Source organism: Ruminococcus flavefaciens, assembly GCF_900108555.1.
Taxonomy (GTDB): domain Bacteria; phylum Bacillota; class Clostridia; order Oscillospirales; family Ruminococcaceae; genus Ruminococcus; species Ruminococcus flavefaciens_P.
The window spans coordinates 62,334-120,004 of the sequence record NZ_FNWV01000003.1 but is presented as its reverse complement, the minus strand read 5'-3'; the positions used below and the strand labels follow the sequence as shown (position 1 = coordinate 120,004).

The following is a 57,671-nucleotide window of genomic DNA, read 5'->3' as shown; positions in this document are numbered from 1 at the left end:
AAACCATAAGATGTATATGAACGGCGAAGGAACCTTTGACGGTAAAGAGGTCACTATTGAAACAGTAATGAACGGTGAGGACGTATCTGCATACAGAATTATCGACAAGTCAACAGGCGAGACATACCGTGAATACACATACTGTATAGTTTCTCCGATGACTCCGAGATCACCTGCTCATTATGTTTATGCAAGCAAGGGCATTGAACAGATGCTTGGACCTGTATGGGCAGGAGATCCCGAATTTAATATCGAGTCAAGAGATATTGGCGGAGGAAAAACAGAATATCAGATCACAGGTAAAAATAATGACATTGAAATAATGGATACAATCGTGCTTACAGAGGGCGGTCAGCTGATCTCAAGTGAAAGTAACGGTTACTCATTCAGACTTGAAAATTATGTATTTGACTCCGACAGCTTTGAAATGGTCGATGTTTACGATGTATATGAACAGATCAACTATGCAGAGATCAAAAGAGATAATAATCTTCACGAATACTGTTTGTATCCTGAACTTATTGGCGGTATAATGTCTGATTCAAGTATAAAGGTCATCACAGACAGTGATACAACTGAAATGTACGGATATGTTTTGGAGAGAATGTTCAGTACGCTTGAAAAAGAAGGCGGAGACGAGGATTTCTGGATGCTGCACGGAAGCGAGTTTAAGTCAGGTTCAAAGCATGGCGACAGACATATGAAAGGATATTATACTATCGTAGTTGAGACTGAGAAATATGAATTCGTGATATATATCCCTGATTTAAGAGCCACTAAACCTGAATGGGGCGATGATACCGTACTTATCGAAAAACATTACGGCACGGCAGATGAAAGCAGTGACAGCTATTACAGACATTTTTCAGACGAAGACTTAAATGCGCTCAGATTATTGATAAACAGAGGGTATTAAGCAGCGTGACACTGCACCCGTTGATTTACTTGTAATTATATGCTATAATAATATAAAGTCTCCGCAGTCGGTATGGCTGCGGAGAAATTTTTTCGGAGGTATTACAATGAAGCTCATATCATGGAACGTAAACGGTTTTCGTGCTTGTCTGCAAAAGGGCTTTGAGGACTTTTTCAAGGCTGCGGACGCTGATATATTCTGCTTGCAGGAAACAAAAATGCAGCCCGATCAGGCTGACTTCAAGCCCGAGGGTTATCATATATATTTTCACAGCGCAGTAAAGAAAGGCTATTCTGGTACAGCTGTATTCAGCAAGACCGAGCCTATGTCCGTTACATACGGCATAAACGGTACTCATATGGACGAGGGCAGAGTCATCACCTGCGAGTACGATGACTTTTATTTCGTATGCTGCTATGTGCCGAATGCACAGGACGGCTTGAAGCGTATCGACTACCGTATGGAGTTCGAGGACGATATGAGAGCATATCTCTCCGAACTTGACAAGAAAAAGCCTGTTGTGTACTGCGGCGACCTGAACGTAGCACATGAGGAGATAGACCTGAAAAACCCAAAGACCAACCGCGGAAACGCAGGCTTCTCGGATGAGGAGCGCGGCAAGTTCACGGAGCTTCTCGGAGCAGGCTTTACCGATACATTCAGAAAGCTCTATCCCGATACAGTTACTTATTCGTGGTGGTCTTATCGCTTCAAGGCTCGTGAAAAGAACGCAGGCTGGCGTATAGACTATTTCGTTGTATCCGACAGGTTTATGGAACGCGTGAAAGATTCCGAGATACTGACGGATATTATGGGCAGCGACCACTGTCCTGTTATGCTGACTACAAAATAATGCATCTTTTTATTGACAATCAATATTGATTATTGTATAATATGTTTAATAACACAATGTGTTATAGTTTATATGATATATTTAAAGGGGTTGATCGTCATGAGAAAAAAGATAATGTCTGTGATAATGTCGTCAGTAATATTTGCATCTATGGCAGGTACGATGATAGCTTCTGCCGAAGTAAAGGAAAGCTATTCCTATTATGATATTTACACGATGACAAAGGACGGTTCTATTGAAGATCTGTTCAGTGAGAAAGGCATAGATGCTGCTGATATCTGGACAGCATCAAGAGTTTCGGAGCTGCTGGAAAAGGGGGTATATCCTGCAGTTTACCTCAAGCCCGAAAAAACTGTGTATTCATATGAAGTGTTCGGAGATGATGGAGTTCATACTGTATATGAGTATTTTTCTAATTGCTTGTATGAAAATTTTGGAGTACCCGATACGGATTTCTGGACAAGAGAAAAGCTCCGCGAAAATGCAGAGGACGGAACAAAGGCTGTTATCACGCCTATTTCGCATTTTTACGGCAGATACACAGAAAGACTTGCTGCTGTACTGAACTATATCCGTCTGAGTCCTGACTTTGCAGGCTTTTACGAAGAGGACATGAGTAAGTCATTTTATGAAGAAATAAATGATGAAGAGTATATAAAAGTGCAGTATTATATCCCTGATAAAACAAAAGAAGTCATGGGTGACGTAAATATTGACGGTAGTTTTGATATTGCTGACCTGCTGACTTTTAAGAAATGGATGATTCGTCCTTCAGATGCTTTTCTCAATAACTGGGAAGCTGCTGATTTCGACTATGATGATGACGTAGATGTATTCGATCTTATACTTATGAGAAAAGCACTTATCGAAAAATCATAATAATAAAAGGGTACACTATGTGTACCCTTTTTACTGTTCAAATGTATTTTTGAAGATATTGTACTTCTTATCGTTTCCGCCTGAATAAATGGCAAAGCAAATATTCCCGAATAGCTTTCCGTAGCCCTCGTCTATGATGACTTTTCGGAAATAGCCTGCAACGTCCTCGGACTTATTGCCGAAAGCTCCGCAGCCCCATGCACCCAGTATAATATTTTTATGACCGTGTTCAGCGGCGACTGCAAGCAATATCCTTATGCGCCTTGTCATAGTCTCTGCGATCTTCTTATTTGAGGCGAATATAGCTGCACCTCTTCTGTTGGGAGCAGGTACAGTTATGACCGAAGTCATGAACGGCTGCTCCATAGGCTCACATTTATTATCGCGGAAAACACATACATCAGGTGAATAGAGCATATAGTCAGACTCTACCGGACTGATATGCGTATTATTGTAAAGATACATCTTTTTAGCCTCAGAAGAGGTTATGGAAGCATACAGGGTGCTGCATCTGCAAAGAGCCTCTTCCTGAGCGTTTGCGCCCAATCTGAAGCCGCCTCCTGCCTTGTGAGCGTTGGCGAAGTTCATAACAAAGGGGCGTTCAAATCTGCCTGCGGCTGAAAAGGAGTCATCCTTAGTAACAGTTATGCTGCACATTTCCTCGCCGCTGATAACGAGCTTTTCAATAAGCTCAGCACCCTTTTGCGGACTTATAACTTCTACTGCACGGGGATCGCCTTTAATGTCTATGCGCTTGCCGTTCAGCTCGTAGAAGCCGTTTTCGGTAATTTTTATGGTCTCGTTTGCAATAGTGATATTATTCATAAATACATCTTCTTAATTTGTAACGTCCATGACTACATATTCCGAGATACAGCCTGTTTTAAAAGGTATTGCCCAGCCCGATATGCCCGAGGTAACGATGAATTCCGTATTGTCTATGGTCTTTGCACCGTAAACAGCATCGTTTGCACCTATGAGCAGTCCGATATAGCCTGAGGGCCATATATGTCCGCCGTGGGTATGTCCCGAGAAAACAAGGTCAGCGCCTGCGGCAGCTTCGTTATCGTAGTCGTTAGGCTGATGATCGAGGATAAGCTCGAACTTTGAGTCGTCAAGGTCTTTCGTGAGAGTTTTTATGTCCTCACGTTCCTTATAGTGTTTATCAAGTCTGCCGACTATGCGGAAAGTGTCGTTAACCTCAACTACATCGTCCTCAAGGAGTGTAACATTGTTCTTTTCGAGCTCGCTGTAGAGGTCGTCAATAGTGAAGTCGCGGTGTCCCGATTCATAATAGCCCTTATCGTGATTGCCCACTGTAAAATAAACGCCGTAGGTGGTTTTCAGCTCGCCTAAAGCCTTGCAGGCTGCAACCATATCCTCGCGGCATGACTCATCGTCAACGAAGTCTCCTGCGACCACTACCACATCGGGCTCTTCCGCTTGTATACGCTTCATTTCCTTTGTGAATTTTTCACCGTCAAGGGTAATGCCGAGGTGAGAGTCCGCAATGCCTACTATCCTGAGACTTCCGCCTGCTATGGGCTTATCGGTGTGGACTGTGTAGGAAGTCCTTTTTACATCGTGGGCATTTATCCAGCCGAAAGTGAGATACACAGCCGTAAAGAGTATGACCAGAACTCCTTCGATATAGAAGCGGCGTTCTTTTTTTATTGCCTTGCGGACTATTTTTCCAATAAGGTCAGCTATGAGCCAGAAGGCTGCCAGATGAAGAAATATGATAACTACCGCATAAATGTTTATCACACCGAAACAACCTATACCGATCAAAGGTAGAAGGCACAGCAGCCATGAGAGCTTCTTGTGATTTTCGGCTATTTTCTGCATAAAGCCGAATTTATGAAATCTTGTGAGAAGATAAAAGATGCCGCCAAGACATATAATGCCTGTAAGTGCAAAAAGTATCAGCCAGAACATATGACACCTCCGATAATATCGCGTATAACGTCCGCGTTTACATTATATGGACAGCTTGCAAGCTTTTTGGGATTGCAGATAAGATTATCCGCAGCCTTTTCCAGAAGCTCCTGTGACGCATTTACAGGGCTGATATCAGCAATGAACTGCCCCAGCTCGTCCGTATCGGCAAAGCCCGTCACAGACAGAACGTGTTCACGGTCGGAGCGGTCGGCGTTTCTGAGATAGCCTCGCTGGAAAGCTCCCACAGCCGCACCGTGTGGGATACCGCCCTCATAGGTGAGAGTGTAGCTCAGACCGTGAGGAATGGACGTGCCTGTCTGAGCAATAGCCATTCCGCCCAGCGTAGAAGCCGTGAGCAGGTCATTGGCAGTATTTATGTCAAGAGGCATATCTCCTGCAAGGAAGTCCTTGCAGCTTTTCCAGAGCTTCATGCCATTATCGGCGCACATACGGCTTAGATAAGAAGCAGAGGCGTGGATATAGCTTTCTATCATATGGCTGAGAGCATCAACAGCAGTATTTGCAAGGAGCTGCTTAGGAGCAGTAAGCAGATATTTGCCGTCGCATAGCGCGAGGCTGGGGAATACCTTATGTACCATAGACATTTTTGTTTTCAGGTCGTGCCGCGTGAGTACAGAAACTCCCGTTGCCTCAGAGCCTGTTCCGCAGGTAGTTGGAACAGCAGCCAATGGCAGATGCTGCGGAGAAGCAGTGCTGTCATACATAAGCTCCCATGAGCTTTCGGGATTTTTCATCATTACTGCTACAGCCTTTGAAGCATCGAGAGCTGAACCGCCGCCCACTCCGATAACGAAGTCAGCACCGCAGGAAAGCCCTATATCCCGTGCTTTCATAACAGTTTCAACGGAAGGGTTCTCCTCTGTCTCATTGAATATGGTATATTTTACTCCGTGCATCTCAAGTGCAGTGATAACATCATCAAGAGAGCCGTTTCGCTGTGAAGAATTATGTCCTGTAACTATAAGTGCGTGAGAACCGAGAGCTGACAGGTCTTTGCTGTGAGAAACAACGCAGTCAGGTTCATAAATTACCTTTGCAGGCATGAAAAACATCATATTTTTACCTCATTCGTTATATAAGATTCTCTTTTATTACCTATTATATTATTGTACCTGTTTTAAGGAGCAGTGTCAATACATGGGTAGAAAAAACGCTTTTTTGTAGTATATAATCTTCTGTTTCAACTGTAGGTTGAAAACAGTGGAAAAGTTATGGTATAATGAATATGTAAATTATAATACAGCACAAATCTGATATAATGACAGTTTATTATTCTGCGAAAGGAGATACCGATGTAATGGGGATAAAAGACAATAGGATATTTACAGCTTCATCGGCTGACATTGCAGAAAAAATGGGTGTGGGCTGGAACTGCGGAAATACTCTCGAAGCGAATTTCGGCGGTATACCCAGCGAGACTGTATGGGGCAATCCGAAAACCTCACAGGAGATAATAGACGCAGTTGCCGATGCAGGCTTTAACACCGTAAGGATACCTATAACCTACCTCAGTAAGATAGATGATGAAAACGGCTATATGATAGACCATGAATGGCTCGAAAGGATAGCAGAGGTAGTTGATTACTGCTATAAAAGGGAAATGTTCGTGATAATCAATATCCACGGCGATGCCTACCACACCATAAAAGGCGGCTGGCTGTTCTGTGATGAAGAAGATCAGGAACGCATAAAGAAGAAATTCAGGGCTGTGTGGAAGCAGGTGGCTGAACGCTTTGCCGACCTTGACGAGCACCTCATATTCGAGAGCATGAACGAGGTCTTTGACGGTATATACCACGATCCCGTACCCGAGTATTACGTGAATATCAATGATTACAACCGCATATTCGTTGATACTGTCCGCGAATGTGGCAAGAACAATACCCACCGCTGGCTCATGGTCTGCGGCTGGAATACCAATATAGACTATACCTGCGGGGATTACGGCTTCTGCTTCCCCGAGGACAAGGGCAATACCGCCGATGAGGGAAGGCTTATCCTTTCCGTGCATTTTTACGATCCGTGGGACTACTGCGGCGAAGAGGAAAAGGACGTTTTCCTGTGGGGCGAAAAAGGGCAGAAAATATCCGATGAGTACGGGCTTTCACCCGACAGCGTTGCCAACTGGGGCGACGAGAACCATATGCGGTTCCAGTTTGAAAAGCTGAAAAAGAAGTATATCGACAAGGGCATACCTGTTGTACTCGGAGAATTCGGCTGTATCGACAAGGGTGCAGCAAATGAGGCTATATCCAATAAAATAGCCGAGAACCGAGCGTATTACAACGGTTTTGTTGCAGGAACTGCCGCAAAGAACGGTATAACGCCCATATACTGGGACAACGGCTTCAACGGACAGTACGGTCTCGCGCTCTTTGACAGGCGCAAGCTCACACAGACTCAGCCTGCTATCATAGAAGCCATAGTTAAAGGCGTAAAGAACAAAGATCCTATGGCAGGTCTTTGTGTAAGAAAAAAGCATAACTAAAGAAGAAAGCTCCCTAAAAGGGAGCTTTTTCATGTTATTGTAATTCCTTTACCTTAATATCGGTAAGGCTGAATCCGGAACGGTCACGTATATTCCTGCCGTATTTGAACCCGTCATTTGTAAATACGACAGTGGCTTTGAATTCGAGGAAATCATTGCCGTTTTTATCTTTGATGATACAGTATACCTTACAGCTTTTATCACCATTACTGCTTAAAATAATAACATCCTCTTCAAGATCATTAATTACCACATCTTTTGATATCATAAGGTCATTAATATCGTAATCATCACAATCGTTTATGAAATAGTCCTTTATAGCATATGCTGCTGCACTTTCCATATTACGTCCCACAGTGATATCACTTATTTTCCATTCGCCTTCTTCACAAACGAAGTCGAACTGTAAATTTGTGCCGACCTTTGATGTCTCAGTGTTGACAAAAGGATTAAAATTAGCAAATACAGTTGCCGAGAAACCATTCTTCTTTATTTTTATAACGTTAGGATAGCTTGAAAAGCTGCCGTTTTCAACCGGCTTGTTATAGTATGATGAAACATAAAATCCTTCGTTATAGGTAATGAAATCCAGAGAATGATAATTTACATCAGCTAAATCTATAGCCGAATTCTTTTCGTATTTACTGAGATCCGTATCGAAATCAGAACTTGAGAAAAGATAGATGTACTGCGGCTCTATAATAAGAGTCTCATAGTCTTCGCCTGAGTTTACACTGAAAAGCCTTTCATACAGCTCATCTGTGAATATGCTCTTTAAACCGTTCTTCAGGTCATCGCCTGACTGGAAATCAGTATCGGTAACTCTGAAATAGTGCTTTTCGGTCGCTTTCTGTCCGGGTACATCTGAATTATATACATTAAATGTAAGAGTATCGTTATTATCTACACTCAATGCGTGATTATAGTATTTATTTTCAAGTTCGGCAAATCTGTTTGTAAGCCTGTAAGCTATTTCTGCACATTCTGATGCAATATCTTGTTTTTCTTCTTTTTCTGTAATTGTTTCTGTAGCAGCTTCTGTTGGATCATTCATTTCAGTAGCAGCGGAATTATTCTTTTTGTATTTCATGAATGCTGTACCGCCCGAAATACCTGCTACGAGTATGACTGCCGCAGCTGCTAAGCTTGTTAATCTGGATAATATAGGTCTATTGTACTGTTCAACTCCTCTTACTTCTGACTCATCATCGAACCCCACGTTTTCTTTGTCATGGTTGTCCATGTTGTACTTTTTTTCGCTCATTGCAAAAATTCTCTCCTTCTCAGCCTCTGTGAGAACAGGGAATTCCTCCGAAATTTTGTCAATGATCATGTTATCAATCTCCTTAAATAAACTCAAATCAACCCCTCCTTGCCAATGCCTGCTTCTGCGAGGAGCAGTTTGAGTCTTTGTTTTGCGCGGCTGCTGCGCTTCTGAACGGCAGCAGATGACATAGAAATACTCTCAGCGATCTCTTTAGCTGTCCTGTTGTAATAATACTGTTGGATAATAATAGTTGAGTCTGGCTCTCCCAATTCCTTGATTTTTCCGAGAATGATACGTGATTGTTCCTTTTTTTCCGAGTTTTCCATTAATGAGTCATCAGAACGCAATTCTTCCATGTTGTTTTCATCTATAGAGAAATTCCTGTTGTTATGGACGCTGAGTCTGCGGAAAGCGTCTATAGCTGTATTCCTTGATATAGTACCTATGTATCCCTTGAGGTTACCTGAAAAGTCAGTATTTACGTCAAAACGCTTATAAAGCTTCATGAATATATCACTGACACAATCCTCTATATCCTCACGAGTCCCACAATTTCTGAGGATATCTATAACTATCGCGTAGACATAGTTACAGTATAGATCAAAGACCGCTCTGTGACATTTTGGTACAGACTGAGACATAAGCTCTTTTAGTTCGGCATCTGTCATCAGAAATTCCTCCTTTTTTTGAATGCATTCAATAAAAATAATCGAATGAATTGACCTATTTCAGACACTTTATTATACCATTTTTTCGCAAAAAAAACAATGATTTTGAAAAACAGAAAAAAATTATTGAAAAACGATAATTTTCTATTGACAAATGATATTTTATGTGCTATACTATAGTCACAGTAAGAAAACTGTAAAAACTAAGAGGAGCGACGATATATGTGGAATAACAACAGATCTCTATTTTTATCCCGTGTACTTACCATAGCGGCAGCAGGTGTGGCTGTATTTGTTGCCTTTTTTATACCTACCATAGCCGAATGGTATCAGTACGAAATGACGGTAGAAGCCGCAGGCATACTTGACAGAGAGACAATGTATCTGCCTATGTGCATTACCCTTTATGTATGCGATGCACTTGCATTGGCAGCACTCTGGAATTTGCACGTACTTCTTGGCAATATCAGAAAGGACGAGGTGTTCATACCTAAGAATACCAGCTGTCTGCGCAGGATATCGTGGATATGTATGGCAGCAGGAGCTGTATGCATCATATTCGGGCTGTGGAGCTCCATATTTGCCTTTGTAGGAATGGTGGCTATAATGTTCGGGCTTATCATGCGCGTACTGAAAAACGTGTTTGAAAAGGCTGTAGAGATAAAGTCGGAAAACGACTTTACTATATGAGGAGGTGTTTTCCATGCCGATCATAGTAAATCTTGATGTAATGATGGCGAAGCGGAAGATGTCCTCTCAGGAGCTTGCAGAAAGAGTAGGCATAACCACTGCAAATCTTTCCATACTGAAAACAGGCAAGGCAAAGGCTGTAAGATTTTCGACTCTTGAAAAAATATGTGAAGAGCTTGACTGTCAGCCGGGGGATATTCTCGAATACAGGCGAGAGTAAAGGAGGCAGGATATGAGGGTAATATGTCAGATATGGCGGATATTAAAGCTCATAGTAGCGGTGCTGTTCGTGTGCGGACTGTTTATTGCAGGCTATGAGGCATACAAGATAGCGCATTATATGAAAGAAGAGCCTGTTGTTACCGTAAAGGAACAGCTGATATTTCCACCGCATTCAGAGGTTAAACTGAGCGATTTAGCTGAATTTGAAAACTGTATAGATAAAGAGATATCAAGTGCTCGGTGGGAGAACGGCGGATATGAAAAGCTTACAATAATGAGTGACGGAAGCTCGCTCATTATAGGTGAAAAAACTGGAAATCTCAATGTCATGATATATGCAAGGGCACACAGAAAAGTCTTTTCGCGGGAGATACAGATAACAATAGAATAAGGCGGAAATAATACGGGGTAACGTATTTCCGCACACGGGGGCAAGCTCTAAACATAGTATGCAGATATTTATAATAGGTCTTTTAGGAGGGATCGGTATGAAAAAAACGGCAGCTGCAAAGGTACATGAACTGAGATATACCTACGGCATAGACATAGCTCTATGTGTATTTGATTTTCTCATCTGCTCGGTGCTGTGCGCAGGGGGCAGTGAATACCTGAATATCGCAGGTATAATCGCTCTTATAACAGCTGTAATACCCATAGGCTTCAAGCGTCTCTACTTCAAGGACGAATTTATCCCTAAGTCAGTGGGAGCTGTTATGGCAGTCTACAGGGTATTGCTGGCGGCACTTATGCTGTACGGTATCGACTATTTTCTTATAGCGTGAACGGGGGGAGCAAAATGAAAGAGCAATGGAAAAAGGTGCGTTACTGGTTTTTTATGTCATTGCTGACAACGATGCTGATATTTATGCCGCTGATGATGTTTGTGACGGTGTACTGCGTTATAAACTTCCTGTGCAGCCTTGTGACTGCAATAGTCATGTCATTTGACTGCTTTGCAAGACCTTATGTATGGTACTCGGGCACAGCCGTATTTATCACCTTTCTGATGACTGCATATCTGGCAAGGGATATAGCAAATGAGGAATATGGCTCTATCATGGCAGCTGCGGAGATCATTGCTGTTATATTTTTTATGCCCATACCGCTGATAACGGGGTTAAGAGTATACAGAAAAGGAAAAAAAGAAGAAGCAGAGATGCTTCAAAACGGAGGAGACTATTATGGAGAATAATATGCTTAGCGGATTTAATGAGAGCAATGCCTTTGTTGCTCAGCACGATGAAACGGAAAAGCCCGAATACACAAGGGCAGACGCTGTGATCTCGGTATTTGCGATGATAGCGGCGTTTTGTTTCGTGAGATATGTGCTGTTTCATGTAATGGGATTTGTCACTACGGGACTTTTCATTGCTGTCATTTCCGCGGCGATAATTTACTTGAAGAAAAAGGAATGTGAGTTTTCACGCTTCAATAAGCTGCTTGCAGCCGTACTTTATATTTTCAGTACTGTATTTTCGATCACTGCAAATACTCTCATAAAAGACCTTGATGTTGTATTTCTCATCGGAGCAGGAGCATATTTTGTATACTCTGTGGGAGCTTCCAACAGGAATATAGATCGCTTTCTGCCCTATGCCATGTGCAAGGCTGTGTTTGAATATCCTTTCTCACATTTCGGCACACAGGGCAAAATAACCTCGGATATGCTTTCAAATTCCAAAAAGGCTTCTAACGCAAGATACATATTTATTGGACTCCTCATTACTGTACCTCTTACGGCAGTAGTTGCAGCTCTGCTCATGTCGGCTGACGATGGTCTTGAACGAATGTTGAACGGTATATTCAATAATATTTTCGGTAACGGTTTCTGGGACACTGCCCTTCAGCTCATAATAGCTCTGCCATGCTCAATGTACCTCTTCGGACTGTTGTATTCAAACGCTCACCGCAACGCTCTAAATGCCCTTGATGAGCAGGCGTGTACACAAAAAATGTATAATATGCGCTTTCTGAGCAACCTTATCGTGTACACCGCAGTAACGCCCATATGTGTGCTTTATGTTCTGTTCTTCATTTCTCAGGCAGGATATTTCCTTTCAGCCTTTACGAATTCGCTCCCCGAGGGCTTTACCTATGCAGACTATGCAAGACGCGGCTTTTTCGAGCTTTTTGCTATTGCACTCATCAACCTCGGAGTCACCTGCTTTATGAGCCTTTTCTCAAAGAAGGCAGGCAGAGAGAAGCCCTTTGCACTGAAATTCTACAGCGTTATGATTAGCGTTTTCACTCTTATCCTTATAGCTACAGCCATGAGTAAAATGATAATGTATATCAACAGATACGGACTTACAGCACTGAGATTTTACACAAGCTGGTTCATGGTGCTCCTTGCAGTAATATTCGTACTTATCATCATAAAGCAATTCAGGTTCGAGATGAAGATATCGAGGGATATATCACTGGTATTTGTACTTATGTTCGGAATTCTTTGCTTTTCACGCCCAGAAGCTGTTATAGCAAAGTATAATATCGAGATGTACAGATCGGGCAGTCTTGAAGAGCTCGATACGAAAACGCTGCTGAAAATGTCCGATGATGCGGTTCTTACGGCGTATAATGAAGAGGTCGTAACAAAGGAAGAGATACTGCGCCACAGGTCAGACAAGGACGAGCTTAGGGATTATAACCTCTCATCTGTGATACTCAACGAGAAAATGTCATAAAAACAAAAAAGCTCCCGTACCTCGGGAGTTTTTTGCTATATTATTTCAAGAAGAAAACAAAGATTGTTTTCAGCGTAAGATTTCCTATCACGGAGACTCCATATTCGGTATAGGGGGGAAGTCCGAACGACCAAGTGTCAAGGGTCTCCGCAGGGGACAAAGCCAAATTAAGCGGAGTTCGTTACGGCTCAAAGCCGTAAATAGATATCTGCTTACAGACGGAGCAGATATTATCTTATATAATAGCGTATAAAACGGCATAAATCAATACTTTTGCGTGAAATGTACTTTTTTAGCGTGAAATGCGCATTTTTGTTCATTATTCGTTAACATTTAACGTCGCAGTTGTAGGGACGACCATTGGTCGTCCGAGTTTTACGATGTAAATAACATGAATGCTCTGTAGGGTCAAGTTCCGCTCACCCGTCAATTACGCATAAACTTCAAATGTTTCACTGTAGGAAGTGTCACCCTCGGCGTTCCGAGCCTAACTCATAATTATATCAAAAGCCATAGTACTTCTTATGTATAATTCAGAAGTACTATGGCTTTAAAATTACTATATAAGTTTTCGCGTTAATATGCTATCATAATATCGGCTGTAAATATTTCTTTTTCGTATTTGAAAGAGAGGATACCGTCCAGCTGATCGACGGCTTCGCGGATACTGCTCACGCCTATGCCGTGACCGACACCTGTTTTTTTAGTTGTAAGGTTTTCGGTATCTACCTCGTCAGAGGAATTCATTACGCATATCCTCAGCTTGTTATCGTTCTGTACAATGGATATATAGATGAATTTTTCTTCCGAAGATGAACGGAGCACACCTTCAATGGCATTGTCGAGGAGATTTGCGATTATTCGGCACAGCGGAAGATCGTCTATATCCATTTTATCGGTGATTATTACCTTGCATGAGAACTGTATATTGTTCAGAAGAGCCTGTTTCCACTTCATATTAACGATAGCGTCAACAGAGGAGATACCCGTATAGCAGATACGGCTCGCAGCGGAAAGCTTCTGATAGAGCTTGTTGAGATGCGCGATAGCCTCAGGACCTGAGCCCTGCTTGAACATTCTTCTTGCAGCAGCAAGCTGATTACTGATATCGTGCTTGAGCTGACGTATCTCGGTGTATTTCTCCTCAATGAGCCTGTAGTTTTCTTCCTCCGATTTAAGACGCTGTTCCATGAGCTTCAGCTCGATGGAATTGGAATAAGTATCGAAGAAGTCGAAAACAAAAATATTCAGCAGGAATATTCCCGCAACAGACAACAGATACATCAGTGACCTGCGCGGAGCAAGCTCTGCGGTGATGAAGATGCTGTTGAGTATTATAAGGCTCAGCAAAGGAACGAATATCACCAGCAGCCAGTTCCTGAAAGGGATATCCCTTTGCTTGGGTTTGAGATATTCCGCGATATATATTGCTGCCCAGAAGCAGAATACCTTTCCGATAGCCATACATATGTATCTTCCGAAGCCTGATGAGGTATTGTGCTCTGTAGCACCTATATTCATTATGTTCAGAATAGCGGCAGGTGCGATCTCCGCCACAAGCAGCACAACAGCGAACAGCAGACAGTAGAATATGATACTTCGGATTTTGCTCTCAAACATCACAAATGAGGTAAGCATCATCATTGTAACAGCAATTCCAAGCTTGATCCACGGAGATACATCAGTAAAGGTCAGAGCCACGAAGATGCCGAAAAATCCGACAGCAGGGACGATGAGAAATTTAAGAGGATACCTGCATTCCTTTTTCATTATAAGAAAAAGGTAGAATATGATAAGACCGGCATCGAGCAGACAATTGATAGTTTCTATGATTAATTGGGAAGATCTCATCTCAGCTCCACCTGCTTCTGCTGTAATCCATAAAACACTGTTTGATGTTTTTGATATGGTTTCTGCTTGCGAAGAGAGTTTCTCCGTTTATCAGAATTATTTCATTTTTCCGTATGTAATCAATATTTATGATATTCACGATACTGCTTTTATCAAGACGTGCAAATAGCAGGTCGGCAAACTGCGTTTCTATCTCGGAAAGCGTTCCCTTTGTGAAGAATTTGCCTTTTTTTGCGTGTATAAGCAGTTTATGTGAAAATACCTCTATATATATGATGTCATCTGTAGGAAGCTTTTCTTCCTTGGTGCTGCCGTCAGCAGTAGCTATGACGTACCTTGTATTGCGGTAATACTCATGTACAGCATCGCTTAGCTGCTTCATATATATAGAACGGGGCTGATTTTTCAGTATATACCTGAAAGCTCTTACCTCATAGCCCTGAACGGCGAATTTCTCATAGCTGGTCAGAAATATGATTATTACCTTTTCGTCGATATCTCTGAGAAAACGGGCTGTTTCAACGCCGTTGAGACCTTTCATCTGGATATCGAGGATAATAACGGCATATTTACCCGCGGTAAAATCCAGTATCAGCTCTCTGCCTGTTTTGAATTCAAAAAAGGTGAACTCATTCTCATATGACTGGAGAGCAATAAGGTCTTCTTTAACTTTAGTAATATATCTTTGTTCGTCGTCGCAAATTGCGATATTCAAATTTTGATCCCCCTTGACACGACCGTTCTGATGTTCAAAAAAATGACAAAAACAACGTAGAACGGTTGATTGCACATTCTGTCATATAACGATTTAATTATACTATGATATTCACACTTTGTCAATGGTTTGTAGGGAGGATAGTGTAAAAAAGTGAATGAACTATGAACAAAAGCGTACATTTCACGCTTAAAAATTACACTTCGCGCATTTTTATTGAAATTTACACCCAATTAACGCTATAATAGGTACAGTTATGGTTGTTATGTATCTGCTTTCAAAGCAGGGGATTACTTAAAACGGTATGGGGATACCGTAAAAAAAGATATTGACAGGAGAATTTAACTATGAAATGCAGCATAATAATACCCTATTCTTACTCTACCGACAGAGCCATCAGAGTATTTCATTCACTCGAGAACCAGGACTTCAACCATGAAGAATACGAGCTTATCTTCGTAAACTACGGCGAAGGCAACGAACTTGCGGAGTATATCGCAAATTATGAGCCGAAAGTCAGAGTCCGCTGTTTTGCACTTCCCAACGGCAGGATAGGTCAGGCAAAAAATCAGGGAATAAGAAGAGCTTCGGGCGAACTTCTTATATTCCTCAACGGAGATGAGATAGCTTCAAGGAACTTCGTTTCAGGGCACTATGACACATATAAAAAGTGCGGCAGACCGATAATGCAGTTTGGTCTTACAAAGGAAGTCTTTGAGGACGATGACAAGGTATTCTACGAAAACAGAGAGTTATTCAGGAATGGTATCCGTTACTGGCTCACAGAGCCTGAGAAATACGGGCTTGACAAGAAAAAGAGCTATTATTTCATTAAGGATATCCGTCTGAAAATGCTTGAGCCTTACAGCTATGATTTTGATAAGGTCCAGTATAAGATGATATTCACTCAGACATCTAATCTCTCTATCCCTATGGAATGTATCAGAAGATACGGCGGTATTGATGAGAATTTCCGAGAGCAGGAAATAGAGGACTGGGAGTTTGGCTACCGTATGATGAAAAACGGTGTGGATATCATATATAATCCAAAGGTTGCGGTTCTTCACCTTTACGAAAAGGAGAACTACGATGTCAAGCGTTATATCGAATGGAAAGATAACCTTGATACTATGCTGAGGAAGTATAATGACAGTTTCCTCAACGAGCTTGAAGAGTTCAAGAGCTTCTTTGACCCTGTACGCAGGGAGCGGATAAGAAAAAGTGAACCCGGCAAAAACATATGGCTTGAGATATACAAACATCTTGAGCGCAGTGCTGCCAAGCCTGTTTTTGCAAGTGCAAACTGACATTTTCTTTCAGCTGAGCCCTTGACCCTTCCCTGACATCAAGGGTCAGCTTTATTTAAAAAACGGTCTGTGGGTACTCACTCACTCATGGACTTCTATACTCCTTCCTAAAGCTCCGTTATGCGGAGCTTTTTCTTTTTCAAATTAAGCTGAGAGCAGAAAAAGTTGAGAGTTAAGAGTTGAGAGTTATGGAGTCGCCTACGGCGACGTTATTGAAATAATGTGAGCGGAGCGAACATATTTACCTCTCAACTAATAAAACAGCTCCCCAAAGAATAACTTCGGAGAGCTGTTTTATTTTTCACTTGGAAGTGATATCGTAAACGAAGTACCGCCGAGGGGACTGTCCTCAACGGATATAGTTCCGTTATGGAGGTCGATGATCTCCTTTGCAATAGACAGCCCGAGACCAAAGTGTGAGCGGTCTGTACGGGAGCGGTCTGCGCGGTAAAAGCGTTCAAAGATATGCTGTCGATCCTCTTCGGAGATACCGCAGCCGCTGTCGGAAACGCGCACGATATGCTGCGAATTATCCACGCTGTAGGCTATCTCTATCTTTCCGTTTTCGGGAGTATAGCTTACGGCATTGTTGAGGAGTATGGATATTACCTGATTTATCCTCTCCGCATCTATCATAGCTTTCGGGATATTGTCATCTGGGAGCTTTACAGAGAGGTCTATAGTCTTTTCCTTTGCAGGTGAGAGAAAAGCCTCATAGCAGTCAATGATAAGGGTATCAAGCTCTGTAGGAGCAGTTTGCGCAGTGAAGCTTCCGTTGTCCGAACGTGCAAGAGTGAGCAGATCTTCTGTCAGAAGAGCAAGGCGTTTGCCCTCTTTTCTGGCGATCTTAGAGAGATACTGCTGCTGGTCGCCCTCACTTGTCTCCATAGCATCAAGGGCGGACATGATAGTATTTACAGGGTTTCTTATCTCATGGGAAGCTGCTGCGATAAAGTGAGCCTGCTGCTGGTGAGCCTGCTTTACAGGTTTAAGGAGCAGTTTCGTGAAGAAATAGGAAAATACAAAGAATACTATTGCCGCACCGATAATTATGAGAATAAAGTATATTATAAGCTTTCTGAGCTGTTTTTGCTGACTGTCAAGGGACTTTACGGCGTATACCTCTGTTATACCCTTATCGCCCGAAATGCAGATTATACCCACGTAATATCTGTGATTCTTTGCCGAACAGCTGAATTCATCATGTGCAACAGAGCCCGTGTATCTGAGCCGCTGTATGTCCGTTGATAATTCTGACTTTATATCCTCCAGCAGTGCCGAGTTTTCTTCGCTCATGCCCTTAGAAGTGGACAGCATAGCCTTGCCGTTATCATAAATGTAAAGCTGATAGCTGTAATTCATATTTATATTCATAAGCCAGCTCTGCGAGATAACGTGGTCTTTTGAAAGAGTAGAGCTGAAATTTGCGATATCGGTCTTGAAGCTTATGAAAGAATTTTTTTGTATGTTGTTCCAGCTGAGATAAAGATACAGCAATGACATGACCGCAACAACAAGAGTGCATACTCCCGTAAACAGCATGGTAAGCCGTATGTGGACTTTTCTGAACATACTCAGCCCTCCGTTGAAAGGCGGTATCCTATGCCGTGTACGGTTTTTACAGATGATGAGCTCCCTACCTTTTTCAGTCGTCTGCGGACAAAATAGATGTAGTTGTCGAGATTGCCGTCCTCAATCTCGTAATCCGCGCCCCATATCCTTGCAAGGATAGTCTGACGGGAGAGAGTCTGGTTGGGATTGCGCATAAACAGCTCAAGAAGCTCGCTCTCCTTATTGGAAAGGGTGCAGCTCTCGGCAGGGCCTGTCAGCATCTTGCCCTCGGCGTTATAGCTTATATCCCCCACAGTGAGCTTTTCAAGGCTCTCGATGCCTGTGGGACGGCGCAGCCTGCACCTGATACGAGCCATAAGCTCGCCGAATTCATAGGGCTTTACCATATAGTCGTCAGCACCGCAGTCCAGACCTGTTATCTTATCGCTTAGCTCTCCAAGAGCTGTAAGCATAATAACGGGAGTCTCATTGCCATTCCTGCGCATTTCCGAAAGTATGGTAAGACCGTCCTTGTGCGGGAGCATACAGTCAAGCAGTACAAGGTCGTAGGCATTGCGGCTGAGGTAGTAGTCAGCGTCCTCTCCGTCAAAGCACAGATCAGCGGAAAAGCCTTCTTTTTCAAGTCGGAATTGCAGCAGGGTACATTGTTCCTTGTCGTCCTCTATAATAAGTATTCGCATAGAAGATTTCCTTTCGTCTTTAATAGAGCCTTTAGCCGTTAGCCCTTAGCCAATGTGTCGCCTTTGACGAATAATTAAAATAATGTGAGCGTAAGCGAACTCCTTCGGCTAACGGCTAACGCCTAAGGGCTAAAGGCTATTTTTTCAATCATTATTATAGCACATATTGATCGGCTTGGAAAGTTTTAGAGAAAAATTAGAGATTAATTAGAGGAAAATTAGAGAATTATTAGATAAGTTTTAGAGATTGATGTGATATTATGGTATCATAAAGACAGGAGGTACACAAAAATGAACACACTAAAAAAGACTTTAGCTGTTATAATGTCACTTGCAATGCTTGCACCACTGACTTCGTGCAGCAAAGAAAAAGCGACCGAAGTAAAGCTGCTTTCATCAAAGGGCGGATATGCCGAATCGAAGGTAGAGGGCAGGACTTACGATATGCAAAGTGTTTCCGAGTTTGTTACTATCGGCGAAAAAACAGGTGTGATATCCGCGTGGGAAAAAGAGCTTGTGTACATATCCAAGGACGGCACAAGAGTTTTCAGAAGCGAAGTCGAGGATCTGACTAAAAATGATGATGACGATATATATGCTGTCTATGCGGCATCTGATAATGGCTTAGTCATATGCAAGGACGGCGATACCTGTACTATAAATGCCGAGGGTGAATGTAACAAGGTCACAGGTGCGGATTATATTTACAATTTTGAATTTGCCGATAACGGCAGGCTTTACGGTCTTAATTATAATGCGCTGTATGAAGTGGATATCAATACAGGTGCGGCAAAGAAGCTGGCAGATAAAGGCGAACGTATAAACTTCTTTGACATCATAGGAAACAGGATATTCTACGGCGACAGAGACGGCGTACATATTTACGATATCGAAAAGAACAGCGAGACAGAAGTTCCCGATGTGCTTGCCGATCTGATGAGCAAATATAAGGCTGAAAAAAGCGATGCCGACCACGCTCTTGATATATGCGCAGGAAATAATGATGATATATATATCGGCTGTGAGGACGGACTTTATCACTACTCATGGGGCGGAAACTTTGCAGAGCAGATAATCGACGGTCTTATAAGTCGTTTCGGCGATCCTTCCGATCAGTTCGGTACTATATACTGCGCACCTGACGGGACTATATATGCCACATTCAACAGCGGTATGTACAAATACGTCTATGATCCCGAGATCGAAAACGCTGTGACCTCAGAGCTTAAAGTATACAGCCTTGAAAAGAACAGCACCATTTCACAGATAGTCAGCAGCTTTGCTGCGGACAACAGAAATATCAAGGTGGATTATCAGGTGGGCATGAAAGAAGGTCTGACCTACAGCGACGCCATGAAGGAGCTTACTACTCAGATACTGTCGGGAAATGCTCCCGATGTCATAGTCATTGACGGACTTGACAATGATAACCTCATTGAAAAGAATATGCTCACAGACCTTTCCAAGTATGAGGATAAATGGCTCCCCGATGATGAACTCCTTGATAATATCGCAAAATGGAACACTGTGGACGGCAAGCTTTACAGCGTTGCCTGCAAATTCCGCATACCTGCCGTAGGTGCGGAGAGAAAAGACCTTGAAAAAATAAAGTGCTTTGCAGATGCAGCAGACCTCTGCGAGAAGTACCGAAAGGAAAAAGCTCCGCATTATACTATCTTAGACTTTTTCGATGAGACCGATCCTATCCGCATGGGACTTATGTATGAGGGAAATACGCTCCTCAGCGGCACTCCCGATAAGGCAGCCTTTGAAAAGTTTTATGAAAGCTGTGCAAAGCTGTATAACAACGATAAATCGCCAAGCGAAATGGATACTGCATTTATTTCAAGCACCGACAATGACGAAGCAGGTTCGGAATACTTTTTCGGCACAAGATATATGGCAGAAAAGATGAACAAGAACGTTATTGCTCTGGGTTCATTGAACGGCTTTGAAAATGAGATCAATGTAGTAACTTCATTAATGAAGTTAGATAATGATATAGATGCAGCATACAGATACGGCATGGAAAGTGACAAGTGCTTTATGCCGAACTGCAATATAGCTGTCAGCGAGTCAGGCAAAAATAAGGAAGATGCATTCAGATTCATAGCCTCCGCACTTGGTGAGGAAGCTCAGGAAATAGAACATTCCGACGGCTTCCCTGTAAATAAGGCTGCACTTGAATATTTTTATGAAAAGAACAGAGATGCTGATAATGTCTATGGGTTATATGTACCGCCTTTTGACAGCAATGAAGATGGAGAAGGAGCTGAGGTGGATATGGAATGGATGACAGATGATGAGGCTAAGGAGTTCGACAGCTATATTCAGACTCTTTCCGAGCCTGTATTCATAAAGTATTCCATAAGAGAGATGATCGAGGAAGCAGGAAAGAAGTGCATAGAAGGCACTGTAACTGCGGAGCAGGCTGCCGAGGATACTGTAAAGCAGCTTGAGCTTAAAATGAAAGAATAACTATGACAAATAAAGTTTTTTCGCGGAGAAAGCTTGGGTATCTGCCATTCCTGCTGCCCAGCCTTGCAGGAGTAATGGTGTTCACGTTCCTGCCATTTGCGGACTCTGTACGCAGGTCATTCTGTACAGCTGTAACGGGTGATTTTGTTGGGGTAAACAATTATAAAGCTGTATTCAGCAACGAAGCGTTCAGGCTTGCTGTAAAGAATACTGTAAAATTCGTGGGAGTATGTCTGCCGCTGCTCATATCCGTTTCATTTCTGGCAGCATACGCCCTCAGCAGGCTAAAATACATCAGACTTATAAAGTCTGTACTTCTTTTTCCGCTGGCAGTTCCTACCGCAGCCCTTGTGCTGGTGTGGCAGATACTTTTCAGCGACTCAGGCTATATAAACAATATCCTTACCTCTCACGGACACAGCGCGGTAAGCTTTCTAAGCTCATCGGCTTCATTCTGGGTGCTGGTGGGGAGCTATATATGGAAAAACCTCGGATACACGGTGCTTCTCTGGCTTACGGGCATAATGAGCGTATCCACAGCTGTGATCGATGCTGCGAAGGTGGACGGTGCAAATGACAGGCAGATACTTTTCCGTATCATATTGCCCGAGCTTAAACCTACGCTTTATACTATCACAATAATATCATTCCTTAACTCCTTCAAGGTATTCCGTGAGGCATATCTTGTAGCAGGAGCATATCCCGACCGGCACATCTACCTTTTGCAGCATCTTTTCAATAACTGGTTCGTGAATATGGATCTTGACAAAATGGCAGCGGCAGCAGTAATGGTATTCGCTGTCATACTTGGAGCGATAATACTGCTCAGAAAGGCATGGGACAAGGAGGAACAGACATGACAAAAAAGCTTCGCATACCCTCCGTGTACGCTGTAATGGCAGTAATATGTATCATTGTTATGTTTCCCTTGTTTCTTGCAGTGATACTTCCATTGCAGTCCTCAGACGAGCTTGCAAAGACCCTTTCGCCCCTTATCAACTTCAAAGGAAATTATTCAAAGATAGACTACATCGCCCAGTACCCAACGCTGAACAACTTCAAGGAGCTGCTGTTATACACTCCCGATTTTTACAGGGTATTCTGGAACTCTTTCCTGATAACGGGAGCTATACTTCTTTTTCAGACACTTGCAGCCGTACCTGCGGCGTGGGCGTTTGCAAGATCAAAATTCAAAGGACGAAAGCTTCTTTTTGATATATACATAATATTCATGCTCATACCTTTTCAGGTAACGATGCTTTCACAGTATCTTGTTATAGACGGTATGAAGCTAATGAACAATCGCCTTGCAGTCATACTGCCTGCGATATTTTCCACCTTCCCTGTATTTCTCATATATCGCGGGTTTGCGGACATCCCCCGTGATGTGGCTGACTCCGCAAGGATAGACGGAGCAAACGAATGGCAGGTACTAAGGTATATCGGACTTCCTCTCGGAAAGTCAGGTATACTTGCCTGCGTGGTACTTAGTTTTCTCGACCTCTGGAATATGGTGGAGCAGCCGCTGACATTTCTCAAAGACAAGCGGCTGTATCCGCTGTCACTGTATCTGCCCATGCTTGGAGCAGAGAGGGGAGAGATGCTTTTATCTGCGGCAGTAGCCACACTTGTGCCTGCGGTATTTGTATTCGTCATTGGGCAGGACGAGCTTGAACAGGGAATTATCGCTTCCGCCCTCAAGGAGTAGACAATGAAAGAAAAGATAAAACAGAGAGCAATAAAGTATTTTCTGATATTTCTTGCAGCAATGCTCATACTGACCTTTGCTTCACGAATGTTGTACACAGAGCGTATGCCCTGTGTGAGCTGTATGTCTGTAAGCAGAAAGAGCATATCCCACGAATTTGAATACAGCGGAACAGTTGAAGCATTGAAGAGCCAGCCTGTTTTCATTCCCGAGGGACTGAGAGTAGCGGAGCTGGACGTTGAGTGCGGAGACAGAGTTATAAAAAATCAGACCATTATGAAACTGGATATGGAGTATCTCCACAAGAAAGCAGCAATGCTGGAAAAGGAGATCGCCGAGCAACTTGAAACTGCCTCTGCTTATTCCAATGACGGCAGTACCCCTGTGTTTACGGAAGCAGGACTGCGTACCGCTGAGGTATATGTGAAAGCAGGTGACAGCGTTTCCGCGGGACAAAAGCTCCTGCGTATTGACAGCGAGCATCTAAGCAGACGAATAGCCGATATCGAGAACAGTCTCAACGCGGATATCTCCACCCGTGATGGCTATTATGAAAACGAAGATCAGCACTCAGCCGATACCATTACAAACAGTATCGAAGAAAAGCAGCGTGAGCTGGACAGATACACAGAGATATACAACAACGGCTGTATCGTATACAGCAGCGCGGCAGGAGTGGTCACAGGTGTGCTTGTAAGGGCAGGCGATGTGACGAGCGAGTCGGCGGCAGTACTTATAAACAGCGATCCCACAGTCTGCTATGGGCTTGCCGAAAAGCAGGAAAGGCTGGAAGCACTGAGAAAGCTTGACGAGACGAACGGTTTCATATACAGTCCCTCAGAGGGTATCATAACCTCGAAAACTGTCTCATTAGGCGAGCTTACTTCTGAAAACGCGGCGTTAATAGTCTCTGATATGTCGGGAGGCATAGTTTTCAGGACTGATGTGGACGAGGACAGCATAGAATATATATCCGTGGGCGATAAATTCAAGCTGAAATTCAGAAACGGCAGGATAAAAAAAGAAAACTGCGAAGTAAAACGAATTTACAAGGCAGCTGAGGGCGGCAGATATACAGTTGAGCTTGCAGTGGAGTCCGACGACGAGCTGAAAGCAGGAGAGATAGGCGTAATGAAGGGAAGCGTACTTTCCGAGGATACATACGACTGCATACCGCTCAATGCTATAGAATTCGGAGTAAGCGAGACAAGAGGAGAGATATTCGTTGCAGAGGAGAGCGAGGGATTTTTCGGAAAGGAATACACAGCGAAGAAATACAGCGTAAACATAAGAGATAAAAATAACACCGATGCAGGTATATATGATCTCGGAATTGATCCGAATTCAAAGATCATAATCTCATCATCAAAGAAACTCTACGACGGACAAAAGGTAAGATAATAATAAAAACGCCCCTTAAAGGCAGACAAGTCAAGCTTGTCCGAGCCTTTAAGGGGCATTGTATTTCTGTTTGATAGACTGTTATAGGTGGGAAGTGCGTAATATTAATATAATTGATGAAGCTCTTTTAACAGTAGCTTGTGCTTGGGGGAGTTATTCAAATACTACGCCCCAGCCCGCGCTGACCTTACGATACAAGCGCATCTTTTCCTTCTTTTTCTGGACTTTAAGCAGTGCAAATGCTGCGATAACGACCACAATGGTGAGGAAAGCACCAATGATTATTCCTACCACGCCCTTCACAACGAAGAGTGAGAGACACCAGATAATGATAGCAGCAACAATAATGATCGGCAGACAGAAAGAAGTAAAGCTTCTGTTCTTGATCTTGATATAGTGCTGGATATCTCTTAAACTGAAGCACTCATAATTACGGGCAATAAAGTTATCAGGCTGTGCCCATTTGCAGAATGCGGCGAGGTTCTCGAACTTTGCCGTATAATCCTGATAATCATGGAATTTCTCGTTATATCTTGTAACGCGGTAGTAAACAATAACTGCTGCGCCCTGCTGTTCAGCGTCCATGACATGGATGATAGTACCCACATCAGCCTGACCTCTCATAGCTTTGGTAACGAGAAATTTACGGTCTATCGCTTCATCGATATTGAGCAAGTAATTCATGGCTATCCCTTTCCTTAACGCGAAATATTAACTGTACATTTACACACAAAATACAGGTATTGACATAATATAGAAATCATATAATGACCTCGTAAAATTCATTATAGCACAAAACTACGAAAAATGCAATACTTTACTTAAATTATTTGTGTGGCTTAATGATAGTTCATTAATTTATTACCTATACAGGTAATAAACGCGGTAAATAAACTATCAGAGCTTCTTCTTGAAGTTCAGATTTGCTTTTGCGACTTTCTTTCTGTCTTTTGCCTGCTTGAGCATATCTTCCTTTGACATACTGTCGCCTGTACCGCCTTCGCCGCTTGTACTTGTATCATCGTCATCGTCAAGGAAACTGTTGAGTCTCTTTTTAAAAGCATTCTCGCCGTTAGACTTAGAAGTAAGAGTAACACTTACGCTCTGCTGTGGCTGCTGATAGAGACTTCTCATTGTTGAGCTTGCGCCGTGAACAGAAGGACCTGTATAACCCTGTCTGTAAGGAGCAGCGTTCATGCCCTGCTGATACATTGAGTTCTGCATATTTCCGCCGTAAGGACCCGGCTGTGGATAGCCGCCCTGCTGCGGATAACCCTGCTGTGGGTAGCCGTGAGGATAGCCGCCCTGCTGCGGATAGCCCTGCTGTGGATAACCGCCCTGTGGATAACCCTGCTGTGGGTAGCCTTGCTGAGGATAGCCGCCCTGTGGATAGCCCTGCTGTGGATAACCCGGCTGCTGAGGATAGCCGCCCTGCTGTGGGTAGCCCTGCTGCTGAGGATAACCCTGCTGCTGACCTACAAGGTTCGGGAAGCCGCTTGCGCCCTGCTGCTGAGCCTCTTCAGGATGCTCATAGAGAGAGTTAGCTGCGCCCTCGTCCTTATTTTCTGCATTGAATGGATTAGCAGAATCAACGTTAACGTCATCTGCAAAATCAGCGGGAGCACCGAGAGATGCCTCATCATAACCGCTGAGGAAATCAGGAGCAGCTGATGCAGGTGCAAGGGTAGCTGCTGCAACTTCTTCGTCAGGTGAAAGGACTACCTGACAGCTGCTGTTATCTACACTCGAATTTACCAGCAGAGACAGAGCCTCGTCTTCAGGCTTGAAATAGCTGAAATCGTCAAGAGAAATAACGATCATCTGCTTAGCGATAGTGTGCTTCTTAGTAATGATAGACATTACTGCTATTCTTTCTGCGGGTACATCTTCTACAGAACCTTCATTGATCGAAACAGTGGAAACTCCCGAAAAGATGTCGCCCGAATCAGCGACTATAAGACATAAACAAGCATCGTATGTTGCGAGCTCAGGTCTTTTTTCTTTTAATGTTTCAGCAAAATTCTTGGCTGTATTGTAGAGAGTGCTAATTTCCATATCAAACACCACTTTTCTTAAATTATTAAACGCTCCTGCGTTAGTTACTTAAAGCTTATGTCAGACTTTTTTGTCAAGCATAGCTGCCTTTCTCTGTGCCGCAGCCTTCTTGTTTTCATCGACTCTTTTATTTATAAGGTCGATCCTGTCTTTCAGAAGATCCTCATTATATATACAAGCAAGGGAAATATCGTCCTCTGTACCGAAACGAGATCTTTTGCTAAGGTTATTGACTATGATGTTTTTGAAGGTCTCAAGGTTAACGAGCTGACTTGTGATTATGGTATGATAATCAAGGAAGTCATACTCACTGCCGAAGGAAGTATACAATCCGTCGGTAGAACCGTAAAGGGCGATGAGTTTTTTATTCGGTGCGTAAAAGCTGCTGAACAGTGATGCAGCGTTTGAATTGCATACCGAAGCAGTTACGTTGGCAGGTGCGGATTCGTTATACTCCATAGGCATAACAGCTCTTCCGTCCTCGAATAAAGCTACGAGACTTCCGTCGCCGATCTGTACGCCGAAGGTATAATTATCTCCTGATATTCCTGCAACGAGGGTAGTGCCGTAATATGACTCGGGCAGGATAGCCTCAAATTCTTCTGGTGTAAAGTTGCTTTTCTCATCATCGGTAACGGGGTTTTCAGCCAGATGCTTTTCAACCTTCACATTCCAGTTTGAGATAATCTGCTTTTCTATATTTTTTATTATGAATTTGTGATTAGTCGGAAGATTTGCTTCCAGAGCCTCACGATCCTCGTAAAAACGGTCTATAGCTTCGATAGTAGCTTCAACAGCGAATTTTGAACCGAGGTGGCTCCTGAAATGCTTTTTGCTTCCGTGACCGTCAGCAACTACAGCTATGGCGTAGTGATCGCCGACTTTAAAAGCAGAGCTGTCCTGACAAACCAGATTGGTCTTTTCATGGCTTGCGCCCATGACCGAGTGGTTAAAGCCGTTGAACATATTTTTTCAGTCCTCCTCCCGAAATTTTAATGATATTACCAACCTGTATCGAAGGGGACGTCATCTCCATCGGTCTGGGTGCTAACGAGCTCCTGGATCTGCTGACCGAGGAGTTTCTGCTTAGCAGCGAATACATCTTCTTCTCCAATCTCGTGGCTCGTATCGTCAGAGAGAGTCATACTCTTACTGCCGATCTGAGAAGAGGTTACAGCGATGATCTTGATCATCTGAGCAAGCTGTCCGCCTGAGTAAGCGTGAACAACTGTATCCTTTGAGCCTGTAAACTCAGCAAGGATATTGTCATTAGCTTCCTGACCGATACCGAGAGCGGCTTTAAGACCGAACTTGTACCAGCTGTTTGTCTGAAGCTCTCTCAGACCTTCCTTATAGTCATCGGAAGGATATCCGTCTGTCATAAGGAATATAACGGGAGCGAATGACAGAGAAGGTGAATTGAGGAAGCTGTTTCTTGACATTCTGTGGTTGAGCTCCTTGAAAGCTGCGCCCATACTTGTAACGCCGCTTGCACGGAGTCTTGCCCATTCAAAATCTTCTATCGGGATAGGATTTGAATACATCCATCTTACCTCGGTAGAGAATGTAAGAACAGCGATCTTTACGTCTGTATCAGCCTCGCCGACTCTGCGTATCTCAGGGATAAGCTCTTCCATAACGGTATTGAGCTCGCCCATCTTCTTGCCCTTCATACTTCCTGAAGTATCAATGAGGAAGAATATAACGAGGCTCTTTTTGGAAACGCTTGTCGCACTGAGTGGATCGTCATCAAAATCGAGAATGCTGTCGTCGGATACGGGAGCTGAAGAAGCTGCAGAAGAAACTGTCTCTGCATTATCGAAATCGTCCAGAGGAGAAACGTTTTTGTTCACTTCCGGTTCTGTAACATGTTCATTGCTCATAATTTACATACATCCTTTCAGTAATACTGCTTTGAAACAGCAGGTTAGATCTGTGCTTTCACTTCGCCGAAATCGATCTCAAGCCCCTGCCATACAGGGAAACCTTTTCCTGGAGCGATATCGTAGAATACTCCGTCCGGCATTTTTGCCTTCCACTGTCTGTCCGAACAATTCTTGATACCGAGCACGCCTTGTTTCAGCTTATTCTCGACGAGCTCGCCCGCAACAGCTGTGAAGTCGTCTGATTCGGGAACGATCTCGCACTCATAGAATTTACAGCCGAGATAAAGCGGTGTACGGTAATCGCGGTTGCTGAATCCGATTGTAACGAATTCCATGCCGCATTTCGGGCATTTGAATGTCTTTTCGTTCTGATGTATGAACATCGAACTGAAGTTTGTTCTTCCGCAGCCACACTGTATGATCTCCGATCTGAGGCGTATGAACAGCTTCTGCCATTCATTCTCGATGATACGCTTTGTAGGATCGCTTATACCTGTAGTGAAGGAGCGGATAAATGCGTCTTTTATATAATCAGGGTAAATTCTCCAGAACTTGATTATATTGTCGTGTATACCTCTTACAGGACGGTTTGAAGCGTCATCGGGATCGTACACGAAAACTGCGTTCTGTCCGTAGTGTTTAAGCTCAGAGGACTCTGTAAGGCAAACGTCTCTTACGACCTTTTCGCCTTCCATAGGATCGCCTCTGAAGAGGAGCTTAAATAAAACTACAGCAAGTGAATATTTATCGGTCTGAACATTTGGCTGCGCGATGCCTCTTACGACCTCGGGAGCCATATATCCCGGCTTACCGCCGATACCGAAGTTGCTTCCGTCAGGTGCGATGTTATCACAGTCGCAGACGAGGACAGCTCCTGTATTTACATTGATGAAGAAGCCTCCGTCGTTAAGGTCCTGATAGCTCTTACCTGCACGGTGAAGCTGTCTGAAAGCGTTAACGATATTGATAACGCAGGTCACCATAGCACTGAGGGTGTTGAATTTTACGGGACGCTTTGCGCCTCTTCCCGTAAGCGGGTCTATCTCAAGCTTATAAGTATTGAGGATGTCAACAAAGGAGTCAAATCCCTCGGGCTTGAGCTCCATGATATAGCCGAAAGTTCCGTCCTCCATCTCTTTTGTGAGATATTTTGGCCAGAGGAACTTATTGCTTGGGGGACCATCGTTTATGTTGTTCTGTAAGTTCTTGCGGAATGCAGCAGGCTTTGCCATCTTATTGATGTCGTACCATTTAAGAGCCCATTTCTGTCCGTTGAAGCGAACCAAGTAAACGATACCCTGACCACCGCTTCCGATGACGCTGAGCACTTTGGCTTTGCCTCCGAATTCCATCTCGACTTCCTGACCTATTTCAAGCTCTATCATATGATCTCATCCTTTCTTAATTAGTCAAGCTCATATTCTTCAGCCGAGGTCACGAGGACGAACCTTATTCCAGTGGCTAAACAGTATTTATGAACGTATGAATTTTCTATGCAGTAAATAACAAGGTTGGGGCAGTATGAGAAAGCATTTGCGTCGATGAACTTTATGCTTTCGGGGAGGAAGAGTTTTCTCAGCTTGTCACAGCCTGAAAATGCTTCCGCACCGATACTGCTTACACTTGGCGGTATCTCAATAACTTCGAGGCTTGTACAGAAAGAGAACGTACTGTCCTCGATCTCGAGCACGCCGTCAGGTATCTTTACCATTACCAGGTTTGTACACTGGCTGAAAGCACCCTGCTTGATTATCCTTAATCCTTCTGGAAGGTCAAGACCTCTCAGACGCTTACATGATGAGAAGCAATACTCGCCGATAGCAAGAAGCGTTGACGGGAGCTTGATAGTTCTGAGTGATCCGAATTTATCGAAGCAGAAGGCTTCGAGCTTTGTATATCCGTCGGGAATGGCGATATTGCCGCTGAGTCTGTATCTGAGGGCGTTACGCGGCATAAATACCATTTCGTTGATATCAACAGGTCTCTTTCTTGTCTCTTCTTCCTTCTTATCGTCGCCGTCCTCACTTTCGGGAAGCACCTTCAGCGGTGACTCATAGGGCCAGCAAAGAAGGTATGTAAAACAAGCGACCACGAATTCCGAAGCATTTTCCGAAAGGAAAAGATCACCGAGCATATAGCTCTTAGCCTTCATAACAGCTATCTCGTGATTTTTTTCCTCAAGCATCATTTTAAGTATGCCTGTACGATACATATTAATAAGTAAGCGACGCTCCTTATCATAATCAGGGATATGATCGTTGAGAAGACCGATAAATCTATCCCTGTTCGTTACAGCGCGCGGACCGTCGTTTACAACGATAGCTCGCAGCTCATGCTGAAACTCCATAGTATTTTCAAATCCCTCGATGTTTTGCGGAACGGGAGCACCGCATTGAGGGCAGGCAGTAAGCTTAGGGTCAAGTGGTGCGTTGCATTTCTCGCATTGCATGATCTCTCCTCCTGACGTATAAATATAGCAGCGCAATAATTATATATGCGACTTTATATTGTTATCACATTTAGTATAACACTTTTCAATATCAATGTCAAGCGTAAAGAAAATGAACAGGCAAATTTGAATTAACTTTTACAAAAATAACCGCTATAGTTTGTGCAATATTAAAGTACCTTTTACCGAGCGTATTATCGAGAAAAAATATTATGAAATGCAAATCGGTTAAGCATATCTGTAATTTATTAAGCTAAATTAACCTGATGTATAAAATTGATTAAAATGCATATAAATTTTTTGATATTTTTGTACATGCCGCGAATAATCAATTTACAAAATAGTGTTGAAATTGCGGAAGAAATGTGATAAAATGAGTTATGGATATCAAGACATAGCCTGACTGGGGGAAAAACCGCAAGCTCATATGTTCCATGATATGAGGATGTAAGTGGAATATCAGCAGATATCCTGCGGTGTATCGGGTTTAATTGATTTAAGGAGGTTCAGTATAATGAACAAAAGAAAAAGCATATTCAGAGCAATTGCTTCATGCACTCTTTCTGCTATGATGCTTATTTCAGCCGGATGCGGAAAGTCTCAGAATGCAGGTGGTCCAGGAGGTCAAGGTGGTCAAGGCGGTCCGCCTCCGAAGATAGCCGTTATCACAAAACAGCAGCTCAGCTTCTGGGATGATGTAAAGAAGGGCGCAGAAGATGCCGGAAAAGAGCTTGGTGCTCAGATACTCTATACAGTTGCGACAAGTGATAATGATTACGTTTCACAGGTAGCCGCTATCAAAGAGGCTATAGCAGCTGACGCAAAGGCTATCGTTATAGCTCCTAACAGCCCGACAGAGCTGAATTCTGCTTTTGATGAAGCAGTTGCAAAGGGAATCAAGATCGTAAACATCAACTCAAAGGTAAACGATTATGGCAAGATCGATTCTTTCATAAGATCGTCCGATATTGACAGCGGTGCGGTAGCAGCAAGAAATGTTGCCAAGATCCTCGAGAATAAGGGTGCTGATTATGAAAAGCTCGGCAAGATCGCTATCATCGGTCATACCGCTTCTACAGCTGAAGAGCGTATCGAAGGCTTTATCAGCGTACTTACTTCATATGCAGCTCAGAAAATAAAGAAACCTACAGTTACAGAAACAGATCCTGACAAGCTCAGAGAAGCTGAGGAAGCAGCTGAGGCTGAATACAACAGCAAGCTTGAAAAGTTCTCAAAGAGCTTTATCCAGGGCGATCGCGTTGCAGAACGTAAAAAGGCTGAGGAAGAGTCTCTTAGACTCCTCGGGGAAGACGGAAACGGCATTTCTATCATGTTTGCAACAAACACAAATACTACTCTCGGCGTTTGTGATGCTGTAAGCAAGCTTAAACTTGATGACAAGATCATCGTTATAGGATTTAACTCTGATGAAGAAGAGCTAAGCTTTATCAGAAAGGGCACTCTTGACGGTACAGTAGTTCAGAATCCATATATGATGGGCTATGTTGGTGTAAGATATGCAAAGAGACTTATCGGCGGAACCAGCGTTACTTGTGACCTTGATATCGGTGCTACCTTTGTTAACGGAAGCAATATGAATGACGAATACATTCAGCTCTTGCTTTATCCCGATAAATTCTGATGGAGGTAGGAACTAATGGCTAAAGGAAAATCAAAATTTAAAAATTCAGGTGCATATATTGCAGCTGCAATTCTTGTTGCTGTTATGTACATTGTAAACGCTATCCTCGTTGACAGGATCTACTGGAACAACTCAAATGTTTCACAGACAACATCGAGAGTTATGAACTCTCTCAACAAGATCAACGGTCAGCTTTCAGAGATCAACAACGATACAATCGCTATCGCAGCAAATCTTAAAACTGATATGGAAGCTATCACAAAGGATACCGAAGCACGTTACGGCAACATCATTGATGCCGAGCACGCTTTTGAAGCAACAGAAGGCCTTTCAGATGAGGCTATGAGAAGATATAACTACGCTAAGAACATCATCAATTCCTATAAGCAGAAGCTTGACGCTATGGGTACAAGTGCCGTAACATCAGGTAACTATCAGGAAATGGGCTATATCCTGAAGCAGGACATCTATCCTATGCAGGTTACAGCTTCAGAGATGCTTACATCTACAATTGATATCGTTTCTGCTGATACAGGTAAGATCATGAGGAAAAACACTATCCAGTCATATCTCCTTATGACAATGATGCTCGTAGTTGCTATCCTCGGTGAAATTGCTGTATGGCTGTTCGCAAGAAAGGCTAAGAAAGCAAGACTCGAGCTCGAAGAGCGTGAGAAGAGCCTCGCAGAGGTCGATGCAAAGCTCAAGACTACACGTCAGAAGGCAAGCGACCTTGCTGTTATCAACGTTCTTACAGGTATGAAGAACCGTTATGCTCTTGATAACGATATCAACGACAGACTCGAATCAGGCAGATTCCAGATCGCAGTATTCGATATGGATAACTTCAGAAGTATCAACGATACTTACGGATATGACTTCGGTGACGAGTACCTCGCAGCAGTTGCTGAGAAGCTCAAGGAAGAATTCAGTGAAGTTGCAGAGATCTACAACATCACAGGTAATGAGTTCTGCTTCGTATTCAACAAGAATATCTCCGAGAGCCAGGCAATGGGTATCGCTCAGAATATCCAGCGTGTAATGAGCAGCCCGTACGAAGTACTGAACCTCGCAGTTCAGCTTCCTTGCTCAGGCGCTGTTTACCACTACTTACCGGGCGACTGCCTTAACGTTAACTCACTGCTCGTAAAGCTTGATACAGCTATGAGAAACGCTAAGATGAACGGCGGTAACATGATAAGCACAGTAATGAATATCTGATCCGAAGGGATCGCAGAGCGGCTGTCAGTTGTGGCAGCCGCTTTTTTACCCGTATATGTGTGCAATTTATACAAAGATATCGTACTTTCTGAATTTTATTCTATTTGACAGAGAGTAGGAAAAGTGTTAAAATATACCTGTAGCAAAAAATTAACAATAATAATGAAAGGCAGGTGTTTCAGGTGAAAAAATATGCGGTATATGATTCCTCTACGGGGAGCTATTGTTACAGATACGCAGATACCCTCGAGGATCTTGAGGGAACAGGCTTTGAAGATATAATCACCGAGGAACAGCTGCCCGTAGTTTTTGACGGAAGAGGCGGCTATTATCACTTCCGCCCCGATGAATACGGCTTCAACAGGATAATCGAGTCCGATAAGGAGACTCCTCTTGAGCTTGAAGAGATGTATACTCTCAACGATCCCGAGTTCAAGCTGGGCTGGATATCTCCCGAGGGCGATACCTATTCTTGCGGCTATACCAACCATAATAAGTGCGCTAAGATGATAGTTCAGAAATTCTATCCCGACTCGAAATTCCCCGAAAAGACTCTTGACAGGAACGGCTGGCTCCAGGTCATAGACTCATGGGACGGCACACAGCGTCAGCACGGACAGTTCGTGTTTACAGAGCAGGGAAAAATAACTCAGAAACAGGCTGACAGACTCTTTGATCTGGGACTTTACAATAACGAAGAGGTCAAAAAACTTATCGCAGACAGTGAAAATGACTGGTAATATCTGCATTGCAGAGTAAAAAAGGTACTATTTGGGCGGTTTACATAAAACCGCCCTCTTTTTTGTGCAGTTTTTTCATTGACTATATTTTCAATATGGTGTATAATGATTATATATCAATACTCGATAAATGCGCTTGCTTCTGCATTGCTTTGCAGATCACCATTCGGTCGGGTGAAGCAAGGAGGATATTTTTTATGGCTGAACCAAGATTTATCAAAACTGTCCCATTTGGCGGATATGATAAGGAATCTGTTGTCAGGAGAATGGAGTTTCTCAATACACAGGTACATGATCTGAGAAATGAGCTCAGAGAAACAAAACTCCTGCTGGAGGCATATAAAAAAGGTACGGATAAGGAAAAGGCACAGGAATCAGTGCTTGCCGAAGAACGCGCCAAGCTTACACAGGTACAGGTCCAGAATAATACCCTTAATCTGAAGCTTAAAGCGACTGATGATGAAAACCGCAAGTACGAGCAGGAACTGAAAGACAAAGAGGCTGAGATAGAAGAGCTTAAAGATAAGCTGAAAACTGCCGAGACAAAGTGCGCTGCTTTAATGGCACAGGACGAGGCTACTGCTCTCAGCAGTGTATTTATCGAAGCACAGAAGTCGAGATCTATGCTTGAAAGCGATGCAAGATCAAAGGCTGCTGATATGGAGTATAAAGCCAAGAAGCTTGCTGAGGATATCGTTTCCGAGGCAAATCTTGAAGCAGAGCATATCATATATGAGGCAGAGATGACTGCTGCCGAGAGACTTGCAGAGGCAAAGAACAGAGCCGAGCAGATGGAGGTAGCTTCAAATAATCTCAGAGCTGCCGCGATCGATGATGTACATATACTCAAATCACAGGTCGAGTTCATGGAAGAAGCTTTTGAACAGCTGAGAAATGAAGGCATCGACAGACTGCTGAAGGCAAAGGAGCTTCTCGGAGATACAGAGACGAAGCTCGTAAACGGCGGTATCCCTGTATTCAAAACACCTGAGCACTATAATCCCGAGTATCCTGAAAAGCCTGCAAGCCTTGCTGATAAGATACGTGATAATATGAACAGCGAGGAAGAAAAACGCAAAAAACAGGAAGAACTTGATAAGCTCAAACAAATGGCAGAGTCCATCGGAGCTAAAAAAGAAAACACTGATAAAAATACGGAAGAGAAAAAAGATACTGATCCGGAACAGGAAAAGCCCGCTGAAAAGAAGCCCGAGGGCGGAGAGAAAAAAGGCGGTAAAATAGATCTTGCTGCACTTGCGGCAAAGGCAAATGCTTTGAATAAGAAATAAAGAATTTTCCTGAATTATTTAAGGAGTATATACATTATGAGTGAACTTATCATTGTAAAACCAGAAAAATGTGTTGGCTGCAATGCTTGTGTAAGAGAATGTCCAGCACCGGAAGCCAACATGACCAAACAGCTTGAGGACGGACGTTTTATAACAATGGTCAATCCAAATAAGTGTATTGCCTGCGGCGAATGTGTAAAGAAGTGCAATCACGGTGCAAGAGATTTTATAGATGATACAGATGAATGTATCTCAAACATCGTTAAGGAAAAGATCATAATCATGGCTTCTCCTGCTTTAAAGACTGCTCTCCCCACAAAGTGGAAGGGCGTTCTTGACTGGTTCAAGAAGCAGGGATGTACAGTATTTGACGTTTCATACGGTGCTGATATCTGTACATGGGCGCATTTGAGAACTCTCGAACAGGATAAGATAGGCAATATCATCACACAGCAGTGTCCTGCTGTTGTAAAGTATATCGAGACTTATCAGCCTAAGCTCTTGCAGAACCTTTCACCTATCCACAGCCCTATCGCCTGCAGTGCCATATACATAAAGAAGTATCTGAGAAGGAACAATCCTATCGCAGTTATTTCCCCGTGTATCGCTGAAAAGTATGAGGCTATTGATACAGGTCTCATTGATTATACCGTTACTATCAAGAAGCTTTTTGAGTATTTTGACCGTAACGATATCAATATCGACCTTGATACATCTGAAGATTTTGAGTATAAGTTTGACGAAGCACAGGGACAAATGGGTTCTGTTTACTCTCGTCCGGGCGGACTCAGAGATAATATGTGGCTCCATGATCCTGATATGAATATCACAAATTCAGAGGGCGTACACAAGGTATTCGCTGAGATCGATATGTACGGAAGAATGCCTGAGTCAAAGCACCCGAGAATATTCGATGTTCTTTCATGTGAATTCGGCTGTAATATCGGACCTGCATCAGGTACAAAGCAGACTGTATTCGATGCTATGGCAACTATGAGAAGTATCGAGAACGAGGCAAAGACACGCCGTAAGTCTACAGGTATCATGGGACGAGGCGATGACAGGCTCTTCAAGAAGTTTGATGACGAGCTGAGAGTTTCCGACTTTCTCAGAAACTACAAGCCTTCCATGCCGTCACCGGTTCCGAGCAATATGCAGCTTGATCCTATTTTCGAGAAAATGGGAATGCATACAGCTGAGGATCGTAAGTATGACTGTCATGCCTGCGGATACAATACCTGCCGTGATATGGCGATAGCTATATACAGAGGTCTCAATACACCTGATAACTGTATCGTTCATGCAAAGTCAGTCCTCCTTGCAAGACACTCTGCACTGAACAGACAGAATGAACAGCTCGAAGAGATCACAGAGGAATGTCTCGCACTTTCAGACAAGCTGAAGGCTAATGTTGCAAAGATCAATGATAATATGAAGAGTATAGGCGATTCTACATCGGCTACAAGTGAGAGAGCTGCTGTAGTTAAGGATCTCCTTGAGAATGTCGTTGCTTTCTGTAATGACAACTCTACAATGGATTCCGACAGCGTATCACAGCTCATATCTATCCTTGAGACTACTATTGACGCATTTGGTGCTCTCGATGACAACGTTACCACAACTAACGAAAGCTCTGAGACTATCAATAAGTCTATCAATGATATCATCTCGCTTGTTGGTGAGATAAACGAAGTCCTTGTAAAGACAGGACAGACCGAAAAGGTAGACGTAAGCGATATCCATAAGTAATAAAAATACGGCACAGATATTTCCGAAAGGAGTATCTGTGCTTTTTTCTAATGAACGATATGCATAAATTAATGGCTTAGTTTTATGATAAGCGAAAAAGATGATAATATTTCCCTAAATCTGTTATTATTAGCGAAAGGAGCTGAAATATGAAGTCAAATAATCATTTCAGTATATTATTTCCATACTATGAGGATACTGTATATAAGCAGCTTTCCGACTCAGCCTGCCATGATCTCGGACTTGATACACTGTGCCATGAGCTGACCAATGATCCGAGAGAACAGAACCTTATAATGAGCATCTTATCCAATATGACTGCCGATCCCCGTGTGGCAGTTTACAGGCAGAAGGTTTTCGTGGATATACTCAGGCTGCCCGAGCTGAGAAATAAACTGACGGAGCTGTTTGACAGGATAGAATTCCTGAGAAAGTTCAGCGGCTCACGCATGGAAACAGATGAAAAGCTTGGTTTCTGGCATCTCATGCACAGGCTTGACGAGCTCGATGACTATATCAAGTGCGTGGAAGCTATGAGAGACTGCCTTTCCGATGCGGAAATAAAGTCCGAGGGACTTATCAACTTCAAGGCATATATCGACGAGCTTTACAGCGATGCCTGCTTTGCGGAAATGAAAAAGGACATAGCCGAGCTTAAAATAAAATCACTGAAAATAGAGAGCGTTACCCTCGGCGTCAACGTCAACAGCAGATTTGAAGCCGTAAGTATGGGACTTATCTCCGTTAACGACAAGCCTTTCAAAAAGTCTAATATCGTTACCAATTTTGCCGATGCTATCGCGTCAAAGAACAAGGTGCAGGAGGGCAATGAATGGGACGGCGATATGCACTATCATCAGGTAGATAAGCTCAACGAGCATAAAGTCTCGAAATTCATAGAGAATACAGGCGGATATCTTGCTGTTACAAAGACTCCATTTGTAGACGGCAGGATAAGAGCAACTATAACAAAGACTCCAGACGGCGACGGTTCGGCAAATGCAACGAGTTACCTCGACAAGGTCATGAATAAGATGCTGGATTCTGTGGTGAAGAAGCTGGGGGACACCGTTACTAAATACGCAGACATCGCTATCGTCAATATATCGCAGATAATCCCCGAATTCATGTATTATATCAAGTTTGCGGAGTTCATAGACAAATGCATGGAAAAGGGCTTTAGGTTCTGTGAAGCACAGGTCATCAGAGGCGATGATGTAGCTATGGACGCAAAGGACTTATACAACTTGAAGCTTGCCATTAATTTGCAGAGCGTTGAGGAACTGGTATACAACGACCTTAAATTCGATAAGGAGCATACTATCTATATCCTTACGGGAGCTAACCGAGGCGGCAAGACGACAATTACTCAGGCTGTGGGACTTATGTATGTCCTTGCACAGAGCGGCGTTTACGTGCCTGCATCGTCCTTTGAGTATAAGCCTGTGGACTGTATATATACTCATTTTCCTGCCGATGAGGACAAGACTATGGACTTGGGCAGACTTGGTGAGGAGTGCGTAAGATTTAAGGCGATATACTCCGAATGTACAAAGGACAGCCTGCTTCTGCTCAATGAGACTTTCTCCACAACTTCCTTTGAGGAGGGCTTCTATATCGCAAAGGACTCCGTGAGAGCACTGCTGAAAAAGCAGGTAAGGACTATATACAATACTCATATGCATAAGCTTGCCGCAGATGCAGAGGAGCTCAACAAGGAGAGCAGCGGTGTGAAGCTCTCGTCACTGATAGTGAAGAGCGATAACGGTAAACGCTCCTTTAAGGTGGAGGTAGCATCTCCCGAGGGAATGTCCTACGCAAAGGATATCGCCGAGAAATACGGCGTTACCTATGATATGCTCGTTAATTAGCCGTTAGCCGAAGGTGTTCACAGACGCTCACAATATTTAAATTATTCGCCGAAGGCGACACCTTGGCTAATAGCTAAAGGCTAAGGGCTAATGGCTTTTTTATATAATGATAATTTATACTCGACAAATCTCAAAAAACGTGGTATAATAAGATTTGTACCTTTTCTTTCATTCGGAAAAGGAATTTTACACTCAGATTGGAGCGATTTTTATGTCAAAGAAACCCTTTTACATTACTACACCGATTTACTATCCCTCGGGCGATCCTCATATCGGTCACTGCTATACAACAGTTGCCTGCGATTCTATTGCCCGTTACAAGCGAATGCAGGGCTATGACGTAATGTTCCTCACAGGTACTGACGAGCACGGTCTTAAAATAGAGCAGAAGGCTGCTGAACAGGGCGTAACTCCAAAGGAGTACGTTGACGTTATAGTTGATAAATTCAAGAACCTCTGGAAATACATGAATATTTCCTACGACAGATATATCCGTACTACAGATGATTACCACGTTGAAGCCGTACAGAAGATATTCAAGGCTCTCTACGACAAGGGCTATATCTACAAGGGCGAATACTCAGGCAAGTACTGTACACCTTGCGAAAGCTTCTGGACTGAGTCACAGCTTGACGAGCACGGCTGCTGTCCCGAGTGTCACAGACCTGTAAAGTTCGCAAAGGAGGAGGCTTATTTCTTCAAGATGTCTCCATTTGCAGAGCGCATAGAGAAGCTTCTCCTTGAGACAGATTATCTCCGTCCAAAGACAAGAGCTGTAGAACTTGTAAATAACTTCATCAAGCCCGGTCTTGAGGACCTCTGCGTTTCAAGAACTTCATTCACATGGGGCGTACCCGTAAGCTTTGACGAGAAGCACGTTGTATACGTATGGATAGACGCGCTCTCCAACTATATCACAGCTCTTGGCTATGAGAACTCAGCACACAGCGACTATGAGAAGTACTGGCCTGCTGATGTTCACATGGTAGCAAAGGATATCATGCGTTTCCACGCTATCATCTGGCCTGCAATGCTCATGGCACTTGACCTGCCGCTTCCAAAGCACCTTGCTGTACACGGCTGGATAACAATGGCAGGCAAAAACGGTGAAAGCGAGAAAATGTCCAAATCTCTCGGCAACGTTGTAGACCCGTTCGTACTGGGTGAGAGATACGGTCAGGATTCCATAAGATACCATATTCTCCGCGAAATGGCTCTCGGTGCAGACAGCCTTTTCTCCAACGAGATAATGATAAACCGTATAAACTCAGACCTTGCAAACGGCTTCGGAAACCTCGTTTCACGTACCGTTGCTATGGCTGACAAGTACTTCGGCGGCACTCTTCCCACAGAGCGTGAGGCTGAAGCTATAGACGATGATTTCAAGGCTGCCGTAACGGGACTTCGTTCTGTTGTTGACGGTTTTGTTGATGAAACAAAGATAAAGCAGGCTCTCGAATCTGTCTTTGAGGTAGTTTCACGCGCTAATAAGTACATCGACGAGACTGAGCCGTGGAAGCTGGGCAAGGACGAGGCAAAGAAAGCACGTCTTGCAGCAGTTCTCTACAATCTCCTTGAAGCTATCCGTATAACTTCTGCACTCCTTGCACCTTTCATGCCTACAGTTATGCCAAAGGTATGGGAGCAGATAGGCGCATCAGCTGCTGATGTTGAGTACGACAAGCTTGATAAGTTCGGCGTACTTCCCGAGAATGTAACAGTTCACAAGGGCGATATACTCTTCCCGAGAATAGACGTTGACAAGGAGATAGAAGAGCTCAACTCTATCCTTATAAAAAATATGGAAGCTGCAAAGGCTAAGCTTTCTGCTGCTGAGAAAGGCGGAGAAGCTGCTGAGCCTGAGAAGATAGAGCTCAAGCCTGAGATCACTATTGACGATTTCGCTAAGGTAGAGATAAGAGTAGCAAAGGTAGTGGCTTGTGAAAAGGTAAAGAAGTCGGACAAGCTCCTGTGCTTACAGCTCGATGACGGCATGGGCGGCAGACAGGTAGTATCGGGTATAGCTCAGTACTATACTCCCGAGGACCTTATCGGAAAGAAACTCCAGCTCATTGCTAACCTCAAGCCTGTAAAGCTCAGAGGTGTTGACAGCAACGGCATGATCTGCGCAGCGGATACTCCTGACGGTGTAAAGGTCATCTTTGTTGACGACAGTATCCCTGTTGGTTCAAAGATAAGATAAACTAAAAGTTCAGCCCCGAGGCTATGCCTCGGGGCTTGTTCGTTCTAACACAAATAATTATTTATATTTGTAGGGGCGGATATTATCCGTCCTTTTTGTATCAGCACAATAGTTCTATGCGGAAATAGTGTACTGAGTGGATTTTTTTGAGCTGCTGCTAAAAATTGCAGAATATACATTGAATTAACAGATAAAATAATCATATAGATATAGTTTTATGAAAAATATAAGGGATATGATAAAGTCAATATGGAAGGGTGGAGCTTCGATGAAATACTCAGTTGAAGATATAAGAAATGCATTGAAAAACAATGAGCTGACTACTTATTATTATAGCATTTGAAAGGCACAGTGTCCTGATATTTTGTGGCTTGTTGTGTCAGGTGGATTTATAGTGGTTTATCCCGCAAGTGAACAGGACAGTATCTCACCGGTGCTTTTGGCTTCAATCACGATCTCATGGTCAGTGAACAAGCCGTCAGCAGGTATCCTGAATGTTATCTCGCCATTGTTTGTAATGAGTATTTCAAAAACAGCAATCTCTTTTATGAATTCTTCTTTTGGCATTGGCGGAACATTGTCCTCTTTGCCGTCGCCCCATATCTCGACCATACCGTTTTCGTCCATAAATTCAGCCGCGGCACACTCCTTGACCTTTCTGTCCCATTCCTCCATATTTTCGTAAAGCATATGGAACACGGCGAGTGATTTTTCAATGGTTGGGTTCTCGCAGGGGAACTCATCAACATCAAGCACAATGTCACAGTCATAATTGAGCCATTTCACTGTGCCTTTGTACTCTGAAACGTCGTCTGCATCGGTAAAATCACAGTATTTGTCGTGAATGACTTTGAGCTCTCTTTCAGGCTTTTTACTGCCGAATAATTTCGATAAAAATGACATATTACACCTCGTTTTTCTTAAAATCCAACCTCACCAGTGCCTTTTCGTTAGGTAGTGGATATGACTCCTGCAATATCAGCGAGTAGCCTATATCGTTCATGGCAGCCGTGAGTGCCTTTTCCTCCATTTGGTGATGTACCTCGTCAAGCCTGTCGAAGGCTCGCAGGTACGGCGACTCCGACACCCACTGCTCCTCGTCCGTGTTTATCTGTATCACGCAGGAAACGTACTGTGGAGTGGTCTGCAAAACGGCTCGCTGGAACGCTCCGTAGCCGATGTACTCAATAAGCAGGTTCGCTATCAGAAGCTGTGCCTGCGGGAGCTTCTCTGCCTCGCTTATAAGGTCGATGTGCAGGCACTCCAGAACTCCCGAAAGCTGAGTATATCGCTGAGATACCGTACGGAGATAGTCAGCATTGATGTCCACACCGTAGACTGTGCGGAACTTGTCGGTGTCAATGTGTTCAAGTCCGTTTCCGCCTGCAACTCCCAGAACCGCGGCAGTCTCCAAAGGATAGGCGGAGAACTGCTCCTTCATTATGGAATCAAGCGCCTGAAGCTGCCGCACAGAATCAAGGCTCATGTGCTTTTCGTAGTCGTCAAGACTTATTTCTTCCCATGGGTTGGTCATATACAGCACCTTTCCAAATCGTATTCATCATCTATCAGAAAATAGTCAAGTCCGTAACTGATACAGCCGCGGAGATATTCCTGATTGTCCTGTATTACGTCCTTAATACTGAGGTCATTGGAGAGCCTTTTCTCGATAGCGTTCCCGAAGCTGACAATGTCGCTGAAATGGCTGGTTATGTAGCTTTCACTCATAACAAGGCAGATGTATTTTATCTGCGACAGATAGTCGGCGTCAAAGCTGTTCTTCCAGTCAAAGGGAATATAACAGCCCTCGATTATGAGATCCTGTTCGTTTTCAATGGCAGTCTTTATCATCTCTTTCAGGATATTCCAGAGGTATGCCGTCAGCTTGTCGTCGTCATAGGGAGTGAGCTCGGTCTGACCACTTCTTATAAGTCCCATTTTCAGGTGGTCGATAGACAGGTAAGGGTACTTGTATTTTTCAAGCAGTTTCTGCGCGAGGAGCGTTTTCCCTGTGTGTGAAGCACCTGTTATCAGTATTATCATAGTAGCCGCGGCTCCTTTCCGATAGTTTCCATAATTATATCATATTTGGGGGCGTTTTTCAATAAAAAACAGCTCCTGTCTCTATCTGGACGGGAGCTGTTGTCAGTTATCGCAAAATATGCGACAACTCATTTTAGCAGGAACTGTTGCGTTTTTTGCAACAGTTCATTTTTCAGTTGTTGCAAATAATACAACAACTCATAGTAATGTGCATTTTCTGCATAATGCTTTTGGCGGTCGTACTGAGACTTGAACTCAGACATCGGAATATCCCGATTACTCACAGTTTAGCAAACTGCTGCCTTATCGGTTAGGCTTATGCGACCAGTTATAGATGATTCGTGTTGAATAAACTTCCGTAAGCGAAAGCAGACTGACACTTACAAACAAGGTGAGCGAGCTTGCGAGCGTCAACGTGGCTGCGGTCAAGCTGGCTCAGCTTGTGGTGACGGATAGGGGGATCGAACCCACTATTTAGAGATTGAAAGCCTCTTGTCCTGACCTGTTAGACGAATCCGCCATATGGTGGGTAAGGTAGGACTCGAACCTACAGCGTTTCTATGTCACGGATTTATCCCCCAAGGGGACTTCCTTGCTACGCTCACAGCGCATCCGCTGTCTTCACCAATTCGGCGCACTTACCCATATTTCGTCACTCATATTCGGGTGACGATTATTATTTTATCTATCGGTACATCAAACATATCTGCCAGTATTATCAGGTTGTCGATAGTGGGAACAGCGTCTCCACGCATCCACTTGAATATCGCCTGCGGAGTATTGAAACCACAGCGAGCCTGTACATCGGATATCTTGAAGCCCTTAGATTTGATGATATTCTTGATATTATTACCTGTTGCTTTCACATCGATTATTGGCATCGTGAGCAACTCCTTTCTTTGTATTATGAAAACGAAAACACCGCCTGCTTACATACAGGCGGTGTTTATCATTTGTATGGATCACAACACAAAGAAAGTGTCCTCCGAAATGACTATCCACTACTTTTATCTGTATGCAGCACAAATAGAGCCTCTTCACTCTCGTGATAGAAACTTACTTCATAGTGTTCACTGTACAGATAAACCATAGTAAACTGTTTCATTTCGGGTAACTCCTTTCGTAATAATTCTTTTTACAGAGGTTGATTCCGACCGTTCCTGTTCTGACTTTACATGTATTGTATCATAGCTTTTCTGAAAAATCAAGTAAACCACAGGTATATCTTTGAAGTGCTTTGCGAGAGTTGGAGTTGATAAATACATGAACTCAGTTTATCTCCCTGCGTATTTTCTCCATCAGTCCCATATCCGCCGGCAGCCACTTCACACTGTCAAGCTCATCTTTCGTGAGCCACCGTGCCTCCTGAGCCTCCAGCAGAACAAGATCGCCGCTGACCACCTCACACCAGAAGCAGTCCATGGACAGGTGGAAGTCGGGGTAATCGTACTCGATAGTCTCGATAAGATCTCTAACTCTGATTGTGGTATCAAGCTCCTCACGGATTTCTCTCACAAGCGCTTGCTGAGGAGTTTCACCGGGTTCGATCTTTCCGCCGGGGAATTCCCACATACCTTTGAATTCGCCGTATCCTCTTGCGGTTGCAAAAATGCGTGTCTTTGCTTGAAGTGAGTCGCATATCACAGCCGCCACAACTCTTATCGTTTTCATACATATTTTAACGCAATGGGCAAATAAGCTATCTTGTTATAAGATAGTCTCTCTTTGTGTATCTTGTCTTGACTTTAAAGCACAGAAGTGGTATAATAACGGCATACAGGAGTATGCCATAACTTACGATATCAAAGGAGAATATTTTATGGCTACTACAAGAAAAAGAGGAAACACCTATCAGATAAGAGTTTCCTGCGGATATGACACATCAGGTAATCAGGTTATTCAGACTATGTCATGGAAACCTGCGGACGGCATGACTCAAAAGCAGATCATGAATGAGCTTAAAAGGCAAGAGATTCTGTTTCAGGAAAAGTGCATGAAGGGACAGGTAACGGCAAATGTTAAGTTTCAGGACTTTGCTGAGCAGTGGTTTGAGGAATATGCAAAGCTTAACCTCAGAAATACTTCCTATGAGCGTATGAAGCAGCTCACTGTAAGAGTTTATCCTGCAATTGGTCATCTCAGGCTTGATAAGGTCACGAGCCGTCATATCCAACAGTTCATCAACGATCTGGCACTTAACGGAAAGAGTCTTAAAAACGGAAAACCGCTGTCGAGAAAGACAGCGGTTCACCACCTGAGCTTTATCAGCGATGTATTCAGTTATGCATTAAAGATGGAAATGCTCATTGATAATCCCTGTAGACGCGTAACAGTTCCGAAGGGCGAGAAGAAGGAAAAAGACATCTACACTCTTGAAGAAGTAGAAAAGCTCTTTCAGCTCCTTGAGAACGCACCGCTGAAATACCGCGTTTTCGTCACTCTGGCAATATACAGCGGATTCAGACGCGGGGAAATGCTTGGACTTGAATGGAAGGACATTGACTGGGACAATTGTGTTATCAGTGTCCGCAGAACAAGCAATTATACCGCTTCCAAGGGTATCTATACTGATACTACAAAGACGAAAAAGTCTCAGCGTTCGCTGAAATTTCCTCAGAACGTAATGGATCTGCTGCGTGAATACAAGGCAGAACAGGACGATGAGCGTATTACTCTCGGTACGAAGTGGATAGATTATGATCGTTTATTCGTTAAGTGGAATGGAGAGCCGATGAACAACAATACACCATATTTCTGGCTCAGAGAATTCTGTGAAGAAAACAATTTCCGATTTTGTGACATACACTCCCTGCGACACTTCTATGCCTCGGCTCTTATCAACAAGGGCGTGGATGCGGCAGCTGTGTCAGGAGCGTTAGGTCACTCAACGATAACAACGACGACTTCTATCTACTGTCATGTATTTAATCAGGCTCAGGCGAGGGCAAGTGAAGCGATAGCTTCAGTGCTTGACTTTAAAAAGCCCGATGATGGCAAAGGACAGTCAAAAGCTGTATAAAGGACAAATAAAGGACAGAAGCCGTATCAGGGTAAAAAAAGAACTCCTAAATGACGAAATATCGTCATTTAGGAGCCTTATACGAAGTGATCCGTACGGGAATTGAATTAATCCTGAGCATTTTAGTAGTTTTTAGTAAAATGCGAAAATGACTGTAAATCGCGGATTTTTGAAGCTTCAATTATAGTAACTTCAAGTGATTTTAAGCGATTTTCAGTGCCAATAAGTGGTAAATAAGTGGTTGGATTGGCGCGTCTCTACCGAAAAAATGACCAAAGCAGCTCTGATTATACGGGCAAATCCCGAACGGAGCTGCTGTTGTTTTATCGAAATGAACTGTCGCAAAATATGCGATAGTTGGAAGAGCAATAAAATACAATATATTGTATTTTATATGCGAATTACGATTTTAAAAAATAATATATTGCATTTTATTAGTTGCTGTGGTATAATAAAACCAGCAAAAGTTGATGAAAGGAGCGTCCGTGATGAAGATAAACAGGGATTTACATGATAAGGCTATTGCTAAGGAGCTTTCGTCGAGATTCAAGCAGTACCGCATAGCCGCTTCGATGACAAGAACAGAGCTTGCTGAGAAGTCAATGGTTTCAGTCGGCACAATAGCACGTTTTGAGAATGGCAGTGATATAGGTCTGCTCAATCTTATAAAGCTTCTCAAAGCACTCGACCTTGAAGAAAAACTTGATCTGCTGATACCTGATCCGCAGGAGCGTCCCTCTCATTATGTAGATAACAACGCTCCGAAACAGAGAGCAAGAAAACGCAAGAAAAACGATAATGATTGGAAATGGGGCGATGAAGAATGATAAATACAGCAGAAGTGTACCTCTGGGGTACTCGTATAGGATATATTCATCAGGGCGACGATGACGCAGCGGCAAGCTTTGAATATGACAAAAAATTTCTCAGAAGTGAGATAGAGCTGTCGCCGTTCAAGATGCCTTTATCTGACAGGATATATTCATTCCCTGAGCTTAGCCGTGTTGAAGCATTTCATGGTATCCCGGGACTATTTGCAGATTCTCTGCCTGATAAGTTCGGTAACGCTGTTATAGATAAGTGGCTTGCAGGTCAGGGACGTTCACCAGAATCGTTTACTGCGATAGAAAGACTGTGCTACACAGGTAAACGTGGAATGGGAGCTCTTGAATATGTTCCTGCTACAAGTCCTGAGTTTATAAACAGCGAGATCGATGTGACCGAAATGACAAAGCTTGCATCTGAGGTGTTGTCAGGCAAGGAGAGCGCAGTGCTTTCCGATAAGGAAGCAAGCATAATGCAGCTGTTGGAGATAGGCTCTTCAGCAGGCGGCGCAAGAGCAAAAGCTATCGTTGCATGGAATGAAAAGACTGGCGAAGTAAAGTCAGGACAGGTAGACGCAGGAAAAGGCTTTGATTACTGGCTCATAAAATTTGACGGAGTATCAGGTAATGGTGACCACAACTTAGCTGATAAAAAGCAGTATTCGCTTATTGAGTACGCTTACTATCTTATGGCTGTTGACATCGGTATTGAGATGAACGAGTGCCGCATTTATGAAAAAGATGGACTTCATCATTTTATGACGAAACGCTTCGACCGTGTAAACGGTGATAAAGTACATATGCAGACTCTTGCTGCACTCGGACATTTCGACTATAACACTCCGAATGTTTGCAGTTATGAATTATATACCGATTATGCAAAGAGACTTGGTATAGGAAAAAGCGGCATAGAGCAGATTTTCAGGCGAATGGCATTTGCTGTTATTGGAGGTAACTGCGACGATCATGTAAAGAATTTCTCATTCCTGATGGACCGTAAAGGAGAGTGGAAACTCTCTCCTGCATATGATCTGACATTTGCGTATAATCCAGATAACAGATGGATTTCAAAGCATCAGATGTCCATAAACGGTAAAACATCGGGTATAACATCAGACGATCTTATAGCCAGTGGAAAGACTATGGGACTGACCGCAGAGTTCTGCCATAAGACTATATCAGAGACTGAATCCGTTGTGTCTGACTGGCATAACTACGCTGAAAAGTGTGGTATCAGCGAGGAACGAGCAGTGGAGATACAGAGAGGGATTGAGCTCTCAAACGTGAAATAAGGTAAAAAATGCAGCAGCTCTGTATAAGCGGTCAGATCCCGTACAGAGCTACTGTTGTTTTATCAAATTTAGTTGGCGATAATCAAGAGAGTCATGAAATATTATTGAAATTTTCAGAATACCAATAAATGGTTGAATTGGATTTCAGTCATCATTTTTCAGCAGATACCTGTTGCTTACCACCTTCATGCTCAGTTCAGCGCCGATATTGCTGCTGAATACAGGCTCAGTCGGACGTATGACGATGCCCTCTTTTTTACCGCCGTTGGGATAATTGCCGTCTGCTCGTTCAAGCAGAGCTTCAACGGTTGGGTATTTAGCAGGCAGGTCTGTACCGACCTCTTCTATCGGAACAGCAGCAAACTCCAGTTCACTGCATATTTCAAGCATTCTTTCAAGCCCGACACGCTTGCCGTTCTCCATTACAGTGAAAACATACCACTCAGGTCTTTTGAGCTTCAGACGGTTCTGCTGTATACCCGGAGCGCAAAGCTCCCCTTGTACGGTGATAGAAGTAAGTCCTTCTTTTCCCATAAATACTTCGAGTTTTTCCTTGTAGCCGCAATCGTTGACAAGCTTGTAGAAATCGCTGTTGCCGTCATCCTTGTACTCGTAGTTATGACCTGTAACATGGAAACCGTCTTCATCTATACTGATAGAGTGGGAACTGCCGTCCATTTTGGTGCTGATGTAGTACTCAAGTCCTGTGAACTCCTTTATGAGCTCAGGTGCAGCCTGCACCCTTGTCTCATCGGTATGAGGAATACTTCTCGGCAGGTTTCTGATGATGGTTCCGCCGGAGGTTGCGCGTTCCTCTATCTCCCACTTGTGAACTCCGAGTATCTCGGTAACATCTGCTCCAAGCTCAATATCAGTCGGTATTTCGGGGAATATACTTATAGGCAGCAAAAGTCCCTGCGATACTTGTCCTCGGAATTTTTGAGTTTTCAGACGGAATCCCTCGCCCATGATGTCAGTGTTTTTGTAGCTGGACGCTCTCAGAAATTCAAACTCAGGTCTGACGGGAATAAAGCTGTCTATCTCAAAATATACGGCTAAGTCCATTGGTTTGAACTGTCCCTTGTTTACTACGCACTGCCAGCCGAGAACATAAGCCAGCTCTATCCTGTCAGCGCCTTCGATAGGTTCTATCTTCCATATCCTTTGTATACTTGCTAATTTTCTGCTCATTGTTATCATTTCCTTTCATAGTTTGACCTGGTTCCCGTTGGAAGGCTCGAACTTCCATTATCGGAGTCAAAGACCGATGTCCTGCTTGTTAGACGAAACGGAATGTGTGAAAACTATCTGTAAAACATGACAGTGCCATAAGCGAAAGCAGACTGACAGGCTCATAAAAAGTGAGCGAGTAAAACGAGCGCCATCGTGGAAGGGAGCACAGGCACTGTGCTGGAGACTGTGACAGGATTTGAACCTGCGCTCATGGAGTTGCAGTCCATTGCCTTTCCACTTGGCTATACAGTCATCGTTGGGTATATGTTGCAAATCAGATATGGCTTAATGTGCGTAAAAAATTGCGAATCAGAAAAACTGAACCGCGAAACTGCACGGACTCGCTCTGCGCTGGTTCCCGCTGAAAGAATCGAACTTACATCTTCTGCGTCAGAAGCAGATGTCCTACCATTAGACGAAGCGGAAATGTAGCCCCGCCGACAAGGGCGGGAGTGTTTAATTAGTTATAATTATCTCGTCAATAGGCACATCAAGTATATGTGCCAGTATGACTATGTTGTCGATAGAGGGCATAGCGTCTCCTCTCATCCACTTGAATATCGCTTGCGGTGTGTTGAACCCGAATACTGTTTGTACATCAGCCACCTTGAGTCCTTTGCCTTTTATCAAAGCTCTGATGTTTGCGCCTGTTGCTATCATATCGATAGTCGGAGCTGCTATGGGCATAAAAATAACCACCTTTCTGAATAGAATAATAAAAACCGCCTGTGTGAGTTTCATACTGCACACAGACGGCGTTGTTCTATCAGAAGATGGTTTACAATGCAACACTATCTCTGCTCACCTTTTTAGGATGACCGAACAAGCTCTTTTCTGTCCTGTGCGCAGCAAAACTGAGCCATTATCCTCCTGCTGGAAGAAATAGCCTGACTGCTGGAAATCAAAAGCACAAATGTATGCAGACATAGCGTTGTTCATGATAGCGTTCATTGTTTTCACCCTTTCGTTAGTAAGAATTCCGGGAGCTTTTCCCTTGTGTTGACATCATTATATCACGGCATTATGGAAATGTCAAGTAAACCTGTGGTATAGTTTTTATCGGCAAGAATTTCTATGCATTATCATTGATTTCTTGCCGATAATATGATATAATAGAACTATGGAGGTGATATCGTGAAATACAGAAGTGTGGCCGAAATGGCTGAATTATGGGGGATATCCGAGCGTACAGTCCGCAACTACTGTGCGGAAAGACGCATCGAAGGCGCTGTCCTTATAGGCAAAACATGGAAAATCCCTGCCGATGCTGTCAGACCGGGACGCCGTAAACTGAAACGTTCCGAAACTCTGCTTGAGGTTCTCAGAGAGCAGAAAAGCAGCAATCAGCACGGCGGTATCTATCACAAGTTGCAGATCGAGCTGACCTATAATTCCAATCATATTGAGGGAAGCAAGCTGACCCATGACCAGACGCGATATATATTCGAGACCAACACCTTAGGCTTTGAAAATGAAGCCGTTAACGTCGACGATATCGTCGAGACGGTCAACCACTTCCGCTGTATAGACTATGTTATCGAGAATGCTGAAAAGCCTTTAACAGAGGCGTTTATCAAGGAGCTTCACAAGATGCTGAAAACAGGTACCGCTGACAGCAGAAAGGAATGGTTTGCAGTTGGCAAGTATAAAAAGTTCGCTAATGAAGTTGGCGGCGAAATGACTGCTGCTCCCGATGAAGTGCCTGCAAGAATGAAAAAGCTCGTATCACGGTACAACGACCTGAAAGGAATCACGCTTGAAGATATAATCGACTTCCACTATCAGTTTGAGTCCATACATCCGTTCCAGGACGGCAACGGCAGAGTTGGCAGGCTAATAATGCTGAAGGAGTGCCTGCGTCACGATATAGTTCCATTTATCATATCCGACGATCTGAAGATGTTCTACTATCGCGGACTAAAGAACTGGGAACAGGAACGTGGCTGGCTGACGGATACGGTGCTGACTGCACAGGACCGTTTCAAGGCTTATCTTGATTATTTTCAGATTAGATATCAGGGATGATGAAAGCATGAATAACACATTTCACTATACCTCTCCCCTCGGAGGTATCACCCTCGCCAGTGACGGCGAAGCACTGACAGGACTATGGTTCGACGGGCAGAAATACTTTCCCCATAAGCTCATATCGGAAAGCAACGAAGCAGAGCTGCCGATATTTACGCAGACCTGCAACTGGCTCGATATTTATTTCAGCGGAAAAGAGCCGGATTTCACTCCGACTATAAGTTTGAACACAACACCATTCCGAAAGGCAGTGTACGACATACTTCTTACGATACCTTACGGACAGACAATGACCTATGGCGAGATAGCAAATATCATCGCAAATCAGCAAGGTGCTGAGCATATGTCGGCTCAGGCAGTCGGAAGTGCCGTCGGACATAATCCCGTCTCGATAATAATTCCCTGTCATAGAGTTGTCGGAGCAGACGGCAGTCTGACAGGCTATGCAGGCGGTTTGGATAAAAAGACAGCCCTTCTGAAACTTGAGAAGTACGAAATATAATGAAAAAGGCAGCCGCAATGGCTGCCTTCTTACTGTTCACGATATTTATCATCAGATTTTTATAACTACCTCTATGCCGCTGTCCACAGCCTTGCGGAATTTCTCACCGTCAGCAGGACTTCCTACGACTGTTCCGTAGTGAATGGGTATCGCGTACTTCGGACGGATAGTGTTTGCAAGCTCAGCAGCCTGTGAAGCGTCGGTAGTGAATGTACCTCCTGCAGGAATGAGCGCAATGTCGCACTTCACTTGTTTGTTGTCGGGAGTGATGTCCGTATCGCCTGCAATGTAAATGCGTCCGTGGTCGGGACTGTCGATGATGTATCCCAGCCAGCCGTTGGACTTTGGGTGGAAGGGTTTGCCTATATTGTACGCAGGAACAGCCTCGAATCTGATACCGAGGACATCAAACTGCTCGCCTGCGGAGACCTGTTTCACGGTCAGACCAAGCTCCTTTGGCTCGTTTACAGTGTCCGGACAGACGATGATAGTGTCGGACTTCATCACCTTGCGGATATCATCTGGGGAGTAGTGGTCGAAGTGGCTGTGTGTGATGAGGATAATGTCGGCATCGTGCGGTGCGCAGTTGATGTTGTACGGATCGGAGTAAATGATCTTTCCTTCGTCAACGCGGATACTGCTGTGTTCGTTTATGGTTATGAAATCAAGCATGGTGAGACCTCCCTGTCGGTATTTTTCTACAATTATAGCATAGATCGGCGTGGATAGCAAGCAATTTTTCGTTGTTCATATAAAACCTGTGTATTATAGAGCTTTTATTGACACGGCAGTGATGCTATGGTATAATGTTTACTAATATAAATCGAGATTTGTAAGACGATTGAGGAAGTAGAATGTATATTGTTACAGCAGAAGAAAACCAGATAAAAACAATTGTAGACATATCTGTCAGAGCATTTGAAACAGACGTAAATGTCGGCGGTGCAAAAGGTGACTGTCCGCCCGGATATGATTCGGTAGAATGGCATAAACAGATGGCTCAAGAGGGGCATTTGTATCAAGCAATGATAGGAAAAGATATTGTGGGAGCAGCCGTCATATTCCCGGATGAAACAAAAAACAGTGTGTACATTGGCAGAATTTTCATCGACAGCGTCTATCATAGAAAAGGATATGGAATTCGTTTAATGGAGTGCATAGAAAAGAACTATCCATTTGCCGCGGAGTTTGATCTTGACACTCCAAGCTGGAATGTACGGACAAACGCTTTTTACGAAAAATTAGGGTATCAGATCATAAAAGAAGAGGACGGTTTTGTTTTTTACAGGAAGACGAGAAAGTGAACTTCATTTAATTCAGGTTCTCACATAAATACTGATTTATCTCCGCAGCATAAACAAACGCAATGCCCCTGAGCGTTAATTGAAACGTTCAGGGGAAGAACTCCGCACAGCGGTGTTTTATTGATGCGGCAGTGATGCTATAATTTACTAATACAAATCGGAGATCAAGGAGCTGACAAACTGTGACGATAGAATACAGAAAAGCTGAAACAGAAGATGCAGAAATGCTGGTAAATATCTATAACGCTTCATTTTACAGCGATTACAGGAGATTTGGTGCTTGTCCCGGTTATGGTAAAACGATAGAAATGATGGAAGCTTCAATAAGAGATAATCCGAAATATATCATACTATGCGATAATAAACCTGTTGGGTGCGTTTCCTGTAAAATGCAGGAAATGAGAGTGTATGAGATCACTTATGATATATAGGAGGCTCAAAGGTGAAAAAGCTTATAATACTATTTACTGCAACGATCACATCAGTAGTATGCCTCGGCTCATGCGGCAGAACTCAAACTACCAAACCACCTCAAACAAGCATAAATACTTCACAGGTGGAAACATCGAATCAGGAATCAAATGATATACTGAATGACTGGCAGAAGGAAGTGCTTGCAGCAGAGGGACTTCCCACTGAAGCTGATAAGCTTACAGATTCTCAGCTTAAATCAATTCAGCGTATCTACGAGATGATAACCTATCTCAATGATAAGTATGACGAGGAGTTCATCTATGCGGGATACCTCGAGCCTGCGGCGAATCAGACGGAAACGCTGTATGCATACCCTCGCTTATTGGGCAATGATTATGGCAGAAATACCGTTACTGTAAAGGCGACAAATGACGGCTTTTCTGATGATTACAGTGACAGATCGATCGTTGACTATGCAGAAGAAATGGCAAATGACTTTATGAAGGATTATTTCGATTCAGATCAGGTAATTGCTTTTTTTAGAGTCAATGCCTGCGATATTGAGAAAAAGGAAGTGGAAAACGGGAATTTCCAATGGAAGCTCGGAGTTTCTGACATTATATTTGTAAATGAAGACATTTGCAATGCAGATCAGGTGGAAGAATTTGCTGTTAATTATGCAAAATGGCTTTATGAGCATGAATTGGACGGACGCCACAGAATCAATATAGTCAAGGATATGGATATTACTCAGATAACATACGGTGAAATATCAGATATCTATGATTATGATACATACATTGGAGATTATACATTTAGTTTTGGATCTTCAAAAGATAAAGTAATTCATTCTTCTTCTTTTGATTCCAATGTAAAAGAAACTGAAATAGAGACTTATTTAAGTAATTAATAAAAAGGAGTAAAACGACATGATAATAAACGGAGAGTACATTGAAAAATTATCAGATGAAGAATTATGTATGCTTGAACAGCTTACATATCATGCGCTGAATGCTCTGCAGCATAGTGCCATAAATACCGTTCCGAGCATAGCTCCACAGCGAGACTCCGAGCGTTTCATCATAGCACTTCGCTTGTTCCAGAAGAGATACAAAGCCATCGCTTACAAGATCCATGACCATACCATGAAGGTAGAAATAAGCTCGCTGACATCTGATGAAATAACAGACAGCGAGCTTATTCTATGCAAAAAAGCTAAATGAATAATATTCGTTATTATGCATAAGGGAGAATGCAAAAAAGCGAGGCTTGTAAGCTGAAAAATATGCGTAGCGTACAAATAGCGTACAAACTCATTTTTCAGGAAAAAAGAAAACCCACAAACGGCTGTTTTAAGCCGTCTGTGGGATTGCTGAATGGTGACCCGTACGGGAATTGAACATACCCAGTGAGTTTTTGAGCTTTTTAAAAACATTCAAAAAACGTAGATATATCGTCATTTAAGGCGATTATTTGCGTTTTGAATTATCGTGTTATTTCATGCTTTTTTGAGATAATAATGAACAAATAAAGAACAAGAAAACGCAGTATACCTTTCCGTTATTATTAATATTTGCGAAGAGCTTCGACGCCGACTACCTTTCGCTGATAAAATACATCTGCCTTGTTATGAGCGAAAACTACATAAACAGCCATTTCAGCGACATTGTCAGCTTCGGGAATGTTATCGAAAAGCGGCTTTCCGGCGACCTTGACATTGAGGAGATAAAGCAGGACAATCAGGAGTATCTCCGCGGCTGTATCAGGTACGGGCTCGACTGCTTCCTGATAGAGAATGAGTATGACCCGGAGAGGTGCGGCATATGAGCAATCCATGGGAAGAAATAAGTCTTGACGACTACGAAAAACACATGAGCCTTGACTCCGTGCGGCAGCTTCAGGCAATGAATTCCATAATGCAGGAGCAGTTCAGCGCCTCCCCTGCCGAGACTGCTATGGTATTGGGTATCGCAGGGGGAAACGGCCTTGAGCACGTCCGCCCCGAGAAGTTCCGCAGGGTCTACGGTGTGGACATAAACGCAGACTACCTCCGTGCGGTATCTCAGCGATATACTGAGCTTTCGGGCGTACTGGAATGCCTGCACACCGACATTGTGAACGAGGTAGAAAAACTACCGCAGACACAGCTGCTCATAGCGAATCTGCTTATCGAATACATCGGCTACGGAGCGTTTCAGAAAGCAGTTTTGCAGACCGTTCCCGAGTACGTTTCCTGCGTGATACAGATAAATACTGACGAAAAGCAGTGGGTGTCGGAGTCGCCGTACCTTCACACATTCGACAGACTTGACGAGGTTCATCATCAGATGGAGGGAAAGGCACTGACGGCTGCTATGGCCGAAACAGGCTACACGCTGATATTGCAGGAGTCCTATCCCCTTCCAAACGGCAAGGCACTGGTGAGACTTGATTTTATGATGAAAGGATGATTTTATGTATATTCCGGAAATACCAAATAACAGTATAGCAAAAGAACTAAAAAACTGACTGCGTTAACTGGCTCAGTTTTCTTTTAGCATACATAGTGCACTTTCATTTTGTTCTCAAAAACGTACTATTTGTTACAAAAAAAAACACTTGACAAATAGTTTTTCAATGTTATAATAAAAGTAGATAAAAATTTGGGGGACTACTAAATTTCGTTCTAAATTAATGCTGCAATTCATTTGCAGACAAAAACAAGGAGTGATTTTAGTGGCAAAGTCCAAAATCAAAAAGATCATCAGCGGCACCGTTTCAGCGCTGATGGTCGCATCAAGCATCCCGTTTGTCGCTTCAGCAGCCGATCAGCAGACTCGCGGAAATATCGGCGGATACGACTATGAGATGTGGAATCAGAATGGCCAGGGTAATGCTCAGATGAACCCAGGCGCAGGTTCTTTCACCTGTTCATGGAGCAACATTGAGAACTTCCTTGCTCGAATGGGCAAGAATTTCGACAGTCAGAAGAAGAATTACAAGGCTTTCGGAAACATTGTTCTCACATACGACGTTGAGTACACACCGCGCGGAAACTCATATATGTGTGTATACGGCTGGACAAGAAACCCTCTCATGGAATATTATATCGTTGAAGGCTGGGGCGACTGGAGACCACCCGGAAACGACGGTGAGAGAAAAGGCAATATCACCCTCAACGGAAATACCTATGAAATTGCCAAGACAATGCGTTACAACCAGCCCTCTCTCGACGGTACCGCAACATTCCCTCAGTACTGGAGCATAAGAACAACAAGCGGCTCACAGAACAATACAACAAACTACATGAAGGGCACTATCGACGTATCCAAGCACTTCGACGCATGGAGCCAGAAGGGCCTTGATATGTCAGGTACTCTCTACGAAGTATCTCTTAACATTGAGGGATACAGATCAAACGGTTCTGCTAACGTCAAGAGCGTAACCGTTACCACAAATGCAGGCGATGACCAGATGGGTCAGCAGACAGGCGGCGGAAACGCCGGTGGTGGTAATGTAGGCGGCGGTTTTGACATGAGCCAGTTTGGCGGTCAGGGCGGCGCAGGCGGTTTTGACATGAGCCAGTT

General features: G+C 43.5%; 58 protein-coding genes and 6 tRNA genes (1 of these 64 only partly in view). 34 read left to right on the top strand and 30 right to left on the bottom strand.

What is annotated here, in order from left to right:
- The 3 genes from BLW60_RS05695 to BLW60_RS05685 all read left to right on the top strand — a co-directional run.
- Positions 1-916: the end of a hypothetical protein gene (locus tag BLW60_RS05695; protein ID WP_074715163.1), read on the top strand. 1,538 nt of this gene lie to the left of the window's left edge; only the last 916 of its 2,454 coding nucleotides appear in the window; its start codon lies beyond the left edge, outside the window; the stop codon is at positions 914-916.
- A gap of 106 nt (positions 917-1,022) precedes the next feature.
- Positions 1,023-1,769 (top strand): exodeoxyribonuclease III, encoded by a 747-nt coding sequence (locus BLW60_RS05690; RefSeq protein ID WP_074715160.1) that lies wholly within the window; start codon positions 1,023-1,025, stop codon positions 1,767-1,769.
- A 99-nt stretch (positions 1,770-1,868) separates the two neighbouring features.
- Positions 1,869-2,648, top strand: coding sequence for a dockerin type I domain-containing protein (locus tag BLW60_RS05685; protein WP_074715157.1), 780 nt, complete (start codon positions 1,869-1,871; stop codon positions 2,646-2,648).
- 30 nt (positions 2,649-2,678) lie between these two features.
- Here the strand turns inward: BLW60_RS05685 and BLW60_RS05680 are convergent, their stop codons facing one another.
- Genes BLW60_RS05680 through BLW60_RS05670 form a run of 3 tightly spaced genes read right to left on the bottom strand, consistent with a single transcriptional unit; the run spans position 2,679 to position 5,665 of the window.
- The gene (locus BLW60_RS05680; RefSeq protein ID WP_074715154.1) at positions 2,679-3,473 is read right to left on the bottom strand and encodes a TIGR02452 family protein; all 795 of its coding nucleotides are present in this window, start codon (positions 3,471-3,473) and stop codon (positions 2,679-2,681) included.
- 12 nt (positions 3,474-3,485) lie between these two features.
- Positions 3,486-4,586 (bottom strand): metallophosphoesterase, encoded by a 1,101-nt coding sequence (locus BLW60_RS05675; protein ID WP_074715151.1) that lies wholly within the window; start codon positions 4,584-4,586, stop codon positions 3,486-3,488.
- Complete coding sequence (locus BLW60_RS05670; protein WP_074715150.1) at positions 4,574-5,665, bottom strand: iron-containing alcohol dehydrogenase family protein; 1,092 nt, start codon at positions 5,663-5,665, stop codon at positions 4,574-4,576. Before BLW60_RS05670 ends, BLW60_RS05675 begins: the two co-directional genes overlap by 13 nt.
- A gap of 242 nt (positions 5,666-5,907) precedes the next feature.
- Here BLW60_RS05670 and BLW60_RS05665 point away from each other — a divergent pair, with 242 nt between their 5' ends.
- Positions 5,908-7,098 carry a glycoside hydrolase family 5 protein gene (locus BLW60_RS05665; protein ID WP_242872836.1) on the top strand — a complete coding sequence of 397 codons (1,191 nt, stop codon included), beginning with the start codon at positions 5,908-5,910 and terminating at the stop codon, positions 7,096-7,098.
- Positions 7,099-7,132: 34 nt separating this feature from the next.
- On the opposite strand, the gene BLW60_RS05660 is transcribed toward BLW60_RS05665, so the two are convergent.
- On the bottom strand, positions 7,133-8,431 hold the full coding sequence (locus tag BLW60_RS05660) for a hypothetical protein (protein ID WP_074715147.1): 1,299 nt from the start codon (positions 8,429-8,431) through the stop codon (positions 7,133-7,135).
- A 23-nt stretch (positions 8,432-8,454) separates the two neighbouring features.
- A complete protein-coding gene (locus BLW60_RS05655; protein WP_074715144.1) occupies positions 8,455-9,033 on the bottom strand; it encodes an RNA polymerase sigma factor in 579 nt (192 codons plus the stop codon).
- Positions 9,034-9,255: 222 nt separating this feature from the next.
- Here BLW60_RS05655 and BLW60_RS05650 point away from each other — a divergent pair, with 222 nt between their 5' ends.
- The 6 genes from BLW60_RS05650 (at position 9,256) to BLW60_RS05625 (ending at position 12,629) form a co-directional block, all read left to right on the top strand.
- Positions 9,256-9,723, top strand: a complete 468-nt coding sequence (locus BLW60_RS05650; RefSeq protein ID WP_074715141.1) for a DUF2975 domain-containing protein — start codon at positions 9,256-9,258, stop codon at positions 9,721-9,723.
- 13 nt (positions 9,724-9,736) lie between these two features.
- On the top strand, positions 9,737-9,943 hold the full coding sequence (locus BLW60_RS05645) for a helix-turn-helix domain-containing protein (protein ID WP_074715138.1): 207 nt from the start codon (positions 9,737-9,739) through the stop codon (positions 9,941-9,943).
- A gap of 12 nt (positions 9,944-9,955) precedes the next feature.
- Positions 9,956-10,336, top strand: coding sequence for a hypothetical protein (locus BLW60_RS05640; RefSeq protein WP_074715135.1), 381 nt, complete (start codon positions 9,956-9,958; stop codon positions 10,334-10,336).
- A gap of 97 nt (positions 10,337-10,433) precedes the next feature.
- Entirely contained in the window at positions 10,434-10,727 is a 294-nt protein-coding gene (locus BLW60_RS05635; protein ID WP_074715133.1) for a hypothetical protein, read from the top strand.
- 14 nt (positions 10,728-10,741) lie between these two features.
- The gene (locus BLW60_RS05630) at positions 10,742-11,137 is read left to right on the top strand and encodes a hypothetical protein (RefSeq protein ID WP_074715130.1); all 396 of its coding nucleotides are present in this window, start codon (positions 10,742-10,744) and stop codon (positions 11,135-11,137) included.
- On the top strand, positions 11,127-12,629 hold the full coding sequence (locus BLW60_RS05625) for a DUF4153 domain-containing protein (RefSeq protein ID WP_074715127.1): 1,503 nt from the start codon (positions 11,127-11,129) through the stop codon (positions 12,627-12,629). Before BLW60_RS05630 ends, BLW60_RS05625 begins: the two co-directional genes overlap by 11 nt.
- Positions 12,630-13,205: 576 nt before the next feature.
- On the opposite strand, the gene BLW60_RS05620 is transcribed toward BLW60_RS05625, so the two are convergent.
- A complete protein-coding gene (locus BLW60_RS05620; RefSeq protein ID WP_074715124.1) occupies positions 13,206-14,480 on the bottom strand; it encodes a sensor histidine kinase in 1,275 nt (424 codons plus the stop codon).
- A 1-nt stretch (position 14,481) separates the two neighbouring features.
- Positions 14,482-15,195, bottom strand: a complete 714-nt coding sequence (locus tag BLW60_RS05615; protein WP_074715121.1) for a LytR/AlgR family response regulator transcription factor — start codon at positions 15,193-15,195, stop codon at positions 14,482-14,484.
- A gap of 347 nt (positions 15,196-15,542) precedes the next feature.
- Between BLW60_RS05615 and BLW60_RS05610 the strand changes: the two genes are divergently transcribed.
- On the top strand, positions 15,543-16,502 hold the full coding sequence (locus tag BLW60_RS05610; protein WP_074715119.1) for a glycosyltransferase family 2 protein: 960 nt from the start codon (positions 15,543-15,545) through the stop codon (positions 16,500-16,502).
- A 294-nt stretch (positions 16,503-16,796) separates the two neighbouring features.
- Here BLW60_RS05610 and BLW60_RS05605 read toward each other — a convergent pair whose 3' ends face one another.
- Positions 16,797-18,074, bottom strand: coding sequence for a sensor histidine kinase (locus tag BLW60_RS05605; protein ID WP_074715116.1), 1,278 nt, complete (start codon positions 18,072-18,074; stop codon positions 16,797-16,799).
- 2 nt (positions 18,075-18,076) lie between these two features.
- A complete protein-coding gene (locus BLW60_RS05600; RefSeq protein ID WP_074715113.1) occupies positions 18,077-18,754 on the bottom strand; it encodes a response regulator transcription factor in 678 nt (225 codons plus the stop codon).
- A gap of 291 nt (positions 18,755-19,045) precedes the next feature.
- On the opposite strand from BLW60_RS05600, the gene BLW60_RS05595 reads away from it, so the two are divergent.
- From BLW60_RS05595 to BLW60_RS05580, 4 genes are read left to right on the top strand one after another with little or no spacing between them, the layout of a single operon-like run.
- On the top strand, positions 19,046-21,232 hold the full coding sequence (locus BLW60_RS05595; protein ID WP_074715110.1) for an extracellular solute-binding protein: 2,187 nt from the start codon (positions 19,046-19,048) through the stop codon (positions 21,230-21,232).
- A 2-nt stretch (positions 21,233-21,234) separates the two neighbouring features.
- Positions 21,235-22,092 (top strand): carbohydrate ABC transporter permease, encoded by an 858-nt coding sequence (locus BLW60_RS05590; RefSeq protein WP_074715107.1) that lies wholly within the window; start codon positions 21,235-21,237, stop codon positions 22,090-22,092.
- On the top strand, positions 22,089-22,940 hold the full coding sequence (locus BLW60_RS05585) for a carbohydrate ABC transporter permease (protein WP_074715104.1): 852 nt from the start codon (positions 22,089-22,091) through the stop codon (positions 22,938-22,940). The genes BLW60_RS05590 and BLW60_RS05585 overlap by 4 nt, the downstream gene beginning before the upstream one ends.
- A gap of 3 nt (positions 22,941-22,943) precedes the next feature.
- A complete protein-coding gene (locus tag BLW60_RS05580) occupies positions 22,944-24,341 on the top strand; it encodes a biotin/lipoyl-binding protein (RefSeq protein WP_074715102.1) in 1,398 nt (465 codons plus the stop codon).
- 153 nt (positions 24,342-24,494) lie between these two features.
- Here the strand turns inward: BLW60_RS05580 and BLW60_RS05575 are convergent, their stop codons facing one another.
- The 6 genes from BLW60_RS05575 to BLW60_RS05550 all read right to left on the bottom strand — a co-directional run bounded on the left by BLW60_RS05575 (position 24,495) and on the right by BLW60_RS05550 (position 30,731).
- Positions 24,495-25,025 (bottom strand): hypothetical protein, encoded by a 531-nt coding sequence (locus BLW60_RS05575; protein WP_074715099.1) that lies wholly within the window; start codon positions 25,023-25,025, stop codon positions 24,495-24,497.
- Between the two features lie 213 nt (positions 25,026-25,238).
- Positions 25,239-26,396 carry a hypothetical protein gene (locus BLW60_RS16750; protein ID WP_175460895.1) on the bottom strand — a complete coding sequence of 386 codons (1,158 nt, stop codon included), beginning with the start codon at positions 26,394-26,396 and terminating at the stop codon, positions 25,239-25,241.
- 60 nt (positions 26,397-26,456) lie between these two features.
- Positions 26,457-27,362 (bottom strand): PP2C family serine/threonine-protein phosphatase, encoded by a 906-nt coding sequence (locus BLW60_RS05565; RefSeq protein WP_074715097.1) that lies wholly within the window; start codon positions 27,360-27,362, stop codon positions 26,457-26,459.
- Positions 27,363-27,397: 35 nt separating this feature from the next.
- The gene (locus BLW60_RS05560; RefSeq protein WP_074715094.1) at positions 27,398-28,279 is read right to left on the bottom strand and encodes a vWA domain-containing protein; all 882 of its coding nucleotides are present in this window, start codon (positions 28,277-28,279) and stop codon (positions 27,398-27,400) included.
- Positions 28,280-28,323: 44 nt separating this feature from the next.
- Positions 28,324-29,667 carry a protein kinase domain-containing protein gene (locus BLW60_RS05555; RefSeq protein ID WP_074715092.1) on the bottom strand — a complete coding sequence of 448 codons (1,344 nt, stop codon included), beginning with the start codon at positions 29,665-29,667 and terminating at the stop codon, positions 28,324-28,326.
- Positions 29,668-29,687: 20 nt separating this feature from the next.
- Positions 29,688-30,731: a leucine-rich repeat domain-containing protein gene (locus tag BLW60_RS05550; RefSeq protein WP_074715090.1), complete on the bottom strand. Its 1,044-nt coding sequence runs from the start codon at positions 30,729-30,731 to the stop codon at positions 29,688-29,690.
- A 514-nt stretch (positions 30,732-31,245) separates the two neighbouring features.
- Here BLW60_RS05550 and BLW60_RS05545 point away from each other — a divergent pair.
- The 7 genes from BLW60_RS05545 (at position 31,246) to metG (ending at position 41,446) form a co-directional block, all read left to right on the top strand.
- Complete coding sequence (locus tag BLW60_RS05545; RefSeq protein WP_074715087.1) at positions 31,246-32,373, top strand: substrate-binding domain-containing protein; 1,128 nt, start codon at positions 31,246-31,248, stop codon at positions 32,371-32,373.
- Positions 32,374-32,388: 15 nt separating this feature from the next.
- Positions 32,389-33,594 carry a GGDEF domain-containing protein gene (locus tag BLW60_RS05540; RefSeq protein WP_074715084.1) on the top strand — a complete coding sequence of 402 codons (1,206 nt, stop codon included), beginning with the start codon at positions 32,389-32,391 and terminating at the stop codon, positions 33,592-33,594.
- A 182-nt stretch (positions 33,595-33,776) separates the two neighbouring features.
- On the top strand, positions 33,777-34,334 hold the full coding sequence (locus tag BLW60_RS05535; protein ID WP_074715081.1) for a hypothetical protein: 558 nt from the start codon (positions 33,777-33,779) through the stop codon (positions 34,332-34,334).
- A gap of 197 nt (positions 34,335-34,531) precedes the next feature.
- Positions 34,532-35,623 (top strand): GumC domain-containing protein, encoded by a 1,092-nt coding sequence (locus tag BLW60_RS05530; protein WP_074715077.1) that lies wholly within the window; start codon positions 34,532-34,534, stop codon positions 35,621-35,623.
- 36 nt (positions 35,624-35,659) lie between these two features.
- Positions 35,660-37,372 (top strand): [Fe-Fe] hydrogenase large subunit C-terminal domain-containing protein, encoded by a 1,713-nt coding sequence (locus BLW60_RS05525; protein ID WP_074715075.1) that lies wholly within the window; start codon positions 35,660-35,662, stop codon positions 37,370-37,372.
- A 149-nt stretch (positions 37,373-37,521) separates the two neighbouring features.
- On the top strand, positions 37,522-39,243 hold the full coding sequence (locus tag BLW60_RS05520) for a MutS-related protein (protein ID WP_074715072.1): 1,722 nt from the start codon (positions 37,522-37,524) through the stop codon (positions 39,241-39,243).
- A gap of 211 nt (positions 39,244-39,454) precedes the next feature.
- A complete protein-coding gene (metG, locus tag BLW60_RS05515; RefSeq protein ID WP_074715069.1) occupies positions 39,455-41,446 on the top strand; it encodes a methionine--tRNA ligase in 1,992 nt (663 codons plus the stop codon).
- Between the two features lie 399 nt (positions 41,447-41,845).
- Here metG and BLW60_RS05510 read toward each other — a convergent pair whose 3' ends face one another.
- The 8 genes from BLW60_RS05510 to BLW60_RS05485 form a co-directional block, all read right to left on the bottom strand.
- Positions 41,846-42,349, bottom strand: a complete 504-nt coding sequence (locus BLW60_RS05510) for a DUF2262 domain-containing protein (RefSeq protein ID WP_074715067.1) — start codon at positions 42,347-42,349, stop codon at positions 41,846-41,848.
- A 1-nt stretch (position 42,350) separates the two neighbouring features.
- On the bottom strand, positions 42,351-42,980 hold the full coding sequence (locus tag BLW60_RS05505) for a methyltransferase type 11 (RefSeq protein ID WP_074715064.1): 630 nt from the start codon (positions 42,978-42,980) through the stop codon (positions 42,351-42,353).
- A complete protein-coding gene (locus tag BLW60_RS05500) occupies positions 42,977-43,489 on the bottom strand; it encodes a P-loop nucleotide/nucleoside kinase family protein (RefSeq protein WP_074715061.1) in 513 nt (170 codons plus the stop codon). The genes BLW60_RS05505 and BLW60_RS05500 overlap by 4 nt, the downstream gene beginning before the upstream one ends.
- Before the next feature lie 231 nt (positions 43,490-43,720).
- Positions 43,721-43,815 (bottom strand) — tRNA-Ser (locus BLW60_RS16745).
- Positions 43,816-43,932: 117 nt separating this feature from the next.
- A tRNA-Glu gene (locus tag BLW60_RS05495) sits at positions 43,933-44,009 on the bottom strand.
- Between the two features lie 3 nt (positions 44,010-44,012).
- Positions 44,013-44,133, bottom strand: a tRNA-OTHER gene (locus BLW60_RS16740).
- A 12-nt stretch (positions 44,134-44,145) separates the two neighbouring features.
- Positions 44,146-44,370 (bottom strand): helix-turn-helix domain-containing protein, encoded by a 225-nt coding sequence (locus tag BLW60_RS05490; protein ID WP_031563275.1) that lies wholly within the window; start codon positions 44,368-44,370, stop codon positions 44,146-44,148.
- A 388-nt stretch (positions 44,371-44,758) separates the two neighbouring features.
- Positions 44,759-45,160: a (deoxy)nucleoside triphosphate pyrophosphohydrolase gene (locus BLW60_RS05485; protein ID WP_074715058.1), complete on the bottom strand. Its 402-nt coding sequence runs from the start codon at positions 45,158-45,160 to the stop codon at positions 44,759-44,761.
- Positions 45,161-45,308: 148 nt separating this feature from the next.
- Between BLW60_RS05485 and BLW60_RS05480 the strand changes: the two genes are divergently transcribed.
- The 3 genes from BLW60_RS05480 (at position 45,309) to BLW60_RS05470 (ending at position 48,624) form a co-directional block, all read left to right on the top strand.
- The gene (locus BLW60_RS05480) at positions 45,309-46,508 is read left to right on the top strand and encodes a tyrosine-type recombinase/integrase (RefSeq protein ID WP_074715056.1); all 1,200 of its coding nucleotides are present in this window, start codon (positions 45,309-45,311) and stop codon (positions 46,506-46,508) included.
- A gap of 488 nt (positions 46,509-46,996) precedes the next feature.
- Positions 46,997-47,335, top strand: a complete 339-nt coding sequence (locus tag BLW60_RS05475; protein ID WP_051536336.1) for a helix-turn-helix domain-containing protein — start codon at positions 46,997-46,999, stop codon at positions 47,333-47,335.
- Positions 47,332-48,624, top strand: a complete 1,293-nt coding sequence (locus BLW60_RS05470) for a type II toxin-antitoxin system HipA family toxin (RefSeq protein WP_074715052.1) — start codon at positions 47,332-47,334, stop codon at positions 48,622-48,624. Before BLW60_RS05475 ends, BLW60_RS05470 begins: the two co-directional genes overlap by 4 nt.
- 144 nt (positions 48,625-48,768) lie before the next feature.
- On the opposite strand, the gene BLW60_RS05465 is transcribed toward BLW60_RS05470, so the two are convergent.
- From BLW60_RS05465 to BLW60_RS16735, 6 genes are all read right to left on the bottom strand, one after another.
- Positions 48,769-49,815, bottom strand: coding sequence for an RNA ligase family protein (locus BLW60_RS05465; RefSeq protein WP_074715049.1), 1,047 nt, complete (start codon positions 49,813-49,815; stop codon positions 48,769-48,771).
- 28 nt (positions 49,816-49,843) lie between these two features.
- Positions 49,844-49,918 (bottom strand) — tRNA-Gln (locus BLW60_RS05460).
- A 117-nt stretch (positions 49,919-50,035) separates the two neighbouring features.
- Positions 50,036-50,109: transfer RNA gene (locus BLW60_RS05455), tRNA-Cys, on the bottom strand.
- A gap of 100 nt (positions 50,110-50,209) precedes the next feature.
- Positions 50,210-50,283 (bottom strand) — tRNA-Gln (locus BLW60_RS05450).
- A gap of 30 nt (positions 50,284-50,313) precedes the next feature.
- Positions 50,314-50,544, bottom strand: coding sequence for a helix-turn-helix domain-containing protein (locus BLW60_RS05445; protein WP_028519945.1), 231 nt, complete (start codon positions 50,542-50,544; stop codon positions 50,314-50,316).
- Between the two features lie 114 nt (positions 50,545-50,658).
- Entirely contained in the window at positions 50,659-50,808 is a 150-nt protein-coding gene (locus BLW60_RS16735; protein WP_175460894.1) for a hypothetical protein, read from the bottom strand.
- A gap of 183 nt (positions 50,809-50,991) precedes the next feature.
- Between BLW60_RS16735 and BLW60_RS05440 the strand changes: the two genes are divergently transcribed.
- Both BLW60_RS05440 and BLW60_RS05435 read left to right on the top strand, forming a co-directional pair.
- On the top strand, positions 50,992-51,882 hold the full coding sequence (locus BLW60_RS05440; RefSeq protein ID WP_074715046.1) for a Fic family protein: 891 nt from the start codon (positions 50,992-50,994) through the stop codon (positions 51,880-51,882).
- A gap of 7 nt (positions 51,883-51,889) precedes the next feature.
- On the top strand, positions 51,890-52,387 hold the full coding sequence (locus BLW60_RS05435; protein ID WP_074715043.1) for a methylated-DNA--[protein]-cysteine S-methyltransferase: 498 nt from the start codon (positions 51,890-51,892) through the stop codon (positions 52,385-52,387).
- Positions 52,388-52,438: 51 nt separating this feature from the next.
- On the opposite strand, the gene BLW60_RS05430 is transcribed toward BLW60_RS05435, so the two are convergent.
- Positions 52,439-53,059: an MBL fold metallo-hydrolase gene (locus tag BLW60_RS05430; RefSeq protein WP_074715040.1), complete on the bottom strand. Its 621-nt coding sequence runs from the start codon at positions 53,057-53,059 to the stop codon at positions 52,439-52,441.
- 182 nt (positions 53,060-53,241) lie between these two features.
- On the opposite strand from BLW60_RS05430, the gene BLW60_RS05425 reads away from it, so the two are divergent.
- The 7 genes from BLW60_RS05425 to BLW60_RS05395 all read left to right on the top strand — a co-directional run.
- Positions 53,242-53,691, top strand: coding sequence for a GNAT family N-acetyltransferase (locus BLW60_RS05425; RefSeq protein WP_009983429.1), 450 nt, complete (start codon positions 53,242-53,244; stop codon positions 53,689-53,691).
- A gap of 182 nt (positions 53,692-53,873) precedes the next feature.
- Positions 53,874-54,122 (top strand): hypothetical protein, encoded by a 249-nt coding sequence (locus BLW60_RS05420; RefSeq protein WP_175460893.1) that lies wholly within the window; start codon positions 53,874-53,876, stop codon positions 54,120-54,122.
- A gap of 11 nt (positions 54,123-54,133) precedes the next feature.
- Positions 54,134-55,015, top strand: a complete 882-nt coding sequence (locus tag BLW60_RS05415) for a hypothetical protein (protein WP_074715037.1) — start codon at positions 54,134-54,136, stop codon at positions 55,013-55,015.
- A gap of 19 nt (positions 55,016-55,034) precedes the next feature.
- Positions 55,035-55,328, top strand: a complete 294-nt coding sequence (locus BLW60_RS17135; RefSeq protein ID WP_074715034.1) for a hypothetical protein — start codon at positions 55,035-55,037, stop codon at positions 55,326-55,328.
- Positions 55,329-55,734: 406 nt separating this feature from the next.
- Complete coding sequence (locus tag BLW60_RS05405) at positions 55,735-55,932, top strand: hypothetical protein (protein ID WP_242872835.1); 198 nt, start codon at positions 55,735-55,737, stop codon at positions 55,930-55,932.
- On the top strand, positions 55,929-56,555 hold the full coding sequence (locus BLW60_RS05400) for a methyltransferase type 11 (protein ID WP_074715031.1): 627 nt from the start codon (positions 55,929-55,931) through the stop codon (positions 56,553-56,555). The genes BLW60_RS05405 and BLW60_RS05400 overlap by 4 nt, the downstream gene beginning before the upstream one ends.
- A gap of 265 nt (positions 56,556-56,820) precedes the next feature.
- A partial coding sequence (locus BLW60_RS05395) for a glycoside hydrolase family 11 protein (RefSeq protein ID WP_175460891.1) occupies positions 56,821-57,671 on the top strand: 851 nt, incomplete at its 3' end.

Coding starts and splice junctions, on each gene's coding strand:
- BLW60_RS05690 (WP_074715160.1), top strand. CDS start 1,023: ATGAAGCTCATATCATGGAACGTAAACGGTTTTCGTGCTTGTCTGCAA.
- BLW60_RS05685 (WP_074715157.1), top strand. CDS start 1,869: ATGAGAAAAAAGATAATGTCTGTGATAATGTCGTCAGTAATATTTGCA.
- BLW60_RS05680 (WP_074715154.1), bottom strand. CDS start 3,473: ATGAATAATATCACTATTGCAAACGAGACCATAAAAATTACCGAAAAC.
- BLW60_RS05675 (WP_074715151.1), bottom strand. CDS start 4,586: ATGTTCTGGCTGATACTTTTTGCACTTACAGGCATTATATGTCTTGGC.
- BLW60_RS05670 (WP_074715150.1), bottom strand. CDS start 5,665: ATGATGTTTTTCATGCCTGCAAAGGTAATTTATGAACCTGACTGCGTT.
- BLW60_RS05665 (WP_242872836.1), top strand. CDS start 5,908: ATGGGGATAAAAGACAATAGGATATTTACAGCTTCATCGGCTGACATT.
- BLW60_RS05660 (WP_074715147.1), bottom strand. CDS start 8,431: ATGATCATTGACAAAATTTCGGAGGAATTCCCTGTTCTCACAGAGGCT.
- BLW60_RS05655 (WP_074715144.1), bottom strand. CDS start 9,033: ATGACAGATGCCGAACTAAAAGAGCTTATGTCTCAGTCTGTACCAAAA.
- BLW60_RS05650 (WP_074715141.1), top strand. CDS start 9,256: ATGTGGAATAACAACAGATCTCTATTTTTATCCCGTGTACTTACCATA.
- BLW60_RS05645 (WP_074715138.1), top strand. CDS start 9,737: ATGCCGATCATAGTAAATCTTGATGTAATGATGGCGAAGCGGAAGATG.
- BLW60_RS05640 (WP_074715135.1), top strand. CDS start 9,956: ATGAGGGTAATATGTCAGATATGGCGGATATTAAAGCTCATAGTAGCG.
- BLW60_RS05635 (WP_074715133.1), top strand. CDS start 10,434: ATGAAAAAAACGGCAGCTGCAAAGGTACATGAACTGAGATATACCTAC.
- BLW60_RS05630 (WP_074715130.1), top strand. CDS start 10,742: ATGAAAGAGCAATGGAAAAAGGTGCGTTACTGGTTTTTTATGTCATTG.
- BLW60_RS05625 (WP_074715127.1), top strand. CDS start 11,127: ATGGAGAATAATATGCTTAGCGGATTTAATGAGAGCAATGCCTTTGTT.
- BLW60_RS05620 (WP_074715124.1), bottom strand. CDS start 14,480: ATGAGATCTTCCCAATTAATCATAGAAACTATCAATTGTCTGCTCGAT.
- BLW60_RS05610 (WP_074715119.1), top strand. CDS start 15,543: ATGAAATGCAGCATAATAATACCCTATTCTTACTCTACCGACAGAGCC.
- BLW60_RS05605 (WP_074715116.1), bottom strand. CDS start 18,074: ATGTTCAGAAAAGTCCACATACGGCTTACCATGCTGTTTACGGGAGTA.
- BLW60_RS05600 (WP_074715113.1), bottom strand. CDS start 18,754: ATGCGAATACTTATTATAGAGGACGACAAGGAACAATGTACCCTGCTG.
- BLW60_RS05595 (WP_074715110.1), top strand. CDS start 19,046: ATGAACACACTAAAAAAGACTTTAGCTGTTATAATGTCACTTGCAATG.
- BLW60_RS05590 (WP_074715107.1), top strand. CDS start 21,235: ATGACAAATAAAGTTTTTTCGCGGAGAAAGCTTGGGTATCTGCCATTC.
- BLW60_RS05585 (WP_074715104.1), top strand. CDS start 22,089: ATGACAAAAAAGCTTCGCATACCCTCCGTGTACGCTGTAATGGCAGTA.
- BLW60_RS05580 (WP_074715102.1), top strand. CDS start 22,944: ATGAAAGAAAAGATAAAACAGAGAGCAATAAAGTATTTTCTGATATTT.
- BLW60_RS05575 (WP_074715099.1), bottom strand. CDS start 25,025: ATGAATTACTTGCTCAATATCGATGAAGCGATAGACCGTAAATTTCTC.
- BLW60_RS16750 (WP_175460895.1), bottom strand. CDS start 26,396: ATGGAAATTAGCACTCTCTACAATACAGCCAAGAATTTTGCTGAAACA.
- BLW60_RS05565 (WP_074715097.1), bottom strand. CDS start 27,362: ATGTTCAACGGCTTTAACCACTCGGTCATGGGCGCAAGCCATGAAAAG.
- BLW60_RS05560 (WP_074715094.1), bottom strand. CDS start 28,279: ATGAGCAATGAACATGTTACAGAACCGGAAGTGAACAAAAACGTTTCT.
- BLW60_RS05555 (WP_074715092.1), bottom strand. CDS start 29,667: ATGATAGAGCTTGAAATAGGTCAGGAAGTCGAGATGGAATTCGGAGGC.
- BLW60_RS05550 (WP_074715090.1), bottom strand. CDS start 30,731: ATGCAATGCGAGAAATGCAACGCACCACTTGACCCTAAGCTTACTGCC.
- BLW60_RS05545 (WP_074715087.1), top strand. CDS start 31,246: ATGAACAAAAGAAAAAGCATATTCAGAGCAATTGCTTCATGCACTCTT.
- BLW60_RS05540 (WP_074715084.1), top strand. CDS start 32,389: ATGGCTAAAGGAAAATCAAAATTTAAAAATTCAGGTGCATATATTGCA.
- BLW60_RS05530 (WP_074715077.1), top strand. CDS start 34,532: ATGGCTGAACCAAGATTTATCAAAACTGTCCCATTTGGCGGATATGAT.
- BLW60_RS05525 (WP_074715075.1), top strand. CDS start 35,660: ATGAGTGAACTTATCATTGTAAAACCAGAAAAATGTGTTGGCTGCAAT.
- BLW60_RS05520 (WP_074715072.1), top strand. CDS start 37,522: ATGAAGTCAAATAATCATTTCAGTATATTATTTCCATACTATGAGGAT.
- metG (WP_074715069.1), top strand. CDS start 39,455: ATGTCAAAGAAACCCTTTTACATTACTACACCGATTTACTATCCCTCG.
- BLW60_RS05510 (WP_074715067.1), bottom strand. CDS start 42,349: ATGTCATTTTTATCGAAATTATTCGGCAGTAAAAAGCCTGAAAGAGAG.
- BLW60_RS05505 (WP_074715064.1), bottom strand. CDS start 42,980: ATGACCAACCCATGGGAAGAAATAAGTCTTGACGACTACGAAAAGCAC.
- BLW60_RS05500 (WP_074715061.1), bottom strand. CDS start 43,489: ATGATAATACTGATAACAGGTGCTTCACACACAGGGAAAACGCTCCTC.
- BLW60_RS05490 (WP_031563275.1), bottom strand. CDS start 44,370: ATGCCAATAATCGATGTGAAAGCAACAGGTAATAATATCAAGAATATC.
- BLW60_RS05485 (WP_074715058.1), bottom strand. CDS start 45,160: ATGAAAACGATAAGAGTTGTGGCGGCTGTGATATGCGACTCACTTCAA.
- BLW60_RS05480 (WP_074715056.1), top strand. CDS start 45,309: ATGGCTACTACAAGAAAAAGAGGAAACACCTATCAGATAAGAGTTTCC.
- BLW60_RS05475 (WP_051536336.1), top strand. CDS start 46,997: ATGAAGATAAACAGGGATTTACATGATAAGGCTATTGCTAAGGAGCTT.
- BLW60_RS05470 (WP_074715052.1), top strand. CDS start 47,332: ATGATAAATACAGCAGAAGTGTACCTCTGGGGTACTCGTATAGGATAT.
- BLW60_RS05465 (WP_074715049.1), bottom strand. CDS start 49,815: ATGAGCAGAAAATTAGCAAGTATACAAAGGATATGGAAGATAGAACCT.
- BLW60_RS05445 (WP_028519945.1), bottom strand. CDS start 50,544: ATGCCCATAGCAGCTCCGACTATCGATATGATAGCAACAGGCGCAAAC.
- BLW60_RS16735 (WP_175460894.1), bottom strand. CDS start 50,808: ATGAACGCTATCATGAACAACGCTATGTCTGCATACATTTGTGCTTTT.
- BLW60_RS05435 (WP_074715043.1), top strand. CDS start 51,890: ATGAATAACACATTTCACTATACCTCTCCCCTCGGAGGTATCACCCTC.
- BLW60_RS05430 (WP_074715040.1), bottom strand. CDS start 53,059: ATGCTTGATTTCATAACCATAAACGAACACAGCAGTATCCGCGTTGAC.
- BLW60_RS05425 (WP_009983429.1), top strand. CDS start 53,242: ATGTATATTGTTACAGCAGAAGAAAACCAGATAAAAACAATTGTAGAC.
- BLW60_RS17135 (WP_074715034.1), top strand. CDS start 55,035: ATGATAATAAACGGAGAGTACATTGAAAAATTATCAGATGAAGAATTA.
- BLW60_RS05405 (WP_242872835.1), top strand. CDS start 55,735: ATGAGCGAAAACTACATAAACAGCCATTTCAGCGACATTGTCAGCTTC.
- BLW60_RS05400 (WP_074715031.1), top strand. CDS start 55,929: ATGAGCAATCCATGGGAAGAAATAAGTCTTGACGACTACGAAAAACAC.